Here is a 53,456-nt window from a genome sequence, read left to right on the forward strand (position 1 = left end):
CCCCCGACCCCTCCCCTCAAGGGGGAGGGGAGACGGTGCCCAACCCATTGATCTCGCGCAGGAATAAATACTTATCCCCGCAGCTTGTGGCAGGCTCATACTCATTCCCACCTCCCGCACGACGCGGTGTCGACGAAACGCCGGCGGGAGGGTCCGGGTCAGCGGGGGTCGCCCCGCAGGGTCCCGAGCCGGAGCGAGCCGGGCGGCTTACCTCCGCACCTGTTTTGCCGGGAGGCGGCTACGTAGCCATCCGCCCCCGCGCCCGTCACCCCCAGCTACGGGGGGAAATGCCCCAAGGGCCTGGCGGGTCAAGGCAGGTCGGAAAGCCCCTGGCAGGAACCAACCGGCAAAGACCCACCATCCGGATGCGCGGGGCGGGCGAAAGCCTCCCGTTCTTTTATCGATAGGTTCGAGGCCAAGTCCGCCCCGCGCCGTTAGCCCGCCGCAAGCGGGAGACTTGAGGAGGAACCGTGAGGCCACAGTGGCCGGGCGGAGGTTCCGCGCGCCCGCTTCCATACAAGAGGCGCAAATTCTTTCGTCTCAACCCTTTGCAGGACTCGAAAAGCGGCCCATAGTGAAAATGGCTTCTCGCCGTTCCCTCCTCTTTCCGCCAGGCTGCGTGTCGTGGTCCGCGTCACACCCCTCATATTGGCGGTCGCCCTGTTCATGGAACAGATGGATTCGACCGTCATCGCCACCGCGCTGCCGGCCATTGCCGCCGATATCGGCACCGAGCCGGTGGCGCTGAAGCTCGCCCTCACCTCCTATTTCGTCGCGCTTGCCATCTTCATTCCGATCTCGGGCTGGATGGCCGACCGGTTCGGGGCCAAGAACATCTTCCGCCTCGCCATCTTCGTCTTCATGCTGGGCTCGCTCGCCTGCGCGTTCTCCTATTCGCTCGAGACCTTCGTCGTCTCGCGCTTCTTCCAGGGCATCGGCTCCTCGATGATGACGCCGGTCGGGCGCCTGCTGCTGGTGCGCTCGACGCCGCGCAACGAGCTGGTCTCGGCCATGGCGTGGCTCACCATTCCCGCCCTCATCGGCCCGATCACCGGACCGCTCCTCGGCGGGTTCCTGACGACGTTCCTCTCCTGGCACTGGATCTTCTGGATCAACATCCCGATCGGCATCCTCGGCATCCTGCTGGCGACGCGGTTCCTCCACGTCATCGATCAGCGCAACCCGCGCCCCATCGATATCGTCGGGTTCATTCTCGCCAGCGTCGCCTTCGCCGGCACGGTCTTCGGCCTTTCGGTCGTCAGCCTGCCTGCCCTGCCCCTCGTCTACGGCTACTTGACCCTCGCGGTCGGGGCGACCTCCGGCATCCTCTATTTCCTCCACGCCCGGCGGGTGAAATATCCACTGCTCGATCCGCAGCTCTTCCGCCATCCGCTCTTCCGCAGCGCCATCCTTTCCGGGTCCATCTTCCGCATCGGCGTCGGGGCCGTGCCGTTCCTGCTGCCGCTGATGCTGCAGCTCGGCTTCGGCCTTACCCCATTCGAATCCGGGCTGATCACGTTCGTGTCGGCGATCGGGGCCATCATGTCCAAGTTCATGGCCGAAAAGCTCTTTGCCCGCCTCGGCTTCCCCCGCCTCCTCGGCTTCACCGGGGTCGTCGGCGGCGCGCTGATCGCCGCGCATGGCCTCTTCGAGATCGACACGCCCCCTGCCCTCATCATGGTCGTGCTGCTGGTCAGCGGCCTCATGCGCTCCATCTTCTTTACCGGCACCAACGCCATCGGCTACGGCGACGTCGACAACGAAGAAGCGAGCCAGGCGACCGCCATCACCTCGGTCGGCCAGCAGCTGAGCGTTGCGCTCGGCGTCGCGATCGCCGGCGCCATCCTCGAGATCAGCAGCCTCGCCCGGGGCGCGCCCCTCGGCGTCGTCGATTTCCATATCGCCTTCTTCGTCGTCGGCGGCATATCCGCCTTCGCCGGCCTCCTTTACCTGCGCATGCCGCCGGATGCCGGCAGCGACGTTTCCGGCCACAAGGCCCAGATCATTGCCAAGGAGTGACCGGCGGTCCGCCGCCGATCTTTGAAAAGAACCCGTGCCACGACGCATCGTCCCGCTGATCCTCGCCTTCGCCCTCTTCATGGAGAACATGGATTCGACGGTCATCGCGACCTCCCTCGCCGCCATCGCCGCCGATATCGGCACGGACCCGATCTCGCTCAAGCTCGCCCTGACCTCCTATCTCGTGGCGCTGGCCATCTTCATTCCCATCTCGAGCTGGATGGCAGACCGGTTCGGCGCGCGCCTCGTCTTCCGCTGCGCCATGCTCGTCTTCATGGTCGGCTCGGTCTGCTGCGCCTTCTCCAACTCGCTCGCCGCCTTCGTCATCGCCCGGTTCGTCCAGGGCATGGGCGGGGCGATGATGGGGCCGGTCGCACGCCTGGTGCTGGTGCGGGCAACACCGCGCCACCAGCTCGTCGACGCCATGGCCTGGCTCACCATCCCGGCGCTCATCGGCCCCATCGTCGGCCCGCCCTTCGGCGGGTTCCTCACCACCTACTTCTCCTGGCACTGGATCTTCATCATCAACGTGCCGATCGGGATTATCGGCATGGCCCTCGCCGGCCTGGTCCTGCCGAAGGAAACGCGCAACGCCCCGCGCCGGATCGACGGCAAGGGCTTCGTGCTGGCCGGCCTCGCCTTCGCGCTCTTCGCCTTCGGTTGCTCGGTGCTCAGCCTGCCGGCCCTGCCGCCGATCTATGGCGCCGTCGCCGCCGTCGCGGGCATCGCCATCGGCCTCATCTATGCACGCCACGCCCTGCGCACGGAATATCCGCTGCTGGACCTGCGGCTGCTGGCCTTCCCCAATTTCCGCGTGGCCGTCGTCGCCGGCACCTTCTTCCGGCTGGGCCAGGGCGCGACGCCCTTCCTCTTCCCATTGATGCTACAGCTCAACTTCGGCATGACGCCGTTCGAATCCGGCATGGTGACCTTCGCCGGCGCGATTGGCGCGCTTGCCGCCAAGTTCGTCGCCAATGGCGTCTTCGCGCGTTACGGGTTCAAGTATCCGCTGGTCATCTCAACCGGCATATCGACGCTCGGCATCCTCGCCATGGGGCTTTATCAGCCCGACACATGGATCCCGCTGATCCTGGCCATCCTCGTCTTCGTCGGCTTCTGGCAGTCGATCTTCTGGACGGGCTCCAATGCCTTCACCTTCGCCGACATCGAGGACAAGGACGCCGGCCAGGCCAACACCATCAGCCAGGTCTGGGGTCAGCTGATGTTCGCCATGGGCGTGGCGCTGGGCGGCGGGGCGCTCGAGCTGACGCACAGGCTGCGCGGCGGCGGGGCGCTCGAGCTCATCGATTTCCACATCGCCTTCTACGTCGTCGCGGCCGTATGCGCGATCTCGACGCTGATGTTCCTGCGCATCCCCAGGAACGCCGGCCACCAGCTCCTCGGCGGCCCGCACATGCATTGAGGACATTGACACAGGAAGCCCCCCACCCACCGGGTCATTCCCGCGAAAGCGGGAACCTCTGTTTGCAACGCCGGCAAGAGAAACGGAGGTCCCCGCTTTCGCGGGGATGACCCGGTGGATGGGGCAGATACAGTGCTGAGCAGGTCGCCGCGTGCAAACCTGACAGGCCCTAGCCGTCCGAGTTATCCCCGCCAGTTCCATCCGCGCTATCCTTGCCCTTGAAGCCTTTGGCGACGAGGTAGGTTTCTGCCGAGTCCTGCCGGCTGGCCGGAGGTTTGACGTGGAAGGTGGAACGGAAGTGGCGCTTGAGCATATGCAGCAATTCGTGCTCGGTGCCGCCCTGGAACACCTTGGCGACGAACGCGCCGCCCGGCGCCAGCACGTCGACGGCGAAATAGGCGGCGAGTTCCACGAGCTGCATGATGCGGATGTGGTCGGTGGCGCGATGGCCGGTGGTCGGCCAGGCCATGTCGGACATCACGAGGTCCGCCTTGTGCCCGCCGAGCGCGTCCGTCAGCATCTGCGGCGCGTCGTCCTCGGTGAAGTCCTTCTTGAGGAGGATGACGCCGGGAATGGAATCCATCTCGAGGTAATCGATGCCGACGACGAGCGGATTGGCGTCGGTCGACCCGACGGCGGCCGCCGCCACCTGCGACCAGCCGCCCGGCGCCGCGCCGAGGTCCACCACCCGCATGCCGCGCCGGAAAAGCTTATGCTTTTCGTCGATCTCGATGATCTTGAACGCGGCGCGGGAGCGCATGCCCGCCGCGCGGGCGCGCGCCACATAGGGGTCGTTGAGCTGCCGCTCCAGCCACTTGGTCGAGGAGACCTTGCGGCCTTTGGCGGTCTTGACCCGGATCTTCAGGTCTTTTTCGGACTTGCGGCCGCCGCGGCCCAGCGCCTTATCGGCCATTGGTCCGGCTCCGCAGGAAATGGCGCTTGGGGCGGATCTGCCCGCGGTCGGCGTCCATCAGCGAGATGAGGATGCCCTCGCGAAGCCCCCGGTCGGCGACGCGCACGCGCTCGGTCGGCCATTCGCGGCGGATCGCCTCGAAGATGGCGCAGCCCGGCAGCACGAGGTCGGCGCGATCGCGCCCGATGCATGGGTGGGCCATGCGCCGTTCGAACGGCATGCCCAGCAGCGCGCGGATGAGCCCGTCCACCTCGCCCCGGCCAAGCCAGAGCCCGTCGACCTTCTGCCGCTCGTACCGCTCGAGTCCGAGGTGGAGCCCGGCGAGCGTCGTCACCGTTCCCGATGTGCCGATGAGATGGACCGAGTGGTTGGCGATCATCTGCTTCAATTTCTCGCGCCCGCGGAACTGGCGCAGGTGCCCCGAAACGAACGCCACCATAGCCTCGAACACCTCGGGCGTCACATCGACCCCTCCGAACTTCTCGGCGATGGAGACGACGCCGACCGGCAGCGATTGCCAGGAGCGGATGGAAGCGGGCATGCGGCCCTGGCTCTTGGGCCGCCCGCCGCGGAAATCGAGCCAGGCGAGTTCGGACGAGCCTCCGCCGATGTCGAACATCAAGGCGCCCTCGGCGCCTGCCTCGATGAGGTCGGCGCAGCCGGTCACCGCCAGCTCGGCCTCGGTGCGCCGGTCGACAATCTCGAGCTCCAGCCCGAGTTCGCTCTTGACGCGCGTGAGGAACTCCGTCCCGTTCTCGGCGGAACGACAGGCTTCCGTGGCGATGAGGCGCATACGCGCCGGCTGGTGGTCGTTGAGCTTGACCGCGCAATGGCGAAGCGCCTCGAGGGTGCGGTCCATGGCGGCATCGCTGAGGCGGCCGGTGGTCGAGACCCCCTCGCCCAGCCGCACGATGCGGGTGAACCCGTCGAGCACGCGGAAGCCCTGCTCATGAGGGCGCGCGATGAGCAGACGGCAATTGTTGGTTCCCAGATCAAGTGCGGCATAGACCGGGCCGCGATGGCGCCGGGCTGGGCTGACGGCGTTGGCTGTCCGCCTCTCCGCCGGGTTCGGCCGGGATTGCCCCTGCCCGAAGCGCTGCCCCTGGTGAAGCTCGAGCCCACCCTGGGTGCGGAACGCCGTTTCGCCTCCCGGCGATTCGGCTGCGGACCGATTTTCATCGGTCACTTCTGGTATCTCCTGCCTGCACGGTCGCAGAACCGGAACCGGCGCGCCCGAACGCAGTCATGTTGCGTGTTGGCACGAACGGTAGAGCAAGCGGGCCGTCAGCGCAAGAAAACGATTGTCCGCACAAAGGCCTCCGGCGACCCTTGCAATCACCAACCTCTTTGGCTATGTGAGACCGCGCGCCGGAAACACCCTTTCCGCACCACCAGCGCACCCGGGCGACCACACTGTCGCACCGTGCTGCTGGGGAATAGTTCAATGGTAGAACAGCGGACTCTGACTCCGTTAATCTTGGTTCGAATCCAGGTTCCCCAGCCACTAACATTTTCCAGCAAAATCAATAAGTTACTGACGATATGGCTAAGGGCGCTCGTCTTAAATCGTGTGCCATCAGCCTTCCCGTGAATCTCCCGGATTTCCAGGCCTTTCCATCAGCTGCCGGCAATTCCACGGCACATGGATGGCACACAGAGCGTGCGCTTTAACGGACAAAATGCTGAGCTGGCTGGGTGTCTCGAGTCCAACTTTACCCCGCATCCCAGGCAGATGCCCGATCCATTTCGGTCGTTAGAAGATGTGTTGCAGAACTTTAAGAGCTTCCGCTCAATAATACGGCATTTGATGAGATTCGAATGGACGACGGGCAAACGCGTGATGAAGCGACCAGGGATCGGCACCCCTTACGTTCGCTGATTACCGGTGGGGCAGAAATCGCAGGTGGCGCTGTTGGTGGAGCATTAGGCTTTCTAGCCGCTGGTCCAGTGGGGGCTGCCGCCCTTGGAGCAGGCGGCACATTGGCTGCAATGGCCCTTAGCCACATAGGCGAGGAGATCGCCGGTCGTTTTTTGGGGCCGCGGGAGAAGGTGCGAGTGGGCGGAGTTCTTGCCCTGTCGGCATCCAAAATCAAAGAACGGGTTCAGGCCGGCGAGCAAATTCGGGATGACGGCTTTTTTGACGCCAAGCCTGACGGTCGTCCAGATGCAGAAGAGGTGGCAGAAAGCATTCTTCTGAAAGCTCAGAGAGAAGCAGAAGAGAAAAAGTTGCCGTATATGGCCAACCTGCTAACGAACGTGGCGTTCGACAAATCTATAAACGGTCAGCTTGCTCATCAGATAGTCAAGGCAGCGGAGGCGCTTACTTATAGGCAGCTCTGCTTACTTTCTTTATTCTCTGGTCTTGCGTATTACAATCTTAGGGATAGTGACTACCGAGGAGTGGGAGCGTTTCCGCCGAACCTTATGCAGGTTCTTTATGAATGTTACGATCTGTACAATAGAGGTTTGGTGAGTGTTGGCGGTGAAGTTGCATTTGGGCCCACAGACGTCAAACCGTCCGTTATGCGAACGCAGGGGCTCGGGGCATTCATATTCAACCTTATGGGACTGGCAAAAATCCCTCCAGCCGACCTTGCCGTAGTGGCCTCTGAGCTTCGCTGACCGGCCTGCACAGACAACACGTCACGTCATTGCTGACGTCAGCAACTTGCAAAATTAATCCAAAAACTGCCTGTCCCCTTCCCACCCCAACATTGCCCGGCCCATTTGTGCGACCGACGCGCAGAACGTGATCCTGTCCAGCGAATTGGCAAGGCCGCACGGGCCCTTCCCTGGGGCGCTTCGGGCACTCGAAGCCCAGTCGGTGTCCTGAAATACCTGCCTCAGCATTTTGTTTCCTTATTTCACAAATCTCTGTGAGATAAGGATTTGCCCTCATGGCGAATCCCCGCACTCGCGCTTCTACTGACAACGCAGTCGTCTGCAGTTGGAGGTTCACATGACATTGCCTGAGTATGGAGCTCGCCTACCCGTGCTCAACAAGGACTTCACGATCTATATCCTGGATGAGAACGTCGATTTCTGCCAGGCACTTCACAACCTGATGAGAGCCGATGGTTTCGACTCGGCCTTCTTCGTCGAGCGAACACAGTTCTTCATCAACCTCGAGAGGCGACGGCCTCACGTCGTGATCATGGATGCGCGCATCGGCAACCGAAGAACCATCGATGTTCTGCAACGCATCAACAAGGAGCAGACCTTCCAGGTTCCGGTGATCATCACGACCCAGCCAGGACCCCTCCTCAATGACGATGACTTCGAACTTGGGATCGAGGCGGTTCTCGCCAAACCCGTCACCGCCAGCCATTTGCTGCGCACGGTAAAGACCATTCTCTATCGCCCCGATACGCTCTCTCAGGTCGGCATCCAGAAGCGGATCCGAAAGATGAAAGGCATCCACACCTTGACGCGGCGCGAGCGCGAGGTGTTGGAACTCATCGTACTGGGCAAGACAAACAAGCAAGCTGCCCAGCGCCTGGGCACATCACATCGGACGGTCGAGGTTCACCGGTCCCGCATCTTTCAGAAACTGGGCGCAGCAAACTCGACCGATCTCATGCGTATTATGCTGACTTGATTGATGTTTTGCATCGCTGCCCCTGCGATGCCTCTCTTTCGACTAAAACTTGCCCTTCCCCAGTCAACTTTAAAGGTCAATAAATCCGCCTCAAGAACCTAATCAGACTGGAGCGCTGAGTTGGACGAGGAGGAAGAGGAAGAATTCACTGCGTCCATCGACGGCGTAGTCGATCGCGACCTGGCAGTGCGCCGCATGACTGATCAACAGCTCCTCCACTACTACGACCGCCTTCATCATCCGGATCTAGTCGACGACGTGTGGATACCGATCCTCGAGGTCGAGATCCGTCGTAGGGGTTTGCGTTCACCTTCATAGTGCGGGAGCCTTGCCGTCTTGTGCGTCAGCGGGCATTCAAACCCATCTCGGCGCCGCATCTCGACTGGCTATTGAAGCGAGCACAGCATTCGGCAAGAGTGCCCCTACATCTAGGGGCGATATGCGATGCTGGTGCACGTCGGCGACGATCGAAGCGTGAAGATCGACATAGGCTTGGCGACATTCCTTGCCGCCGCGGCTGGGGCGATCAACGCGGCTGGCTTCCATGCCATGGGTTTCTTTTCGGCCAACATGACCGGGAACGTATCGTCCCTCTCCGATTTCGCTGCGCTCGGGCAGTGGACCCTGGCTTCGCTGCTTGCGGGATTGTTGGCCGCCTACATCGTTGGAGCATTCTGCTCCGCCCTGCTGATCGAGGTCGGCCGCCGGCGCAATGTTCACGGCATATACGCTTACAGCATCATCTCCGAGGGCGTCCTCCTGGCGGTGCTCGGCACAGCCGACCTGCTGCTCCCAGGGATTCACAGCGGCCCTATACTCATCGTCGGCCTGAGTTTTCTCATGGGACTGCAGAACGCGACGACCACGCGGATCTCCAATGCGCGGGTGCGCACCACGCATGTCTCTGGCATGGCAACAGACATTGGCGTTGAGCTTGCTGTCCTGCTGGGCGGCGCGCGCGATAACGACGACCGCGGGGTCGTCCGGTCGAGGTTCGCGCTTCACCTGTCCACCTTGGGCGCGTTCCTCGTCGGAGGTATCGTTGGCGTTCTTGCCTATATCGCCATGGGCAGCGTTCTGCTGCTGATCATCGCGGCTGCGCTACTGGCCGTTTCGGTGCCAGAAGCCAGGCGGGCGCAGAAGCTGTCGCGCAAGACGATGTTCTAGGGTTATCGTCCCACCCCCGCGCTACCCCTCCCCGATAGCCTTACGGCCAAGTGGCTCGCTCTTCCAGGCTAGTGGAACGCTAGCCATGGCAAGCACTAACAACTAGTGCCCCTAGGGAACGGACGATGGTTCCGATCGGTTGGGAGGCATGAGCTTAAAGCCGGATATGGAAGTGGCGAAACTCATCGCGCGCTTTGCCACCCACCCCAACACGGCGGATCAACTCAGCCATTTGCCCGTATTCCAGGTAGCTTTAGGTTTGCCGCAGGGGTTTATCGACCTGCTGAGTGCGCTCGATCGCGCAGAGATTGCCCAGACCCGTCGATAGCTATACCTCGTGGCCCAACTTCACCGCCTCCACTTCTAGATGGTAATGACCTTCGATGGCCGGCGGATGTCCATCATCCCCACATCGGCCTTCGTCACCTGCTCAGGCCAGACACCCATCCACTCCCGCGTCCTGCACCTCGAGAACAGCCAGTCGTCGCCCGGTCGGCACTCCCTTAACGAGCTTGGCGAGTTGGAACCGGCGGGACATTCCTCCAAAAGGAGCGCACCAGCAACAGAATTGGTTCAACTTACGATGGAATCCCAGCGGGATACCGCGGTTGACCTATGCAGCAGGTCGGCCCATAATTGTTCATTATGAATATTTTAAGCGGTGGTTTTATGAAAAAGGCATCCAAGTTTCACAACCGCGCATTCCCTTTCTCGCTCCTGCCTTTTCTGCTGACCGCTCTCCCCGCGGCAGCGCAAGGATGTCTTGACCTAGACACCGCCCTAACAGCGCCAAAGACTCAAGAGTACTCCGTCCTCATCGCCGAAGCCGTTGGGGACGAGGTGCAACCGGCGGATGTGGACTTCTGGAAGTACATGGAGAGCGGAGACTGGAGCGCCGTCTACGCAGCAACTCCTATGTCCGACCCCGGCGTCTTCTTTTTTGAGAGCGCGAATGGGAACAAGGAATTTAAGGACGTATGGGGGGGCATGGCCGAGGAGTCCGACCGGCCGGATCTCCTGTCATGGGCAGAAGACCTCGGAGCTCCCAGCGATCTTGCCCAGTGTTTTGCCGACGTCCTGATCGGGGAGTGACATCACCGCAGCAGTCGGCCTGATGCGCCGGCGTGAAACGACAACAAAGTTCCGGGGGACGGGGGCGTTTCCAAGACTGTAACCATGGAGAACTTCGTTGAATATCCCGAAAGCCATAGCCAGCGTCTTGATTGCTCTGTCTCTCGCGGCCTGCGCCAGCAGCAGTGGTTACGACGGCTGCCATGGAGTGGGTTGTCTGGTCGATGATCCCGATGACGCTTCCGACAATCCCGAGAACTGGCCCCTGTGTTCAGACGGTGCCCGGCATCCGGATTGCCGCGATGCACCCGAGGGCTTCTAACTGACATTTTCGCCGCCCGAGGTACTCGGGCGGTGCCTCATGCAACCCGTAGCCAAGTTCGGACGACCTGAACTACCCCTCGCCCTCCGTCGCTGGCGTAATGCCGAGTGCCGTAAAGGCGAAGCCGAGCAGCCTGAACGCCCGAGCCCGATCAGGCCCATCCGCTTCACGTCGCCGGTCACGAGTTCGATCATTCATCAGCTAGTAGGACCGGAAGCGGCTTCCTGTTCGAGATGTTCGACTGCCTCCTTGATCACCTTAGGATCGGCATGCTCCAGCCCAACAACGTCGTTCCGAGTTTCCCGCAGGGCGACGATGAGCTCGTCGAGCTTGGCGTGTATGGCGGCCGTATCTCGATAGCCCTGGATAAGCACCACCCCGGTGATAACGATAGCGGCAACAGACAGAACGTATGTAACCACCTCGGTCAGCCCGAGCGGCACCAAGAGCGTACACAGTGCCAGAAGGACGAGAGTGACGTAGAAGCCAGGCGGCCGTGAAAGGTGGTCGGAGAGCTTGAAGAGCAGCATGTTCATTTTTGGTCTCCACGCGCCCCCGCGGGAGTGAATACGCACCGCGATCCCAATTGGTTGCTTCGCAAAGTCAGGGGGTTTCAGAGGTCGGCAGCATCGGTAAATGGATAACTGCGCAGCGCGCTAGTCTGCCCCTGCCGCTCAATCCGTTGCAGGATCTCGCGCATGACCTTGATGTCTCCGCCCTGCTCCGAGACGGCATCCTTCAATTCGGAAAGAGCAGCGGAAACATCTTTGGTCGCCTGCTCATTCGCCGTCACCTGAAACGCGAGATTGTCGAGCCGGCGCAGCTCGGCCGTGGCGTTCACGCGGAACTCGAGCAGCGCCTTCACATCATTGGTCGTCTGCCCCCACGTAATGCCCCAGCCGACGGCCATCGCCACAAAGCCGCAGGTGACGATGATGGTGTTGAGGTTCACCTCGTAGCGAACCTTGGGCGCGTGGATGTTCATGTTGGCCTCTTCGTCCGACACGTCAGTATTCCTCGCGCAAGACGCCGGGCCATCACGCAATGGCCCGGCGTGGATGGTCAACGCTGCGTCAGCCGTTCCCACAGCGTGCGCGGGCGGGGCGCGGCCTCGGCAAGGGCCTCGATCTTACGGGTCGTGCCCGAGCCCTCTCCTGCCGCCGGCAGCGGCACCTTCCTGGCGTCCGTGGTCACGACCTGGGGCATGACGGTCGCCCGGTAGGACTTCCATTGCGTCCACAGATACCAGGCCAGACCGATGGCCGCCGAGATTGTGAGGTTGCCGCCCTGCCCCGAGAAGATGGCATGCACATCCGCCTGCATGGACGGTGGCATGGCCAGATAGATCGGCACGAGGGTCAGGGCCAGTCCGGCCAGTTCCTGAACCCGGCGCCAGAGCCACCCGAGAATAACGTTCTGCGCGACGGCGGTGATAATGCTGGTGACCATGGATGCCTCCTAGAAGCGGAAACCGAAGATGAAACAGGCCGCCAAAGCGGCGGCCACGATGAGGAAGAAGATGAGGATGCCCGGAGCACCCCCTCCGGACGGCGCCGGTTCGGGCAGCGGTACGGTGGGGATGGGGCGCGGCTCGGTCGGCGCGGGAGAGCCGAGAGCCTGCCGGGCGCGCGCGAGCACCTCCCGGACCTTCGCCGGGGAAACGAGCGCCTTGTTCAGCCCATCGCCGGCATAGAAAGACTGCCCGGCAGCGAGGGTGCGGTGCTGCCCCTGGGTCGCCTCGAGCACCGGCAACGATGCCCATTCCATCGCCAGGCGCTTGGCAAACTCGACGTCGCCGATCTTGCCCGCAGTCCACCCCTCATATCCGCGGCGCTTGAGCAGGTGATAGGCGAGGCGATCCTGCAGGTTGGCGTCGAGTTTCTGCGAGCCGCGCAGCCCGAGTTCCGACATGAGCCCGCGCAATGTGGCGCGCGTGAACTGGTAGCGGCCGGCGGCGGATGAGCCGTGGTTCTTTGACCATCTCACCTGGTCGGCGATGACCTCGTCCAGCGTCAGGGTGGTGAGCGGCTTTGTGAGTTTGCCCTGCTTGTTGGCAAAGATGACGCCGTAGCCTTCGTGGCCGGATTTTCCGGTCTCCGTCTGGCCGATGAAGTCGAGCAGGATCGCCGCGCCGGCGGGCACGGTTTTGTCCATGGTGGTCTCCTATCGATGATGATGAAAAAAGCCGCCCGGCGGGCGGCGGCATTGAAAGGCTTAAGCCTTATCCGTTAGACCTACGGACATCTGCGTAGGGGCATGAACGCGATGGGGCTTTGGCCGGAGGAGTTCAGGCAACGGATCGGCCGACGGCGCATCACCTTCCTCGAGATCTGGCTGATGATCGTCGCCCTCGCCCTGGCGGGCTGGTGGTTGATCGTCCGCCTGATTTACGTGCTGTCGACTTAAGCCCTTCTGTTGAGCAGCAAACTGCCAGGGCGGCACTTCTTTTTGATGCTCATCAAGCCGGGCCGAGTGCTATGGTCCACCTGCCTCCAAAGGCGATGGGCAGGATGACCTCGGTCATATCAGCGATTGCAGGCCCCCTCAATCGCTGAGCCAGGGAGGCCGCAACTCCCTGGCCGCCCGTCCTAGCGTGTCCGCTGCGCCCCCAACGCGCCCCGGACACCCGTCTACGCCTGCGCCGGCTGCCCGCCAGTCGCGCCGTAGCGCCAGAGATCGTCGAGCTGGAGATCGGGGATGCCGATCGCCTGCGCCGCCGAAAGGACCAGGGGATGGTCGCGCTCGAAGTACTTGGCCCGCTCGAACTTCGATGATGCATATGCCCACAGCACCGGGTCGTAGTTGGGGCTCGCGGGATCGTTGAGCGAGGCGACCCAGCCGAGCACGTCCTGATCGTGGCCCGAGACGCGCAGCACGAACCAGAACTGATCGGGCTCAAGGTCGGGGAACTCGGCCCTGCGCGCCTCGGCCGCCGCCCTGGCGGCCTTCTCCGCCGCCGTAACGATGCGCGCGGGATCGATGACGATAGTGCCCATGGCTATGCCTCCTCCTGCTCGGCCGGATCGGGTTCAGGCGGGTCGGGAATGAACTCACTGCTCACTTCCGGCTCCTGGTGCCAGCGATAGGTTGTGGTGATGACGTTGGTCCCGCCTTCAACCTTCTCGCTTTCGACCACCCGGTAGCTGTCCCACGGCAGGTCGACGGGACCGTCCGGCACCGCCTCGAGGGTATCGGGGAACGCCATGTAGGGCTCCGGGGTCGGGCCGTGCGGCAACCTGAGCGTCAGCTCGATCTCCCCGTCGATGCTCCTGTCGATGTCGCGGAGGAGGAAGGGGTGCAGGTCGGACGCGCCCGTGATCGAGTCGCCGGCGGCCAACGCGGAAAGGTCGAGGACATCGCCATTGATGGTGAGAACGTCGCCCGACTTGCCGACGACGAGCTGCGCGTCGGAGCGCTGCGGGGAAAGCATGATGCGCATCTAGAACCACCTTCCTATGGCGACGAGACGAATATGGGCAGTGCCGGTGACCGAGGCACTAGACACGACATAGATGCTGTCACCGGTTGAGTTGTCGGAGGTGCTGTTGGGGTGCACGTAGCAAAGGACCCCGCCGATCCGAGCCGAACCTGTTATCACAGGATAAACACCGGTGGCGAAGGCCGCAGGGAAGGTCCAGGTTTGGGCAGCGGAGAAGAACAGGCTGCCGTTGCCGGTGTTGACGGCCAGGCCCGCAACATCCCACACCCTCCGGCAGATCATCATGCCATCGGCGAACTTGACGTATTCTCCGTTGGCATTGCTGCCGCGCTCGATGAGGGCGCCGGTCGGCACGCCGCTGGCCTGCGCCACGTTCCCGAGGATGTTCCCCTGGTCGAAGAACATGCGCGCGACACCGGCGAGGCTGCCGCCGCCGCGCTTGAACTGATTGTCGGTATCGAGCCCGAAATAGGTTATGTGCCCGCTGGGGCGGTGATACTGCGCAACCGCGGCGCCCACGCCGTTGCCGTTGATGGCGATCTCGCCACCACCGCCGCCTGCCAGTTGCGCGATGCTGCTGTCGCCGGTGCCGCCCGCGCTGAAGGTCTTGCGACCCGTCACGACCTGGGCGGTCCCGGCCCTTACGATGTCCGAGGCGGCGATGCCACTGTCCGCAATGGCCTTGCCGGAGGGCCCGCTGAATATGGCCACATTGCTGGAGGTTGCGCCGCCCGGCCCGACGACATCGCCGGTGCCCATGCCGTCCTGGCCCTTGTCACCGGCGCGCATGAACGAGAGCACGCAGGCAGCGGTGTTGGCGATCGTGCCGGAACCCGAAAGGTACTGAATGGCGATCTTGCGATAGCCGCTCGCCGTGGTGACGCCGGTGACGTTGTAGACGTAGAAGACGCTGGGGTTGTCCCGCAGGCGGATGTAGAGCTGGCCCTTGCTGCTCGGGCTCGTGCCCTCGTTCCAGGCGTCGAGGAAGCCGGTCTGCGTCACGCCGTCGGTATCAATGAGATCGATGAAGAGCTGGGTGGCGCTGGCGAGGGTGGCGTTGTTGAAGCGGAAGTTGCCGTTGCCTGGATCACTGTCGGCCGTCGAGGTCGAGCGATTGTAGGAAAGCCCGACATCGCCCCGCTGCGCGACGACCGACCACCTGCCTGCGCCATAATCGGTCGCGAAGGTGCCCGAGGTGTGGGCGATCTCGCAGATGTAGGACGTACCAGCGACCCGCACGACATCCTTCAAGGCATAGGCTGTGCCGGCGGCCCAAGCTCCGCGCCAGACGCCGATGAGCCCCGACGGCCCTTGCGGGCCGGTGATGTCGATCGACGTGCCCCAGTCCCCCGAAGCGGAACTCTGCTTGATGTAGACCAGCGGATAGGTGATCGAGGACCCGTTGCCGTTGGTGGACAGGTAGACGAAGTTCGCGGGACGATCATTGTAGGCGGCGCGGCCGGCGAAGGTGCCGAACGCGTTGATGCCGACGCCGGTGCTGCCAATATCGCCGAGCATCTCGAGGTAGCGCCGCGTCTGCGCGGTCGAGCGCTCGATGATGCCGGCATAGCGGACCTCATAGGGTGCCCCGGCGACATTGGCGCCAGGCCATGGTACGGCCAGTTCCAGTTCCCCATTGCTCGTGATGCTGGCGATGCGCTGCGGCGGCACCAACGGCTGCGACGGCACGGTAAAGCGGTCGCCGGCGAGCAGCGTCCCGTCGCCCCAGAGCGTGTCGTTGCCGGTGACGGTAGTCGCTCCGGACGATACCGAGGCGGTTCCTCTGTCGTAGAACGTCGGCAGGTGCACAAGCATGTCGAAACCTCTAGAGCGCGGTGTTGTAGCGGCCGGGGGTGATGATGAACTGGATCGACCAGATCGAACTGTGGTCGGAATTGATCGTCGTCGAGCAGGCGGTTGAGCTGCCCCGATGTGGCGGAACGAAGGGCTGCCCCTGGAAGCTGAACACCCGCTGGGCATCGATCTGCCCCTGGATCATACCGAGCGGGCTGGTGCCGTAGGACCAGCCGGTCTGCGTCGGGCCGCCCCATGGAGAATAAGGCACCGGCTGCTCGCTGCGCGATGACTGCATGCGGGTGAGCAACACGTTGGTGCCGGACAGGCCGACATGAATGGCGCGTCGGAAGCCGGAGCCGATCTCCAGCACGCAGGAGCCGCCCTGCAGGTGCACCTGGTTGGGGGCATACGCCTCTGTCGGCGAGCGCACCGGCGATCCAGCACTGAGGTCGGGCTGTTTCGACCAGGTGAGCGCGGCGCGCACGTCGATGTAGTTGCAGCCGGCTGGCACGGTGCCGATGACGATGGGCGTGTCGGCCAGTTCGCTCGGGATGATCTTGACCAGGGTGAGGCAATAGCCGGCCTGGACGGGGCCGCCGAACGGGTCGGGGTTGGCCTCGGAGAAGCGCACGAAGCCGTAGATGAAGTCCTTCGGGAAGTCGGGGAAGGCGACGGTCCGCGTGGTGACGATCTGCTGGGCGGGAAAAAGGCTCACCGGCGGCACGTCAGTGCCGAATATCTTGCGCCCGGAGCGGCGCAGGACGATGTGCCCACCTTCGTTGACGACCGGCATTTCAGACCCCCACCGGCACGTAGGTGCCGCCAGGATAGCTGCCGGTGTAGAACGGGTCCTGGCGCACGTTGCCGCCGGTGGTGACCCGCGCCCCGCCATTGGCGAGGTCGACGGTGCGGGCAAGGTCGAAGTCGAAAGGGCTTTCCGAGGCGGTGCGGCGGCGCAGATAGCTTGCGCTCGAGCGCACTTTGCCACGACCCACCTGAAACTGGGTCGGGTTTCCCGAGAACAGCGGCTGGGCCGGATCGGCCGCTGGCGTGCGGAACACCATCACGTCGTAGGAGACGGCGATGGCGGGCAAGTCGACGGTGCTGGAGTACCCACACCAGGCGATGCCGACCTGGCTGCCGTTGGCATAGACCGAGGCGAAGCGCCGGCCGGCCGAGGACTCCTGCACGATGGTACCGCCGACGGCGATGGCGCCGTTGACCGCGACCATCACCAGCGGCGTGTAGCCCAGCCCATGCGTGAGCAGCGCCTGCGCGCCGGCAACCTGCTGGCCATAGGTCGTATAGCTGAGGCGCGTCGGATAGTTCACGAAGAGAGGCGGAGCCTGCCAGGTCACGGTCGCCGTCGGTACCGCCGGATGGGTGAGGTCCACCCGCGTCGGCCCGATCGCGATCTCGTACTGGAAGAAGTCCGAATGGAAGGCGATCTTGTCGAGATGCGCCATCGGGGACTTGGCCGGCGCGTTGCAGGGCGCGTCGAAGTCGAGCGGGTCGCCCCCACCAGCCGCCTCGGTATAGACGGCGACGACGCCCTGAGCGGCAAATCCCCTAAGCACTCGCATCACGCCGCTCCGAAGGAGAAGTTGCCGTTCAAGAAGTTGATCTGCACCGTATCGTTGGCCGAGCGCATCACCCCGTCGTCACCGACAAGGGCGATGGGCTGGCCGGTAGAGGTGAAAAACACCGTCTGCCCGGCCATGAAGCCGATGCGGGGCGGTAGCAGCGGATTGTTCGGCAGGTCGATGAAGAAGGTCGCCATGCGCAGCGACCCGTCATTCGACATCAGCTGGATGGCGTATCGGGCCGAGAAGCCGACCGGTGCCGCTATTACCTCCCAACGGACGTTGATCTCAGCCGAGCTGCCGCCAAGCGCGGCGCGCAGGGACTGGATGGCGAGTGCCAGAGCGCTGCTGCCTTCAGGATCGAGCGCGACCTCGATGATCTCATCAAAGCTCGCTTCGAGGTTGTCGACCTGCACCCGCAGTTCGCGGGCAAGGGTCTGCCGCAACGTGTAGTTCTCGCGATCGGCCTCCTCGAGGAGCGTGCCCAGCTGCTTGAAGCTCTCGATGGTCTGGCGCACGCGCGGTCCGAGGTCGCCGAGGATCTCGCCGGCGAGGTTGCCCAACTCGATGTCGAGCGCGCCGATCCGCACGTTTGGCGTGGTGACCGGCAGATAATCTGACCATTCGGTGCGCCGCCCGGAGAACGGGGCATACTTGCCGCGCACGAAGTAGGCGGTGTTCGGCAGGAAAGTCGCGTTGAGGGTGACCGACGGATCGAGCGCCGCTGCGTCGTAAGGAAGTTCCCCGTCAAAGACGAGGGATCCATCGACCGCGAGCAACACCTGCACGCGCACCGCCCGCACATCGATCAGGCCAGCCTCATAGCTGACCCGGATCGACGGCCGGCGCGGCTTGCCGTCACCATCGGCGAACGTGGCGGGCTCCACCTGCCAGCCGAACATCGGCTGTGCGGGCGGTCGGCCGACCGGCAGCGGCGCGATATCCCAGGGCAGTTCGAAATCCGCCTCCCAGCCATAGTCGGCCGGCTCGATCTCCTGGTTGGCGACGACCAGGTTGCCGTTGGGCAGATCGTCCATCGCCGTGATCAGAAAGCGCTTGCTCACATAGCCGTTGCGGGCGCTCGTCCACTGCTCGCAGTCGAGCGGCTCGTACTCCCACCAGGCCGGCGGCGCGGTGCGCACGTGCTTGCGGAAGCGGCGGGTTTCCTCGATCGCTGCCCGGCCCAGCGCCTGCACCTGCACCGGAAACGGCACCGCCTTGTATTCGGTGGAGAACGGCAAGCGGCGATTGTCGTCGAGCGCCTCGAGGTCGCTGCGGTAGCGGGGCGGCGCCTCCTTGTTCTCCCACGCCTCGGCCGGCTCGGGATAGGTTGCGACGATGCCGTTGTAGGTCGCCTCGAGGCCCGGGAACGGGTCGAGGTCCTGCGGCTCCGTGATCACCACGTCCTCGTCGGTGAACGCCACCACCGGCGCGTCGGGCTCGGCGACCAGCACCTTGTAGAGGCCGCCGATCTCGGCAATGCGCCCCTCGCAGGCCTTGAGCAGCTCGCCGATGACGACGTGCGGCTGCTCGTCGACCAGAACCTCGAGGCCGAAGCGGAAGCGCTTCTCAAAGCCGCCGCCGGCGACGGGCACCAGCACGTCGCACTTGTTCATCTGCTCCGCCCAGTTGGCGTAGGGCAGGCGGTTCTGCGTGATGCCCTGCGGCCCGTAGAGCCACTGCCCCTGGTAGAGGATGCCGAGCAGGATGTTGTAGATGCCGACGATCGGGTTGTCGGAATACGCCCACGTCTCGGGATCGTTCAGCCGGTGCGACCCCGAACCGCCGACCGTCGAATCCTTGCGCGGGTCATAAAGCCTAATCCCGCGAAACTCGTACAGGACCTCGGGAAAGCCGGTAAAGAGCTCGCGGTTCCACAGCGCCGTCACCACGACGTAGGGAACGCCATAGCCGTACATGTCGAAGGTGTAGGGGCGCTCGGGGTCGTTGCCGAACTGGGCGCGCATCAGCGGGTCCGGCTCGGTCTGACCGCCGAGATACTCGCGCACCCAGAGGTGATCCTTGCCGTCGTCATCACGGAACTCGAGCACCGGAAAGCCGAGCGTCGGATGCGGTGCACCGCCGAGCGTCGCCCGCCTGCCGTTTATGAGGCGACCGGCAACCTCGCTCACCGGGATATCGGCGAACGAGATGACCTGCGAGATATAGGCGTTAGGAACGTCGTCGACCTCGCCCCAGGAGCCGGCATATTCGAGCTGCCCGGCGGTCGCATAAAAGCCCATGATGAAGGCGAGCGGGTTGTCGCCGCCAGTCTGTATCTCGCCACGGAAGCCGGATTTCGGCTGTTTCTGGTCCTGCTGGAAGATCGACTGGACGAGCGTCGAGGCGACCGAAAGAACGATGCCGACGATGAGCTGGAAGATGAAGTTCATCGGTCAGTCACCGCCTTTCTCGCCCCACCAGATCGTCCTGCGCCAGAGCCCGGCGACGCCAGAGTAGCGGCGGAACCGATCACCACCACGCAATCGCTGCGTTTCGTCGCTGCGCTTGGCCGGATTGGTCCGGGTCAGCTCGCGGGTGTGGGACACCAACCTCAGGATGCGCACCGACTGTCCGCCGACCGCCGCAGTGCGTTCCGGCGCGCCGTTGACCTGGCCGAGGAAGCGGATGCGCGGCGGCGCCACCAGCAGCATGCTCTCGGGCGAAAGCCACCCGCGATGGATCTGCACCTTGGCGTTCCGCAGGTCGTGCCCGCGCGCCATCAGTTGCACGGCCGGGTGCAGTGGATTGAGCTCGACCTGCACGTTGTTGACCTCGAGTCCGATCTTGAGCGGGATCTGGTCCATCTTCGCGATCGGCGCGCTGTCGCCGTAGTAGGTGTGCCCGACCGTCTGCCCGGTCTCGCCGTCGAGGACGTTGACAAGCACGTCCTCGCCAAAATCGGTGAAGCCGAACGGCACGGGTTCGCCGCCGGCGAGCGGCTTGGCGAACACCACCATAAAGTTGCGGGGAATGACGCGCGAGCGGTCGCGGATCGCGGCCTGCGTCGCGACGTCGAGAGACCGAGTCATCGACTATCGACTCCCGTTGGTCCCTGCGACATGGTTCTTCTTTCTCAGCGCGGGAATGAGCGCGATGAGAGCGAAGAGCGATCCAGGTAGGGGGACGAGATCGATGCTTTCGACAGGCGACGAAACCTTGAGCGAGCAGGAGCGCGCGGCCAAGATCACAACGGACATGCTGTTGCAGATCACGTCAGTTTCCTTCGACAGGGCAGCCGCGTACACCAGCCTAGTTACGGTAGGCGGCTACGCGGGCGCATTTTCAATTTGGGCGTTTGTGAGCAACGAACTGCCCCGACTGGCGAGCGCCAGCGTTGCCTTGCTATTGGGCTTCTCGTTGCTGATCTTCGTCTTGTACGAGATCTACAAGATGGTCTCGATCACTCGACAGTTGCTGCCTTTGTCGGGCCTGCTCAACCCGCCAAAACAACCGACGGAGTTTCTCAGAGCATTCGAGAACTTTGAGAGAAAAAGAAAACTCAAATCAGCAACCCGCGGGCAGATATGGACATGGATCATCGCGATGATCCTGTCGATCGGCAGCGCCCTCAGTGCCGTTGGCATCCTTTTTTATAATATGCTGGCGATCATCTTGGAGTGGCCCTTATGGCCGCACTAGCCAGCGGCGAGCGTCTGGCGGACGCGGAAGGAGAGCCGGGCGTTGACGATGTCGATGGGCTGCAGCGCCAGGCTGCCCGGCAGGATCTTCACCTTCGCCGCCGGCCGGGCGAGCAGCACGGGCAGCCCGACCGTGATGCCGGGGCGAAGATGAGGGCGAACCTCGAACAGCGGCGTGACGCCAACCTGGTCGGCGGTCGCTCCGGTCACGCAGCGCAGCAGCGCGCGCCGTGAGGGGCTGCCATAGTCGAGCGCGAACATGTCGCCCCCGGTGAGCACGTAGCCCTCGGGCAACCCGTCGATCCGAACTTCCTTGCGATTGAGCGCGATGGTGTGCAGCTCGGGCGTGTGGCCGGCGATCAGCGACCCATCGGGGTCCGCCTGCGGGTAAGGCGCCATGGGATTGTAGAGGTAGAATGTCCCCTGCGATCCATCGAGCGCCTCGATCATCGCCTGCAGGGCGAGGCACCGGCCGTTCGGCATCGGGGCGGTCTCGACCGGCGCTTCCCAGAGCTTGGGTCCGAGATCGTGGGTGAGGCCCTCGCCGGTTCCGAGCCCCGAGATCTCGTCCTGGTCCATCAGCACGAACGGCGCCGACAGGATCGGTATGAGATTGCCGAAGAGCTCGAGCGTGAAGGGTGTCGCCAGAGCCATGGGTTACCCTCGCACCAGCGGATCGGCGTTGATATCGTTGACGCGCTGCGGCAACGTCCACCGGCTGAAGTCCTCGAGCGCCCGGCGGATTTCCTCAGCAACGCCGAGCTGCGCGCCCCGCGCGTCGATCTGGAAGATGGGAGCGCCCATGCCGCCCCTCCTTCCGCCGCTGCGTAGCTCATGGTTCGGGATGACCTTCGACCCGCGCGGCAGGTTGACAATCTCCGGCCCACGCTCGCCGACGACCGCGAGGCCGCCTGACGCGAAGTTCGTGCCATTGGCAAAGCCCGGCAGCCTGAACCCACCGAACAATCCACCGAGCAGGCCCTGGAAAGCCGCGTTGAGCGCCATCGTCGACAGCTGGTCCAGCAGGCCCGATACGGCATCGGCCGCATTGTTGGCACCGGTCAGAACGCCCTTGAAGATCTCGGTCAAGCCGCTGGCCAGGGTCGATGTCATCTGCTGCCCGGCACGGGCGAGTTGCTCCATTGCCGGCTTGGTCTTCTCGAGCTCGGTCTTGACCTTGGCCACCCCGCTGCTGGCCGTGGCGGACGAGGTGCCGATCCCCTCGATCTCGTCGGACAGGCGGCCAAACGCATCTGCCGTGGAATTGGCGGATTCGAAGATGCCGGCGAAGAAGTCGTCGCCGGGTCCGGCTGCACCGGACGCGAGACCTTCCAGGATCTGATCCTTGGGTGACGGCCCGGACTTGCCAATACCCCAGAAAGCCTTCTTCCACTCGGCGGAACCGAACTCCGGCGGCGCCAACTCGTTGCCGAAGATGTCATGGGTGTTGGCCCAGGCCATGGCCTCGCGTAGTGCGTTGAACGCGCCGACCGCCGCCATCACCGCGTCGGCCACGATCCTCATGGCATCGACAACTGCTGTCGCGATCTGCTGTGCCGAGGCCGCGAACTCGGGCGAGGCAAGCGTGTCGCCCAGCCGGTTGAGCGCCGGCAGCACCGCCGCCATCACCTTGTTGACGATGCCATCGAACACGGCCTGCAGGCGGGTCAGGCTGTCGTTGAACTGTTCCGCCGCCTTGCCCGTGTTGGTGTCGATGGTGATTCCGAGCCGGTCGGCCTCGGCAGCCATTTCCGCAAGGCCCGTGCGCCCGGAATTGAGGAGAGGGATGAGGTTCGCACCTGCGCGCCCGAAGAGCGCTATTGCAAGGGCTGTCTTCTCGCTGCCGTCCTCCATGGCTGCAAAGCGCTCTGCGATGTCGGCGAACACCGCGTCGGAGCTCCGCAACCGCCCGGCCGCGTCCGTCACCTGAATGCCGAGCGCACGGAACGCCGTCGCCGCCTGCGGGCTGCGGCCCTGCGCCACTTCAGACAGATTGCGCGTCAAGCGCTGCAGCCCGCCCGACAACTGCTCGAGGCCGACATCGGAGAGCTTTGCCGCCCATTCGAGCTGCGAAAGCGCATCCGTGGCCACGCCGACCCGCTGCGCGGTCTTGCTCAATTCGTCGGCATGGTCGATCGCGCCCTTGACCGCGACGGACAGGGCAGCGCCGGCCGCCGTGGCGGCAACCGCCACCGTACCAAGTCCCGCCTTGGCGAACTTTGCGAAGCCGCTAAGCCCGGTCTGCGCCTTCTTGAGTCCCTGCTCGAATTGTGCAGAGTTGAGCCCCAACGCCACATGCAGGGCACCGATGCGAGCATTAGCAGCCATAGCCGCTTCCTTTCTCGTGTTGATGGGGTCGGCCTCCGGGCAGGAAGGCGACATCTGTCAGGAGGGCACCAGCGAACTGGTTGAGATGATCGACTGGACATCTGGCACGATGATCCTCGTCAACCACAGCCCGAAGCCGATCGTGATGATCGAGGCCGAAGCGATGTTTGTTGATCCCCTCGGCACCGTCATCGGCGACCGCGGCCACCCGATTGTTAGGGACATGACCTTGAAGCCGGGCCTGAAATTCACTCAGGACATCTATCTTCCGGGTTTCGAACGGCTCGATCAGGTCGATCGTGACCTGGTCGATTTCGCCCTTTGCACCACCGGCGTCGTCTACGCCGATGGCACCGTCGAAAAGTTCTGACCCTCACCAGCTGGCCAGGATCGCCGCCTGCGTTTCCCAGCTTTGCCGCTGGGGTCGCTTGTCCTCGCGATGGAAAAGGCTTTCGAGCTTGACGAACTGCCGCGCCTTCTCTGGCGCATAGGCATTGAGCCGGGCCATGGTCCAGGCCAGCTCCATGCGCTCGTCATGCTCGCGCACCAGCCGTCGGCGGGCGCCGGTCAGTCGAACCGAAAGCTCGCGCGGCGTCAACCGCCAGAACGCTTCCGGCTCGAACCCGAGCGAGATGAACGCGACGTGGAGACCTTCCCAGTCCCAGCTGTCGTCGGAGGGTGCCGGCGATGCTCACCCTCCTCGCTAGGGAACGCGGCATCTAGCGTTTCGCCCAAGGTCTCAATCACCCTGGCCAGGCCAACCTTGACCAACAGGTCTCCGGCCATGCGCAACTCGATGTGCGGGTGGTGGCGTTGAAGCGCCGCCCAGAGCATCGCTCGCACATATCCGGCGCGTACTCTTCCCGGCTCGCTGAAGAGGCCGGCCACCTCGGCAATGCCGATATCGAGCAGATTCTCCACCTCGATGATGGCGTTGATATCGAGGCAGAGCGTGTAGGTTTCGCCCTCGACCTCGAGGGCGACTTCGCCGCGCAGTGGGTTCACCATGTTACGCCGCCACCACTTCCGCTGTCTCACCGCTCTCGGCAGTCGCGGCGCCGCCGGTGTTTGTCGCGGTCACCGCCACGCTGATGGCCGAGCCGACGTCGCCCACGACGACGGTGTAGGTGGAACCGGTTGCGCCGGGAATGTCGACGCCATCCTTCTTCCACTGGAAGGTGAAGTCGGCGAACGGAGCCCACACGCCCGGCCAGGCGGTCAGCACCCCGTCGACGATGGCTTCGCCCGAGATCGCCGGCAGTACGCCGTTGACCGGCGCCGTGGCCGTGTCGGTCGTCGTCGCCCCGGCGCGGCGGAAGGTGGCCGTGAACGTCATGCGATCGTCGATCGGCAGCGCCTGCGCGTAACCGCGGCGGACAACCGGAAAGGTCTTGCGCACGCCGTTGGGCAGCGTGATGCGGCCGATGTTCCTCTTGCCGCGCGCGGCAATGATCATCTGGTCGGTCTGCGAACCCGGCACGTAGTTGCCCTCGATGGTCGCCTCGCCGGGCGTCGTCAGGCCGGGAATGTACTCGCGGGTGCGGTCGGGCGACTGGTAGTGGGTCACCTCCACCTCCTCGTCTTCGTCCTCGCCGGGATCGACGTTGATCACTTCGCCCAGCGCCACGAACACGGTCGGGGTGACCTCTTCGGCCATCTCGAATACCGTGCCATAGCCGATGCGTGCATCAGTCATTGCAGTTTCTCCAGTGCTGGAAAGGAAGGTCAGGCGGCCGCCGACCAGATGATGTAGTCGACGCTGGCGGTAAACCAGCGGATCGCCTCGACCTTGTCGGACCGGGTGCGATGCCCTTGCTTGAAGGCGCCCTGGAAGCGGACGCCCTCGAAAGTCCCCTTGAAGCCGCTGAGGCGGGCGTCGAGCGCAGCCGCTACCTGCCGCGCCTCGTCGGCCGTGCGCCCCCGGCAATCGAACTGCACGCGGTCGCTGGTGAGGCCATCGGCGCCCTGGTGGGTGTAGCCAGGCACCGACGAGATGAGAAACATGACGATTGCCGGGCTATCGAGCCCCTGCGGCAGCTCATCCCAGAACGCACGGTTTCCGATCAGCGCGGCGAGCGCCGGCGACGCGATGAGGAAATTGGAGAGCACCAGCTGCATCACGATCCCCTCGCGGCCCTGCGTGCCGCCCGACGAGCCGCGCGCTGCGCTGCCTTCTCGATCTCGTCGCCGAGCTCGGCCTTGATGATGTCGAGCGCCTTGCCGGCCTCCTGGTCGAAGGCTGGACGCACGAACGGCTGGGGACCGTGATGCGCCGTGCCGAACTCCTGAAAGTGCGCGTGAAACTGCCGGTAGTCAGGTCCGACATAGACCTCGGCAAAGGTCTCGCTACCCGCGCGCCGGGCATCTCGCATAGCGGCCGCCGCTTCCGCCCTCGAGCCGCCCGCCTGAAGCACCTCCCGATACTCAGCCTTCCCCACCGGGTTCTTGAGCTGCGGCGAGACGGTGATCGACGTGTGCAGGTCCGGGGTACCCGTCTCCGGATCGTCCGGCGCCAGGCGCGCCGCAGTGTCGGCGATCGGCTGTCCGGCCTTCATCAACACGCGCCGCAGCACGTTGCGCGCCGTCGCCTTGGAGAGTTGCCCGAGGGCGGCGTCGAACTCGCTGAGGCCCTCGACCTTGTATGAGACCTTCATCCGTCCACCCTCGCCGATGCGCGGATCAGCAGGCCCTCGTGCGCGCCGACCTCAGTCACCTCGATCATGTCATAGGTCTTGCCGTCGAAGCGCAGCCTATCCTTGGGATCGAGGTCGGCGATTTCCGGAAACCACGAGAGCTCGAAGATGTCGGTCACCTGGGCGCCGACCTGCCCCGAGGCGAGCCGTTCGTTGGCGGTCGCGCGTCGCCAGGAGGACCAGGCCGTCACCACGGGCGACCAGCCTTCGGTCGGGCGGTTCCACTGGTCATAGGTGATCACGTGCCGCTCGATGACGATGCGGCGGTTGCGGGCGCCCGGATCCTGCGGCACGACCTATCTCCACACGCGGTAGGGCGCGAGCAGCGCCTCGACGGCGAACGGCATCTCATTGACGATGTTGCCAACGTTCACCGCCTGGCGGGTTACGAACCATTGACCGACGAGCAGCAGGATTGCCTGCTTGATCGGCGTGGGCACAGTCGGGATCAGGGCGGGGTCGCCGCCTTCCTCTGGCACGATCTCGCGTGGCGCGTAGCCGGCCACGTATCTGACCCGCACTGCCTCCGGGTCATCGCCCACCTTCGGCCACGCCTCAGCGTAGATGCTGCCGTCGGCGACGAGCCTGTAGTCTGTGTCAGGCATCACCTGCTCGATGCCGGCGGCGTCCTTGTAATGAATGGTCTCGATTGCGACGATCGGGCCGTAGGGCAGCGCATCGTTACCAAACGCGCAGTTCGTGAGCTCGAGCGTCTGCACGCCGATGCTCCGCCCGAGCCACCCGGCCGGCCCATCGATCCACGCCGTCGCCGCCGCGATATATCCCTCGACGAGCTCCTGCTCGAAATCGGAATCGAGGCGCAGATGCGCCTTGGCGTCCGTCCACGTGACAAGGGGATCGGGCGGCGTGACGACGCGGACCTGCATCATTCGGCCTTCTTGGCGCCGCCCTTGCGGCCGTTGCCGTCATGGTCCAGCGGGTCAGCCTTGTTCGCCGGCGGAGCTTCCATCTTGTTCTTCGGGCGCGGCTCGGCCTTGCCCTTCGGGGGCTGGTCCGAAACAGCGTGCGGGAGCCTTTCCAGGAGCTCCTTGCCGAAGGCGTCGGACACCTCGAACGGCTCGCCGGGGCGGAGCGTATCGGCCTTCACCGACGAAATGCTGACCTGGTCGATTGCGTAGAGTTTCATGGCACTCTCTCCTTTCGGCTCATAGAGAGGGCGGCACGAGGCCGCCCTCCTTGATCAGCCGAAGCTCATCACGGGCTGGTCGACGCCGTGATCGCGTCCGAGAAGTCGCCCTTGACGAAGGCTTCGGGGCGATAGACCGCCAGCACCGCGCGCTCTTCGCCACGGATGGTGACGAGGTTCTTGCGGAAGTTGTCGCTGTCCTCGGTCGAAATCTCGACGTTGGCTTCCTCGCGGTCGAAGAGCTGCGCACCGAGGCGGAAGGCGCCGGTGAGGAACTTGTCGACGGTCATCGCCGGCGTCTCAACCACCGGAAGACGCCACAGGCGCGGCGCGGCGCCGTCCTGCGGGTTGCCGATGATGTGTCGGCCAGTCGTGTCCTTGACGAGCTCGATCGTCGCCCAGTCAACCGGGTTGAGCACGATGCCGGTCGACGGGAGCTCGGCGAGGAACGCCTGCAGCATGGCGAGGCGCAGCACGTCGATCTTGGTGACCGGGCCCGGGAGCGTGGTCGGCGGGGTGAAAGCCGTCGCCTGGGTGTAGATGCCGTTAAGGTCGGTGCCGGTGCCAGAGCCGTTGAGGATCTGGTTGTCCTCGACAAAGGCGAGGCCATAGCGCAGACGGCCGTCGATATAGGACGCCAGCTGCGGCACGTCGTCGAGGATCTGCTTGGTGGCGAGCACAAAGTGGGCGATCGTCGCCACCGCCTCCGTCACCAGGTCGAACTTGATCTCCGACTGCGGCTTGGTTGCGCCGGACGTCTCGGACACCGTGGCCGCGTTATTGGTGAACCCCGTCTCCTGGACGTACTGGATGGCATTGGAGGCGGTCTGACCGGGCGTGATCAGATCGCGCATAGTCAGCGTGCGCTGCGCCGGAGTGATGATCTCCGGACGACGGTCGGGCACGATGAGGTCGCCGGCCGAGCCGTCGGCGTCCGTAGTCAGAGCGGAAATGATCGCCTTGACCGGGATCGAGACGCGGCCCTTCACGCCGGCCTTGATGAAGGCCTTCAGGTCCTCGTGCTCTACAATCATCTGGCCAACCGACTTGCGCTGCTGCGGCTCGACGGTGCGCTGCACCATCTTCTGCTCGAGCTCGGTCATCCGAGCCGCAATCTCGTTGTGCTTGATCAGCGCCTCGTCAGCGGCCTTCTTGGTCTCTTCGGTCACCTTGCCGAGGTTCTTGAGCTCGGTGTTGGTGGTTTCCGCCTGCTTCTTCACCTCGTCGGCGGCGGTCTTCAGCTCAATCGCGAGCTGCTTAATTTCGGCTTCTTCGGACATCGGGATGCTCCTTTAAGTCCGGGGTTGAAGGAAGGCCGAGACTGCGTTGCGCAGGTTGGCCAGGTCGTTCGCCTTCACGCCCTCGGACTCGCTCCGAATGGCCTTCGCATAGCCGACAGAGGCGATCTGTACGGCCATGGCTTTGGGGACGCCTGCCTCGCGCAGGATGTCCTCGAATTCCTTGACGGGCATGGGCTCGCCATCGCGCAGCCGGCGGGCGAATTCCTCCATGCGTTCGGATTTGACGGCGGTGATCCGCGCCTTGTCGTTGGCCGGGAACGTCACCGGGCTGATCTCCATGAGGTCGAGCTCGAGCAGCGTGCGGTTGTTGCCGTCCGGCTGGGCGCGCAGTTCGCGATAGCCGATGGAGAGGCCGCGGATCGCCCCATTCTTCATGATGATGTGCGCCTCGTCGGCCTTCTGTACGCCCTTGAGCAACCGCCCGCGCCCGAACAGACCCTTGCTGTCCTCTTCGAGGCTTTCCCACACACCGATCGGGTAGTCGGGATTGTGCTGCCACAACATCAGCGGACTGGTCTTCGCCTTGGCATGTCGGGCCAGCGACTTGCTGAACGCGCCTGCCTCGACGACTTCGCCATAGCTGTCGACGTTGCCGAAGATGGAGCCATAGCCCTCAAAGGTGCCGTCATCCGAGAGGTTCTTCACCTCCAGGGCAAAATCCTTGGTTTTCATGAGGATCATTCCTTGCTTGGGTCGAACGGCGGGCCGCCGTTGTGCCCCATCCGAGTGCTCAGCCGTTGGTCGATGAGCGCGTCGAGATCACGACCGAACAGAAGGTTCATCATCGCCGACCGCAATTGCTGCTCGCCCGACGATGCTTGTGCCTCCAGGCGATCCAGCGGGATGAGGTTGGACTGGACGGTCAGGACGTCTCCACCCTCGGCAGGAGGCAGGTTCTCGCGGCGGCGCATTTCGTTGCGGGTCATCCAGCCGTTCTGGCCACCAGAGGCGTAGAGCGCCGCTCGTCCGGCACTGTCCGCCCGTAGCAGCCCCTCGAGGACGAACTCCGCATAGAGCGACATGCGTTCGCCGGGCTTGAGCAGTTGCTTCTTCACCGCCTGCTCGATCCGCACCAGGTACGGCCGCAGGCTGTAGGTCAGGAAGCCGGTATTCTGCTGCTCGAGGCCCGTGCCCCAGCTGGTCGAATTCTGGGAGTGGCCGACCATGAATGGCGGCACACGATAGATGCGGCAGACCTGCTCGACATTGAAGCCGCGCGTCTCGAGGAGCTGTGCGTCCTCCGGGTTCATGGTGAGTTGGACCCAGTCCCACCCCGTCGGCAGCGGCATCACCTTGCCGCTGGACTTCGACCCCATGAATTCGGCGAAGAGCTCCATCAGCTCCCGCCGCTGTTCAGTGGTCGATTTCCCGCCGGGCGCCTCCTTGGCGAAGCCGGCGATCTGCAGTCCACCCTCCATGAACTGGACGGCAGCTTCCTCGGCGGCGATCGATCCGCGCAGGGTCCGCCAGTTGTACTGGATCGGCGAGAGACCGACGTCACCGCCGAAGCCGAATCCCCGAACATGGAAGATTTTGCTGGCCGGCAGCATCTCCCTCCGGCCACGGTCGTTGACTGCGTAACGCAGGTTGCCGTTGGTATCGCGTGCGACCATCGTGGTCGGCGGCAGCGGTTCCAGCGCGACCAGGCGGTCGCCGATGAATTTCTGCTCGGAGAACGCGTTGCCCCAGCCGCACAGGTGGGCAACCTGCCCCTCCCAGTATTCGGCCGCAGTCTGCCACGCATTGGGGCTGTCGTGCAGGAGACCGTAGAGCGGATGGTCAGATGCGAGCTCGCGCTTGTCCTGCGAAAGCTTGCGGTAGAGCGGCAACGGCAGCGTGCCGGTGGTTTCCGAGAGCAGCCGGATACAGGACCATGCCGTCGACAGCGCGAGCGAGCCATCGACCGTTGGACGAGCGGCGGCGCGGTTGACATAGGCCGCCAAGGTTTCCTTGCTGTCCCGACCCGAAATCTTCGGGTTCTGGGCCCAGCTGGCGATCCACCCAAACGGGTTCATGCCATCGCCCTCATGCTGGCGAGATAATCGCTGAGGTCCTCGCCGGCCTCAGTCGCCATACCCACCGCCGGTGCGATGGCGTTGATCAGCGCATCGATCCCGTCGATCTTGTTCGGGCTCATCTGGCTCTCCTTGATCGGAAGGAGCGTTTCGTCCCGGCGCCGACTGACGACGACATTCGAGGCCATCCAGTTCATCACCGGATTGCCGTCGTGCCGGAGCCGGTTGGGGCCGCCCTTGACGCGGGCCTCCAGCTCCTTGGCCGGATCGGTAACGGCAGCCGCCTTCTTGTGCAGGATCTCCGCCAAGGGCTCGTCTCCACTGCCATGGTTTTCGTTCAAGCGGCTGGCCATCGCCTGCGCCGCGGCGAACTGGTCGAAGGTGATGCGCCGGATGGCGTACTCCTCGATCCACTGCTCGACCTGCCGCTCGACCTCGTTGTGATCGACCCAGTCGCCGGGCGTGAGGCGCAGGTGTCCCTGTTGATGCCAGCTGCGATAGGGAGCTGGCCCTCTACCCTCGGCGTGCAGTGGGTCCGCCAGCACCGCCTCGGGGAGCCAGAACACGGGCTTGAAGATCAGCCTGTCATCGGCGTCGAAGGCGGCGAGCACCAGGGCGGTGATGTCGTCCTTGTCCGCGAGGTCACCGCCGATCCAGCAGTCGAGGTCCTTGAAGGCATCCCAGCTCAGTGCCGGGTCGGCACACTGCTTCCAGCGCGCCATATTGAGCCAGGCTGAATTGGCGTTGAGCCACCGGTTCAGGTTCTTGGTCAGGAAGTTGCCTTCGCTGCCCGGAGAGGCCTTCGCGTCCTTGGCCTCGTCGCGCAGGTATTTGAGGCTCGGCGTCACCCCTAGCATCGGGTTCGCCTTGATCCAGACCTTCTCGTCGAAGGGATCGTCGGCCGGCGTGATGACCTTGCCGTCATCATCCAGCACCTCGTCATCGAGGGTGAAGATGATGCCGAAGAAGTGGTCGGCCTCGAATACCTCCTCGAGGACCTTGGTCAGGTAGGTGCGCTGCTCGTAGCAAACGCCGTTTGTGTTGAAGCCCGCCGTGGTGATGATCCACATCAGCGGGTTGGACCGGGCGCCGAACGCCGACTTGATGACGTCGAAGAGCCCGCGGTCCTTGTGGGCATGGAGCTCGTCGAGCACGCCCATATGCGGGTTGTGCCCGTCCTGCGTAGACCCCTTGGCGTTGATCGGCTGGACATACCCATAGTTGGCGGCGCAGGTGATTGATCGCGACCACGCAGTCACACCGAACGCGTCCTGCAGATCGTGGCTGCGACGCACCATCTTCTGCATCGGGCCGAAGACCTTCTTGGCCTGTTCTCCTGTGGTAGCGCCGACGATGACCTGGGGGCCTACTTCGTCCTCACAGGTCAGGCAGTACAATCCCACCCCCGCGGTCAGAGTCGACTTGGCGCCCTTACGCGCCATCTCGATGTAGACGTAGCTGAAGCGGCGCTTGCCATCCTCCCTTCTGCGCCACCCGAAGATCGTGGTGAGGATGAAGACCTGCGCCGGCTCGAGGAAAATCGTCGCCGTCTTCCATTGGCCCTCCACGTGGGGCAACTTCTCGATGAAATCGCACACATCGTCTGCGTGCCAGCAATCGAAGTAGAAGCCCCAGCGCTTGTCCAACGTAGACCGCTCGAGGTCACGGAGATGACGCCGGCACGCGAGTTTGACCCACTTGCACGCGACCACCCTGCCCGCAACGACGTCCCTAGCCCACTTCTCGGCAATGCCCGCATAGTCGCGGGCGCCGTGCCCCCTACTGCCTGCGGCCATTTCGGGCGAAGACATTCCCGGATTTGCCACCCTCGGGCACTACGCCGACGCGGCTGCGCGCCCCTCCAATGCCCAGCACTTCCTGCATCTTTCGGACCTCAGTGAAGGCCGCAATGGGCGGCGTCTCGCCGGCTCGGATCGCTTTCACGATGGCGCCCTGCAGCGAGCAGTAGTTTGCGAACAGGCTGCTGTCCGATTCCGTCGCGAGCTTCACGCGTCCGATGTCGTCGAGCCAGACTTCCTCTGCCTCGCTCGTCAGCCAGTCCGGCTGTTTGGGCGTGGACATCGGCTCGATGATCTCGACCCTGTGACCATCCCTGACCGGCTGATAGGTGCCCTTGGCCTTCTTCTCGGAAGGTAATTGGGCTTTGGGGCCACGCTGCATGGAGATTTTCCTGAATTCCGACTTTAATCCGCACGCGCAGATTTTTGCTTGGGCCACCGGTGCAGAAGCGAAGGGTTCTAGACTTTTCACCCACCCTTCCTGCACAAATGCCCTACAGGCTGTTGGGAGGGAGTTGGTGACAGTCTACTTTCACCTGAACTCGACGCCACTTGGCGTTGGATCGATAGTGGAGCCCGGAAACTGGGGACGAATCATTCGGCTCTATGGGCTCAGTCATGGGCGGTTCGCAATCGAGGCTGCGATGGAAGATGTGCGCGCTAACGAGTTCGCGCACCTCCCCTCGCGCCTCGAAGCCGCGTTCTTCTTCGATGATGTCCACGAGGCAAAGCACTACGCCGATGCTGACAACTCCAGACGGTTGATGCTGCTCTACCAAGTGGAACTAGTGGACAACCGAGCAACTCTTCATCGGACAGATTGGCGCAACAACGTCCCTGATGGCCACCTTTCTCTGGATTGGATCCGTCGATACTGGCTCGGAGAAATGCTGCCGCCGATCAACGGGCGTGAATGCCGTGAACTTCTAGCAACCACACCTCTGCGCATAGTTGGCGCCGTTCCCCGCTAGAGGAGCCGTCCTTCCTCGCGCTGCTTCACGCTCGAGTGACAGCGCCATGGAGCTTCGTCGCAGACGGACTGGAGCTCACCTTCCCAGAACTTCACCGGGTCGCCACGATGGGGCTCGACGTGGTCTGCGACCGTTGCCGCCGTCACCCTGCCAGCCTTCAAGCAGATGGCGCAGAGCGGCTCGGCGGCGAGTTGGGCCTTGGCCCTCTTTCGCCAGCGAGAAGTCCAGTACCAGTGACGCCACTCCTGCAGGTTGCGCTTGCGATCATACGAGGTGCGGCGGGCTCTAGCCTTATGCAGCATGGCCTGGCTGGCGGGTGGTTTGCTTGGCATGCGTTTCTACTGGCTTGCCTTAGTCCCGGCGTCACGTTGCCATTGACTCCCGGGGCAGCTACTTCACACCCCTTTGAGCGGCAAAGGGGAGGAGAATGAGAAACCGGATCACCATTCGGATAGAAGATGATGTTGCAGAAGCACTGGAGCGCTTCATTTCCGAAGGACCAAGTGATTTCCGAACTAAGCAGGATGCCTACCGGTTCGTGGTTCGTGAATGGCTCGTCACGAAGGGCTATTTGATGCTCGACTTCCCACGATGTCACGGTAGAGATGGTGTCAGCGAACGGAACGACCGCTCACAGCTCTAAACGCGTGCACAAAAGAGGCCGCCACAAGGGGCGACCTTCGAGACTGCTGCAATAAGCGGGAGCTTACTGAACGAGCGACAAGTTGACGGCGGACTCGCGTCCGTCACGACCCGTTTCAACTTCGTAGGTCAGCTTGTCGTTCTCATAGAGGCCGTCAATACCGGCCCGCTGAACGGCAGAGATGTGGACGAAGTGGTCCTTGCCGCCCGTTTCCGGGGTGACAAAGCCGAAGCCTTTGGTGGTGTTGAAGAACTTTACGGTGCCTTTGATGGCCATTTGACTTTTCCTTTGGCTCGGACGCTGCGCGAACGAGCGTTAGTGCCAGCGGAATGCTGGGCTTCAGACGTTCGCAGAGCAGATTTCGAGAGCCAGGGACCAGTTCGAACTGGCAGAAGGCAGCCGACTTAGGCTGAAAACGTATGGCGCGCCTTATCGCAGGGAATATTGTTCCCAGCAAGGCACGAACTCAGGACGTAATACACTCGTCGATTTCGGGGCGCCTTCGTACACAAAGATGATGCTACCCGAACGGCCGCTTTTTTGGATGACGCACTCCCGTCTGTGCTGTCGGACTCATGGGAGAGTGAGTGGCATACTTGGCGGATCATTGTATGCAGGCAGCTACCATGTCCCATGTGACATGAGCAGTAGAGCTTGCCTTCTGGTCAAAGACCAGCAATAAAAATCCTTGGTCGATTTGACCAAGGGGGACTCAACTATGAAACTTCTGTTTGCTGTCATCATCGCCATTTCGGCGATGAGTACTTCTGTATATGCCGGCAACTGCAATGTGCCGTCGGACCGCGCCGCCGATGGCTCGCGCTGTGGTGACCGCGCCGCTTCAGAGCGTCCCGGCGGAAATTGATATATTGGTGAGGCCGCTGTAGCGGCCTCACCAATATCAGCTACCCGATCAATGATCCCACACGTCCTTGAGCTTCAGGATAGCAGCAGCAATTTCGCGCTCGAGGTTGTAGAGCTCGGCCATCGCTGTCGCCATGCCGTTCTCTATATCGTCGCTTTTGAATGACGAAGACCGGCAGGCCTCCTCCAGGGAGCGCTGCTCTTCCCGAATGGCCTCAAGGGTCTGTTCTGCCGATTGAAGAGCTTCCTCATCAGGATCGCCGGCCACATCGGCCTTACTGGCTGCGCGTATGAAATCCGCAGTGTCGGCACTCCAAGATCCGATGGACTGGAGCGTCAGGTCGAAGCGTTGTCGCAGTTCGTCTTCGGTCATTCCCCTGCCTTCTGCTAGCAGAACGGGAACGGATGCCGATAGGTTACGGTTGCTGAACTGCCTTGCAAACCACACGAGCTCCAGTGCAGGTACTCAGGGGCCTATTTGCGCATGAGCTTCGGATGCCGAGCGGCATCGAAAAAGGCCTTACCATCCTTCTCCGATGCCCCTGGGTTTCCGAACGCTTTGGGCGACGGGATATCCCCACCAGTACTCAGCGCAGCGTTCACCGCCCTGCGTTCGCGGCGATGTTCTAACACCTTGAACGGCTTGTCGCTCTCGGCCACTGTGATCCCGGTGATCGGGGTATGACGATAGGAGCGGGACACGACACTGAACCTCTACCTGTCTCGCAGCCCAGCCTCGCCAGCCTCATACCGCCTGCGATTGCTGAACTGCATGTTCTTGCTACGGGGGAAGTGCGCCCTGCCGCTTGTGAGGCTTACAGAGCAGGCAACCCGCCCGCGTGGATTTCGGACCCTTGCGCTTGTAGTGCATCATGATCTCCGGAGTGTTCCGGTGCGCCCCTATGGCACACGATCATGATGAACATGGAGTCCTCCTCAGAGGGGGCGAAATGAAGAAAGCCCGCCGAGGCGAGCCCACCGGCGCAGACTGCCAACGCAGCGAATTGGTACGCCGATTGGCCCGCCATCGCAACAACCCGACGGCTAATCCTAGCCTGGGGCGCACTGTGCCGAACATATCAGGAACTTACCGATAATGGACTAGAACGTCAAGCGCTTAGCCCTTGTTTCGTTTGGGATTCCTGATCTCGCCCGTAAAAATCATCTTCTCGGCGCAGCCGTCATTCCAATCTCGTTTCCGACTGCTCCCCTGCGTTACACCTGAGTACCCGAAATGCTCCGCCACCACGTCGATCGCGTCCTTAAGGAGCCGAACGATTAGGGCGCGCCCTGCCCCACTGTCACGCAGGTCACGCGTGACAGCGACGTCACGGATGGACATGTCGTGACAGACCACCTGCTCGATAAGTCGGGAGCGGTCCATGCCGAGGACTTTCACCATGTCGCGATACTCCCGACGTGCCTGCTCGCCAATCTCCAGGACAGTGCTCTCTGCCGGACCTGAGGTGTCGACCTTCACCGCGGCATAGTCCACGGCGCGGGAGCCGCCGAGCTGGGCCCGCTCATAGATCGACCGATAGCGAGCAGCCGCATGCATCTGTGCTTCGGTCCGATTTCGAACGCGAGCAAAGCCGCCGATGAGGGTCTGCATGTTGATCGCAGCCTCGATCTTGCCCGGCTCAAAGCCGCGCCGGTCGCCATGCTCTGCAGCGCGCCGCAGCTCGTCCAGGTAAGTAGCGGGCGTGCGCAGCGGATTATCGACGAGACGGCGCGCGATGATCGAGCCCTTTGGTATTTGGGCGACCTTCGAAGGCGCGCTGGCTTTCTTCGGGTATCCCAATATCACGCCTCCTTGCCGAGCAGACGAGAACGGATGGTCGAGTGCCGATCCTCGGGCTTGATCGCCTTGCGCTCGAAGATCTGGGTAGGACTAGGCTTGCGATGGCGCGCCGGGTCGTTCCAGCGCCGGACCTCCTCCCAGGCCTCCCTGACATAGTCGGTCAGAGGATCCAGCACTTCCGAGGCCGCGATGTCAGCGCCAGGGGTGAAGCACCAGGCGCGCTCGATGGAGGGTACGCAATCGGTCGAGACCACCGGGCGGACCTGATCCATCAATTCATCGGCGGTAAGGTGCGTTTGCACGACAAATGCATGTGCGTAGCGTGTCTGCATCGCCGCCTTGTAGCGCAGCCCGTTCAATCGGTGCCGAATTGCACCGATTTCCTTCTGGCAGTGCTCGGTATCGAACTTGAACAGCACCATGATGATGTGGACGGTGCGCTTCTGGCGGCTGTCGGAGCGGCGCTGAAGTTTTGCCAACAAAGTAGGTGTGCTGGCCGCTGGGGCGGTCGCGTTGTGAAAGTTCATGGGGAGATGATCCTTCGCGAACTGGCTCATGCTGCACCTGGTCCATTGCCGCGCGCGCTGAGGCGGTTGATTTCGTTCTGCACGGCCCAGGTGAAGGCCGAGACCTGACGTTCGATCTCGGCGGGGGCGAACCCCCGTCGACGCATCATCCATTCGAGAGTGGCGCAGGTGTCTCGCCAGTAGGTCGAGCGAGCCTTGTCCGTTCGCCGCCGAAGATAGATCTCGGCAACGTGACGAGCCTTTCCTACATTGCGCTCCTGAGGGAAGCAGATGAGCTCGGCCATCAGCGCCCCCCCTCTTCGAGGGCAACAGCTGCAGCGCCTGCACTAGCCGCTGCGTTCCGGCGCACAGGGGATATGGTATATCTAGATGTGTCCTTGAGGCCGGACGCTATTTCGGCGTTTTTCGCGACTTCAGTCCTTGAGGTCGGACGCAAACGAGAATTTCCGGCGGTTAGGTCTTGTTGCGTCCTTGGGATCGGACTTGGTGTCCTTGAGATCGGACTAGGTTTTATTTTTTCTGGCCGCCAATGCGCGAAGTCCTTGGTAGCCTTGTGACCCGTGCGATCGTCCGGCAATTCCGTCAGAAGCCATTCGGTGGCTCGCCTACCGTTGGTGCTAAAGCCGCCGGGTGTAGCCGGCTCGATGAAACCGAGCGCTCGCAGTTTCTTAAACGCCCGGTTGGCTGTATCGGGCCCGACATTGATAGCCTTCGCAGCTTCGCGACAGCCGAGGCCAATCATTCCATTGTTGTGCCCGTTGAAGCGCTCCCTCAGTTCCAGGTAGAGAGCGCGAGCTACGGGATCGAGCTCTCGCCAGGCGGGCGACTGCGTCACCCACCGGAACAGTTGGACAAATGGCGGAGATTTCGAGCGACGACTTCTCCGACTCATTCTCGCCCCTCCCGTATGCGCTTTGCCTCGGCCATCGCTTTGACGGCATCGTTGAAGCCGAGGCCATAGCGTTCGCGTAGGAGGGCCGTTTGGGAGAGGAGGCGCACCTCCTCCCAATTGTCGGCGAGCCAGTTGGCCGCTGTCTTGATCGTGTCGAGTGACGGCGAGGCAATGCCTGTCATGCTTTGCCCCCGCCCGCTTGCTTCCAAGCTTCCTGGAGTGCTTCGATGATCTCCGGCAGCATCGTCAGCCGGACGTTGACGCCCGATTTGCCGGGCCGCATATCGCCGCCGTCGCGCGGATCGTAATAGACACGCACGGCGCACAGCCGATGACCCTGATATTCGGTCAAGCTGATCCGCAATTCCTCGTTGGCGTTCTTCGGGATCGTTGCGATGATCTGATCCGTCATGCAGCGTCCCCTTCGAACAGCTCCTCGAGCTTCTTGCGGGAGGCGACCCAACGGCCGCCGACCTTCTTCGCCGGCAGTTCCCCGTTTTCCAGCATGTGGAAAGTCTGGCGGCGGGTCCGGTTGAGGGCCGCAGCAATTGCTGTGGCGCCCCAGATCAGATCGAGCCTTTCGGGAACGGAACGATCAGATTCCATCGTCGGGCTCTCCATGATCGGTGGGATCGTACTCGGCGTCGGTATCGCCACCCGCTGCCCAGCCGAGCTGGCTCAACTGGTTCGTGCGTACGTGAAAGCCAGACAGGTGCCCACCCAACCAGCTCTCCGGATCGCCCGACATCCGAAGCATCCCCGGAGGGCTTTTGGCCTCGGGTGTCGCCAGAGAGGGCTCACAATCCGCATTGTCCTCCTCGCGGTCGTCATCCAGGGATTGGGGAGCGCGCCCGAACTGCTGAGGTCCCAGCGCGGGCCAACCGAGAGAGGGCTCCAGATCGCCAGCCTCCTCAAGGTCTGGGTCTCCATCGAACTTGTCGAGCAGACCGATCAGACGTTCAATCTCGGCTTCGATGGATCTGCGATCCGGGCGCGGGCAATTGGCAGCCCCCATTTTTGTGAGGTCGTTGTCCATGCCTAAGCGCCCTCCCCTTCGAAGAGATAGGCGCGGGCATGCAACAACTCGGCGCGCTCACAAATGTTGCCGATGGCGAAGAGGATGTCCTCGATCGCGCTGTCGGCGAAATTGAGGGTGCGGATACCGTTCTCTTTGTCGTGCCTAATGGCTCGATTGGTGCTGAGGGCTCGCTCGAGGGAGACCTCCAGGATGGAAGCCATCCGGGCCAGCTCCCACACATCTCCGAAATAGCGGGTACGCTCATCCCGGTTGTCGCCGGGCAACGCCGGCATTGTGATCGACGGACGTGCCGTGCTATTGGTTTGAGTGATCATTGTCTTTTCCTTTGGAGGGGAGGACGTGTTCATGGCTCGGCGGAGTTGCAGCTCCGGCCGGGCCTTTTGCTTTCATGGCCCCGCGAATTGCGCGGACAATCTCGGAGTTTTGGGACGACGCGTTTTCAAGAGCTTCAGCTCGAATAAATGCCCGCGCATCAGGTGGAAGTCGAATTTTCAATTGGACCAACTCAGAAGGCATAAATGGCTCCTTAACCATAGCACCTAATAGGTTCATATGTACCTACTAGGTTCATATAGCGTCAAGGACCTAATTGGTTTATCCACGCTCGAAATACGGAGAGCACCCCATGGCGCAACCCAAGCAGACAGATCCCCAGTTCAAGCTTCGTTTGACGCCCGACCTGAAGGCCCAGATCGAGGGCGCGGCGCAGCAAAACAACCGCTCGATGAACGCCGAGATCGTTGCGCGGCTTGAAAGTAGCTTCCAGCAGGACACTGCAGCGCTCCGAGAAGCCACCCTAGTCGCTGAGTCTCTGCGGAAAAATCTCACTGAGAAAATCGAGAACTACGACAAACTGTTATCGTCTCTTACGAAGAGAACTCAAATTCTAGATAAGAGGGAAGCAGCGTTGGATGAACGGGAATTTGAGCTATCGATGGAGATAGACAATAAGCTCGCGGAGCGGGAGCATGAGCTTGAGAAGGAATATGAAGCACTCATGGAGAGAGCCCGACAGCGGTGGGAGCAGGCCGATGAGTATGCTGGATTTACGATCGCAAGAGAGCGCCAGTTTATCGAAACGATTAAAGCTCTTACAGGAAAGGAGCCGCCACCAGCTGAACCTGTGCCACCAACACGTAAGAAATAATAGGTAAGCGATTTGCGGACAACTAGCCGGTATGGCGACGGTTGTTTTCGTGGCGAATTCTATGTCGAGTGGGGTACTCAGCGCCGCTGATCCATGGACCGAGAGCGGCGACAACACTGCTGTCCGTCTTCCCGTTTGCTTTCAATCGCGACATTCTGTCGGGATTGAAGATCGCCCCGCTGACTCAGGAAGGTCGGCATAAAGCCTGACATGCCGGTCGCGCTCCTCCTTGGAGCGGTCTGCCCGGTGCAGGTTCTCCGCGATTTTGCCAGAGCAGGCGCATCAGACAAGCCGCTGGACTCTTATTTGGCATTTTGCTCAATTGCCGCCTCATGCATCAGAGGGGGCTTGGATGCGATTTGCTGGAAACGTTATCTGGTTTGTCTTGGGCGGAGCGGTCACCGGGCTGATCTGGCTCATAGGCGCGGCAGTCTTCGCCGTAACGATCATCGGACTGCCGCTGACCCGCGCGGCGGTCGAAATGGCCAAGATGTCCGCGTTCCCATTCGGGAAGGAGGTCGTTCACATCCGGGAGCTCGATGCTCGTGAGTTGGATGCGACAACGGCTGTAACAGGAGCTGTCGGCTTCATCTTCAACGTGCTGTGGGCTCTGACCTTTGGCCTGCTGCTGTTCGTTGCCTACCTGATCTCAGGTATACTGTGCTGTTTGACAATCATCGGCATTCCGTTCGGCCTGCAGGCATTCAAGCTTGCCGGTCTCTCCTTATGGCCCGTCGGTCGTCGTGTTGTACCAATTGAGCTCGCCCAAGCCGCTCGAGAGGCAAACGCTCAGGATCGCCTGGCGGCGTATCGACGGCGCCCGGCATGACCCCTGATCGCTTCAACGAGTGCCTCGAGCACATCCATTGGTCCACGGAGACGCTAGCCGAAATACTTGGGTGCGATGAAAGCCTAGCGGAGGCGTACTCGCTCGGTCTGACAGAGGTGCCGATGAAGCTCGGTGTCTGGCTGGAGGTGCTGGCTCAGACCCATGAGGCAGCGGAAAGCGGGCGCCCGACAGGGCTCAAGGGAAAGCGGTATTCGGTCGGGAACTAGCGCTACAATACCGCCGCGTTGCCGGATCATCGGCGATAACACGATCTACCCGGCAATGGAGATCGAGGTGGACCTGGTGCACATCATGGGCAAGGTCAGCGCCTATGTGGGGCGAAAATGAATTCTGCGGAGGAGACGCATGGTCGATAGCAAAGGTATCGCCCGCAACGTGGGTGGAGAGGAGTTCACTCGTTACATTGCCTCGAAGGTAAACGGACGCATAGAATGCCCGATCTGCAAGAACAACATCTTTCAGGTGGGAGGAGCAGATGAAGGCCATTCCCACGCATACATTTCCCTAAACATGTCGGACCCAGAGATTTTTGGGGCGGGAGTCGCTTGGACAGTCCTGGTGATTTGCAAAAATTGCTGGCATGTAATGCCATTCCTTCGGCAGCCGATCACAGATTGGCTGGACGCAAACGATGAATAACGTGATCTCCATCAATAGCTCACACCTCGGGAGCCAAGACGGCAGTGATGACGGCACCCCCTTGCATTCGGGCGGCGGAGGGGGCACATCAGACGATATGAGCATCGTGGACGCCAAAATTGCAGCCGCCGAGGCCCGCACAGACACGAAGTTTGTGCAGGTGCTGTCGAGGCTTGACAACTTGGACAGCGATATCGCGAGGAACACACGCGGAATTATACCCACAATCATACTCACGGGCATCAGTGTGGTGGCTCTGGTGGTTGCGGTATTTGCGTGGGGTAACGGCATGTTCTCAACTGGCATGAGCGCCCAGTCGATTGCGGATCAGGCCGCGAGAGGTGTTGAGCAGCGCTTATCCACCGAGTTGCAAGCGAGCGCACAAAGGTACGATGTTCTGGAGCAGAGGCTAGACACAATGTCGGCTGAAAACTCCGCAAATTGGGATCGGATCCTTGAAGCTTTGAGCCAATCGGATAACGAAAGTGACCCGTCGCGTCCGCAGTCCCCGTGAGTGTCACTACTGCCTGAACGTCAGCCGACCCCGTTCCATGTCCCATATCGTGGTGTAGGGGGTACTCAGCACGAACCCCCCTGCCCTGGCTGAAAGATCTCGAACCGGAAGCCGAGGTGCCACATCGCCTCGGCTACTTATCCTCCCACTCGATGTAGAGCTCGCCGCCGAGGGCGTCGACTGCATCATAAAAGTTCGGGTTCCTCGTACCGTAGCGCCTAATGGAGCTCTGGGTTAAAAATCTGCGCGCTCCGACCACTCGGTAGAGTTCGTTCAAAGACACCCCTATCTCCTCACATCTTTGCTGAATATCCCGCACTATTGGGAGATCAGGCGTCTTTCTTCGGTCGGTGACGCGCAGCATCCTATGTTTTCGCCGCAGTGTCGCGATAGCTTGCTCCGTGCGGCCTGCAAACTGCGATGCAATTTGTGCATCTGTATGATCAGCCATGAGTAGCCGGATACGCTGGAGATCTGCCCCTTTCCAAACCCGCCTTGGCTTCGCACATCCCAACACAGATGCTCGGAGCATAATGGTGTCCCGAGTTTTGTCAGGCAGCAACTTGATCAGCAAATCGATGTCTGGGTAGTGATCTCGTATAAGTTGATCTTCTCCTTCGTGCCATCTCCTGGAAGGTGCAATACCGAGCGACGATGCCCGGCGCTTAATGGCAGCGACCGAGCGGTCCAGATGCAGCTTGCAAATCTCTACGTTTGGATAGAACCTTTGAAGCACTCGATCTTCGTCAGGCTGCCACCGCCTTATTTTCATATCCCCTCCTTTTCGGCGGCCGGCGGCGAAGATTTGGATTCGGCGTACCCGTCCATTTCGATCGCAGGTTTCCCCCTAGAAACGCGACAGCTCGGAAATGCGCCGTGTGGTCAAGACGGCCATGCTTCCACTTCCTTTTGGAAAAGTAGCCTTTACGCTTCGCCTCCTGATCCAGTTCGATCATCGAGACGTTGCGCTCTCGGGCCCGTTCGAGGATTTGATCCAGTACTCGGTTGCCCGTGGGTTTGAGCGGTCTCGGCGCTCGATAGATGCCGCGCGAGTTGGCTGCCTTGGCAATTGCCGCCCAGGTACGATCTGGAAAAGCCGCTATGATTTCTTCCCGCGTGCCCCGCGGATAGACCTTTCGAAGGCGAAGAATTTCGTTATCAGTCCAAGGGCGGCCGCGAGCCTTTGTAAGTCCCATCCGACCGGCCTTGCTGTAGGTTGCCGGCCTAGAACGGGCCCAGGGCTCCGCAAAAATCATATGGTAGTGCGGATGGAGGTTCTCCACCCGCCCCGTTTCGGGCGGTCGCCAAAGAGGATGGCCGTTCGGCGTCACACCACGTAGCTGCATCAGCCGCCGCATCCGCTCGGCCGTGGCAGCCCCTCTTGCATGCCAGGATAGCTTCATGATGCTCTCCTTCTACCGCTCGCATTGATGGGAAGTGATTCCCGGCATTGGAGACTAGAGTGCCGCGGGTGTTTTCCCCCGGTGAATGTCCCCGTCTCGAAATGACATCTGTAGGGTTGAACTTACTAACCCGATGGGTTACATATCCACCATGCAGACCGTTGCCGAGACCCCGACGTTCATTAAGCAAGCGGCGGGGCTTTTCTCAGAAGACGAGAAGGCAGCGCTGATCGACTACCTCGCGTCCAATCCGCTTGCCGGCGATGAAATCCCTGGCGCAGGCGGCGTCCGCAAGGTGCGGTTTGCGGTGCGTGGGAAAGGCAAGCGCGGCGGCGCCAGGGTGATTTACTACTGGTACAGCGACGATGCGCCGATCTACGCCCTGCTCGTTTACGGCAAGAACCAGAAGACCGATCTGACGCCAGATGAAGCGGCGGCGGTCGGAGCCTTCGCCAAGGCCATCAAGGCCGCGTACAGGAGCAAGTCACGATGACCAAGTTTGGTGACGATCTCATCGCCTCTATGACCGAGGCGCTCGCCCATGCACGGGGCGAGAACGTGCCCGGCATCGTTGTTCACGAGATCGATGTCGACAATATCGATCCGAAGGAAATCCGCCTTCACCTGGGGCTCACGCAGGAGCGGATGGCACAGGTGATGGGCACCAGTCTTTCCGGCTATCGGAAGTGGGAACAGCAGCAGCGCACACCTAGCGGTGCGGCGCGGACCCTGCTCCGCGTCATGGCCAAAGAACCCGAAGCGGTTCTTCGAGCGCTCGCGGACGAGGCGGCCTAAACCGTGTCCGTTCGGAAACGCCGCTGGACGAACGCCAAGGGCGAGACCAAGGAGGTCTGGCAGGTCGACTATGTCGACACTAACGGCGACCGACGCAGGCAATCCTTCGCCAAGAAGAAGGATGCCGATGCCTTTCATGCCAGGGCTACCGTCGAGGTCAGCCAGGGCGTTCACGTCCCTGATAGTGCGACCATTACAATAGAGGAAGCAGGCAAGCTCTGGATCAAATCGGGCACCGCGGCCGGCCTCGAGCGGACCAGTCTCGATCAACGGCGACAGCACCTGGAGCTTCACATCAAGCCATTCATCGGGAAGACGAAGCTTTCCAAGGTGACGGTGCCTTTCGTCCGCTCGTTTCAGGACATGCTTCGTGAAGCCGGTCGCTCGGCCGCCATGATCAAACGGGTGGCCGTTAGCCTCGGCAGCATCCTCTCGGATGCTCAGGGGCGCGGCTTGGTTGTGCGGAACGCCGTTCACGAAATGTCGCGGGCCCGCTCTGGCCAAAAGAAGGCGGAGCGCCGGCAAAAGGCGAAGCTGCGCGTTGGCGTCGACATCCCCACAAATACAGAGATCCGAGCCATCATCGGAGCTGCAGCCGGGCGTTACCGACCGCTCCTCATCACCGCGGTCTTCACTGGCCTGCGCGCCTCGGAATTGCGAGGTCTCCGATGGGAAGACGTTGATCTGGGTAAAGCACAACTCCACGTCCGACAGCGCGCCGACAAGTACCAGGACATGGGCATGCCCAAGTCGGACGCCGGACAGCGCACGATCCCCCTCCCTCCGATGGTGGTAAGCACGCTCAGAGAATGGAAGCTCGCCGGCCCGAAGAGCGATCTCGGTCTCGTTTTCGCCAATCAGGCGGGAAGGATCGAATACCATCAGAACATGCTCCAGCGCGGGCTTTGGCCGACGCTGCTCAACGCCCACGTGGCCGTGGCCACCGGCAAGAAAGACGAAGAAGGCAATCTGGTACTGGCGCCCAAGTACACCGGCTTTCACGCCCTGCGACACTGGTACGCGTCGTGGTGCATCAACCGCAAAGTCGATGGCGGCCTCGAACTGACACCAAAGCAGGTGCAGGAACGCATGGGGCATTCAAGCATTCAGGTCACGTTCGATACCTACGGGCACCTCTTTCCTTCCGTCGACGAAACGCGGGAACTCGAGGCTGCCCAGTTGGCGCTACTTGGCGGAACTGCTGGCACATAGATGGCACATGAACGCGGAGAATCCCAGAAAATCTAGCAGAATTAACGCACTCTGACTCCGTTAATCTTGGTTCGAATCCAGGTTCCCCAGCCACTCTTCTCCAATAAAATCAATACGTTAGCGCATGTATCAGGCTTGCCGCCTGATCACGCCAGGGATCGCGGCTTGCCTTCTGGCGGGTTTGTGGCACGCTTCGGGTGTCGAGGCGTCCCTTTCCGGAGGAGGAGAGAATGGGTTTTGACGGCGTGGGGTGGCTGGCGGCCATCATCATAGGCGGCATCGCCGGTTGGCTGGCCAAGCAGTTCATGAACACCAATACCGGCCTGCTCATGAACATCCTGCTCGGTATCGTCGGTGCGATTCTCGCCAGTCTCGTTCTGGGCCTCTTCGGCATCTCCTTCGGGGGCTGGATCGGTTATCTGATCGCCGGCTTCATCGGCGCGTGCATCATCATCGCGATCGGGCGAGCGGTCACCAGCCGGTAGACGGCGTGTCCGCTATACGGGGATGGCGTAGCTCGACGGGCCGTTGCTGAGGCGGATGGCCTCGGCGGTCAGTTGCGCGGCCCTGGCGGCCTGTTCGTTGGAGATGCCGCTGACGCTCATGCGCAAGGCGTTGTTGTGGCCGGGGCGGATATAGAACGGCTCGCCCGAGATGAGCAGCACGCCGAGCGTGGCTGCGCGCTCGACGACCTCGGTCGCAGCAACCCCATATGGCAGGGAAATCCAGACGTTGAGACCGTCACTGCCTGAAACCTGGGCGCCGGACGCAACGAGTTCGGATCGCATGGTCGCAACGATCGTATCGCGGCGGATTCTGTAGCTCTCGCGGGCGACATGCAGCGCATCATCGAGCCGGTCGTCGACGAGGGCGCCCGCCAGCACCCGCTGGGAGTGATGGGACGTCCAGCCGTCGAGCAGGCTCTTGGCCTCGCCCAGCGCATTGGCCAGCCGGGGCCGTGCGATCCCGAGGGCGACCCGCATGTCGGGCGCGATCGATTTGGCGAAGGTGCGGATGTAGACCGTGCGGTCGCCGACGGCCGTATCCAACAGGGATCCCGGCCGGGTGAGCGCGAGATCGGCGAACTGGTCGTCCTCGATCGCCAGCACATGCTGGTGGCGCTGCAGCACCTCTGCGAGCGCGAGCTTGCGCTCGACTGTCCAGGACACGCCGCACGGATTGAGCGCCCGCGGCGTGAAAAGCGCCGCGATGGCTCCCGCTTCGAGAGCGCGCTCGAGCGAGTGCGGCAGCACGCCATGCTCGTCGAGCGCCATGCCGACGAGGCGGAAGCCCAGATATTCGAACGCGTCGAAGACGGTCTGGTAGCCGGGCTCCTCGACCGCAACGATCCGTTGCCGGTCCGGCATCAGCCGCCCGGCGATCGAGAGCGCCATCACCATCAGCTGCTGGGCCGAATTGCCCACCACCATCTCCTCGACCGCAATGCCATCGCGCGCGAGGCGCGACGCGACGGCTGCCCGCAGCGCCGGAATGGGAGCGGGACCCGAATATTGCAGGTCGTCGGCCACGACCTCGCTTGCGGCCGCTTTCGTCGCAGCGCGCACGATATCGGTCAGGATGAGGGACGTGTCGGGTTTGCCGCGCGTGCAATCGAGCGCGTCGGGATAAGCGGCGAGCAGGCGGTTGGCCGAAGCCAGCACGTTGCGGCGGCGCCAGGGCGGGCGGTGGTGGGGTGGCGATATCCCCCATCCGGACCTGGCCGGGCTGCCCGCATCGCTTTCGGCTCCGTTCGCGCCGCGCCCGGTGACATAGGTTCCGCGCCCGACCTCGCCATTGATCTGCCCTTTGACGCGCAGGGCGTTGTAGGCCGCGACGACCGTCGAGGCGCTGACGTTGAGCTCGCGTGACAGCGCCCGCACCGTCGGGAGCCTGGTACCGGCGGGCAGCGCGCCGTCGGCGATGGCCTCATCGATGGCAGCAGCGATCGCTTCATGGCGTGTCGCCAGCAACGACGCACGCTCGTAGCGCTCCTTCAGGGACAGGCTTGTCAAATGTTAACCTGCTGACTCTGTTACAACTGCTCTGCCGTCGCCATCTCGGCGAAGTCTTTCCAGACGCGCTGGATATCGTCCGGAACAATTGGCCCGGTGAACGTCAGCACGCGGAACCGATAGGTCTCTGCGGAACCGGACTCGATCTTCCAGCTCTCTGCTATCACGCGGCTCGGGGAAATCCCAAATTCGTTGTCCACCCGCCATGTGGTGGGATGGGCAGGATTGGAGGGATGGTCCATGATCGCCATGCCGGCCCCGTCCGAGCGGCCGTCTATCGGCATCCAGACGGACTGCCAGTCGGCACGCTGCTTCTCTCCGTCCTTGTCGGCAAGCCCGTTGCTGTTGAGGGCGCGTGCGCCCTTCTCGGGGGTCCAGGGCATGCGCAGGAACAGCCCGCCGGCCATGAACTGACCGATGACGACATCCTCCAGCGCATTGAGCGTCCAGGTCAGATCGAAGACATAGAGCTCGTTTTCCACCGCCAGGGACCAGCCCTGCACCTCATCGATGAGCGGCGTTCCGTCCGGGTGAGTCCAGCGGTTGGCGATCGTCCAGCGGGCCGTGTTGCCCGATGCGACCGGCTCGCCCAGCAGGCGCGGCGCGAAATCGCCGTCCTGCGGCTCGTCGCGCCAGAAGCCGACGCCGTTGACGAGGTTGAACCCCGTGTAGAGCCCGCGCTGCCAGGGGTGGTGCCCGGGCCGGTCCTCGGTGAGGATGCCGTTTCCGTCGGGCGCGACGATCGGATGAATCGTCGGCCGCGCCGCCGCGGGGATGCGGTGGACCAGCACCTCCTGGCCGTTGCCGCGGGCGATGACCAGGTTTTCCCGGTCCTGGCTGACCGTTATCGTGATTTCGGACATGTCGTTTCTCTGGCGGGCTTCCGGATTGGCGAGGCGCGCGGAGCCTCGGGCCCCACGCGCCTCGAAGGGCTTCCTTTAGTCACGCAGCCCCGTGATGCCGCCGTCGATGTTGAAGTCCGCCCCGGTGACGTAGGAGGCCTCGTCGCTCGCCAGCCACAGGATGGCATAAGCTTGCTCGACTGGCTCCGCCTGACGGTTGAGCAACGTGTGCGGCGCGCCGGCGGCGCGCATCTCTGCCTCGATTTCCGCATAGGGCCGGCCGGTGGCCTTGACCCGGTTGTTGATGTGGAAATTGGTCAGCGTCGGCCCGGGCGAGATGGCGTTGACGCGGATGTTCTGGTGTGCGTGGTCGCACGCCATCGAACGGGTCAGGGCCAGCACGCCGGCCTTGGTGGCGTCGTAGAGCCCCATGCCCTTTCGCCCCACGGTTGCGTTGGCGGACGAGACGGTGACGATGCTGCCGCCGCCGTTCTCGATCATCTTCGGGATCGCGTATTTGCAGCAATGCGCCACGGCGAGCAAGTTGGCGCCGAGGATGAAGTTCCAGTCATCCATAGTGGCCTCGGGAATGGTTCCACGCACCCGGACGGCCGCCACATTGGCCAGCACATCGAGCTTGCCGAACCGGGAGACTGTCGCGTCGACTGCCGCCTTCGCCTGCTCCTCCTGGTCGAGGCGGGCGATGGTGTAGGCGACGGATTGCCCGGACGGGTCGATCGCCTTCGAAACGCGCTGACTGGCCTCCTCATTGAGGTCGACGATCATCACCTTAGCGCCTTCGCGCACGAACAGGCGGACGGTCTCCTCACCAATGCCGCCGGCGCCTCCTGTAACGATGGCGACCTTGCCTGCTAACCGATCTCCCATGGTGGTGCTCCTCCCAATACCGGCTCATATCCGGACATAACAATATCAGAACAATTCTGAATGCATTGTCAGTATAATGTGGAGCTTCCGACTGTCAAATCGGAAACTTGAGAAACTATTTTCTCTATAAATATCAGCACTATAATCCGAAAAATGCTCGAAATTCCGGCGAAGACGATCTGTGAACGGTTGACTTCCCCGTCTCCCGCACAATAGCTTCAAGCGTCGGGTGTGCTGACAATTGTTACAGTACAAAGCCAAAAGGCCGAGCCATCCGAACCGCTGGAGTGGGCGTCACCGTCTCCAGTGGAGGAGAGGAACGTGACGCGACAGGCACTCAGCGAGGTGCCTAAAGGGAGGAGAAGGATGACTCAGGACGAGACGTTCCTGCGCCGGTCGGGCATGACCCGCCGCCAGTTCAATCTCATGTTCTCGGGCGCCGTCGCGGGTTCGGTCGTGTTGCCGACTCTCGTCAAGCCCGCCTACGCCCAGCCGACCCAATTCAACGAAGCGCCCATGCTGGCCGAGCGCGTCGCAGCCGGCGAACTTCCACCGGTCGCCGAACGCTTGCCGCCCAATCCGGTCGTTGTCACGCCGACCAACGAGATCGGCACTTATGGCGGGCGCATGTTCGGCGCCGGGCGGGCGCCGGAGACGGCCAACGATCTGCAGATCGGCCAGGTGGCAGGCCTGTTCCGCTATTCGAACGACCTGAACGAAATCTATCCGGAACTGGCGGAAGGCTACCAGTTCAACGATGATTTCACCGAGTGCACGATCACCCTGCGCCCGGGGATCAAGTGGTCGGACGGAGAGCCGTTCACCGTCGATGACATCGTCTTCTATTTCGAGGACTGGCAGTACGACAGCGACCTGCTCCCAGTGCCGTCAGCCACGCTGATGGCGGGCGGCGAACTCTTCAGCCTGGAAAAGCTCGACGACCACACCATCAAGTTCGGCTTTGCCGTGCCGCATCCGGCGTTCAGCATCATACACTTCTCCGGCGGGCCGTCGGAGCCCTTCCGTCCGGCGCATTACCTTCGCCAGTTCCATCCGAAGTACAATCCGGATGCGGCTGCCGAAGCGACGGCGGCGGGGTTCAACTCCTGGCAGACCCGCTTCACCAACCGCGCGAACAGCGCCGGCGGCTCCTTCCACAACGGCGCCAGCAATATCGACATGCCGGTGCTCTCGCCCTGGATTCCGACCTCGGTCGACAGCCAGAGGCAGCAGTACGAGCGCAATCCGTATTTCTTCAAAGTTGATACGGAGGGCAACCAGCTTCCCTATGTCGACTACATGACGGTCGAATATGCCAGCAACGCCGAGGTCATGAACCTCAAGGCGGTCTCCGGCGAACTATCCGTCGCCGGCATGGATATTCAGCTTTCCAACTTCCCCATCATCCGTAGGGGAGAGGAAACGGGGAACTACAAGACGAAGCTCGTCTACAGCGAGCGCGGCTCAGACGTCTGCCTGGCGTTCAACCAGATCCACCCCGATCCGGTGCTGTCCAAGTTGTTCACCGACGTGCGCTTCCGCCAAGCCATGTCGCTCGGCATCAATCGCACGGAGATCAACGAACTGGTCTTTCTGGGCCAGGGTACAATCCGGCAGGCGACGGTCAACGAGTCGGCGAGCTTTTTCGAGCCGCGATGGGCGGAGCACTACGTTGCGTACGATCCGGACGCAGCCAATGCCCTGCTCGACGAAATCGGGCTCAGCGAGCGCAACGCCGACGGCGTCCGCCTGCGTGAAGATGGCGTTCCCCTCACCTTCCAGTTGGAATTCCTGCCGCATGAGGGCCCCAAGACCGAGGTCTGCGAATTGGTCGTCAAGCACTGGCAGGCGCTGGGCATACAGGTGCAAGCCGCAGCGCGAGAGCGCAGCTACCTGATCGAACGGCTCGATGCCCAGCAGCAGGATGCCACCGCCTGGCATGCCGATCGCCTTCTCGAACGGCCAGCCTACGCCTACGGCCTCATCGGCAAGATGGGCCCCGGCGGCGACTCCATCGTCCGGTACGGCAAGCTCTGGCAGGACTGGTTCAATTCCGGCGGCGAACGCGGGACCGAGCCGCCCCAGGAGGCAAAGGACCTGCGGGCAGCCTATGTGGCCTGGCAGGAGACCGAGTTCGGTTCCGACGCGTACATGGCGGCGGCCAAGCAGGTCTACGACCTGACCACCGAAACGCTCTGGGTCATCGGCACCGTCGGCCAGTCCCCGCAGCCGGTCATCGTGCGCAACGACATGGGCAACGTCTTCAGGGACGGTGACGAGACCCGGTTCTGGTGGGGCGCCGCCAACTGGTTCTGGCACACCCTCAGCCCCGAGCAGTGGTACATCAAGGCCTGACGGCCAACCACGCAAGCATCCGCGCCGTCCTGGCGCGGATGTCCACCCAAGTCCTGCGGGAGGTGCTCAGTGGGCCGGTACATCATCCAGCGCATCGTGCTGACCATTCCGACGATCTTTGCCATCTCGATCGTCTCGTTCGTCATCATCCAGCTGCCGCCGGGGGACTTCCTCACGGCCTATATCACCACGCTGGAATCGGGCGGCCAGGTCGTCGACCAGGCGCAGATCGACGCCCTGCGCAACCAGTACGGGTTGGGCGAGCCGGTCCATATCCAGTACCTGAAATGGATCTCGCGCACCCTCGTCGGGGATTTCGGCTATTCGTTCCAGTGGCAGCGCCCCGTCTCCGAGCTGATCGGGGAGCGCATGCTGATGACGATCATCCTGTCCGTCGCCTCGCTGCTGCTCGTGTGGGCGATCTCCCTGCCGATCGGCATCTATTCGGCCGTCAAGCAGTACTCGCCGGGCGATTACTTCTTCACCTTCATCAGCTTCATCGGCCTTGGCATACCGAACTTCCTGCTGGCGCTGGTGCTGATGTGGTGGGCCTACTCCTATCTCGGCATGTCGGTCGGCGGGTTGTTCTCCCAGCAATATGCCGATGCGCCGTGGAGCCTGGCGCGCGTGCTCGACCTGCTTGCGCATCTCTGGATCCCGGCCATCGTTCTTGCCGTCGGCGGCATAGCGGGCCTCATCCGCATCATGCGCGCCAACCTCCTCGACGAGCTGCCGCGCCTCTACGTCACCACCGCCCGCGCCAAGGGCATGAAGGAAGGCCGGCTCGTGCTCAAATACCCCGTGCGCGTGGCGCTCAATCCCTTCGTCAGCACCATCGGCTGGACCCTGCCGGGACTCGTCTCGGGCTCGATCATCGTCTCGGTGGTGCTCAACCTGCCCACCACCGGACCGATGCTGCTGACCGCCCTGCAATCGCAGGACATGTACCTGGCCGGCGCCATCCTGCTGCTCCTGAGCGTGCTGACCGTCATCGGCACACTGATTTCCGACATCCTGCTTGCGTGGCTCGATCCGCGCATCCGGTTCAACTGAGAAAGGAACAGCGATGCTTCGCCGTATCCTTGGTCGAGGACAGCCCGTCGCGGCCGGCGTTCCCGCCGCAACCGCCGAGCCGACGCAACCGCTCGAGACGGAAACCGAAAAGCACGACTATGCCGTCGCCTCCGAATGGGAGCTGATGTGGTACAAGTTCAAGCGCCACCGGCTCGCGCTGATCTGCGGCGTCGTCGTCCTCCTGCTCTATGTCGTCGCCGCCTTCGTCGAGTTCATCGCTCCCTACAATCCGGAAGCGCAGAACCCCGCCGCGGCCTACCAGGCGCCCACGCGCGTCCACTTCGTCGACGCCGAGGGCAACTTCCACCTGCAGCCCTTCGTCTACGGTACGACGAGCCAGCGCAACCCCGACACCTTCGAGCTCGAATTCGTCGAGGACACCTCGGTCATCCACCCGCTCCAGCTCTTCGTGCGCGGAGATTCCTACCGCATGTGGGGCTTGTTCGACGCCAACCTTCACCTCTTCGGGGTCGAGGATCCCAACGTACGCCTCTACCTCCTCGGCGCCGACCGGCAGGGGCGCGACATGTTCAGCCGCATCGTCCACGGCACGCGCATATCGATGTCGATCGGGCTCGTCGGCGTGGTCATGAGCTTCGTCATCGGCATCGTCGTCGGGGGCATCTCGGGCTATTTCGGCGGCACGGTCGACCTCGTCGTCCAGCGCATCATCGAGTTCATCCGCTCGATGCCGACGATCCCACTCTGGCTCGGCCTCGCGGCGGCGCTGCC

69 protein-coding genes and 1 tRNA gene (1 of these 70 running past the window's edge) are annotated in these 53,456 nt (G+C 62.7%); 25 read left to right on the forward strand and 45 right to left on the reverse strand.

The features are described from left to right. Positions 1-666: 666 nt before the first annotated feature. Both VE25_RS07240 and VE25_RS07245 read left to right on the forward strand, forming a co-directional pair. Entirely contained in the window at positions 667-2,019 is a 1,353-nt protein-coding gene (locus tag VE25_RS07240; RefSeq protein ID WP_046108031.1) for an MFS transporter, read from the forward strand. Positions 2,020-2,053: 34 nt separating this feature from the next. After that, positions 2,054-3,442: an MDR family MFS transporter gene (locus tag VE25_RS07245; protein WP_244466880.1), complete on the forward strand. Its 1,389-nt coding sequence runs from the start codon at positions 2,054-2,056 to the stop codon at positions 3,440-3,442. A gap of 169 nt (positions 3,443-3,611) precedes the next feature. On the opposite strand, the gene VE25_RS07250 is transcribed toward VE25_RS07245, so the two are convergent. Together VE25_RS07250 and VE25_RS07255 are read right to left on the reverse strand one after the other, a co-directional pair. After that, positions 3,612-4,355: an RlmE family RNA methyltransferase gene (locus VE25_RS07250; RefSeq protein WP_046107942.1), complete on the reverse strand. Its 744-nt coding sequence runs from the start codon at positions 4,353-4,355 to the stop codon at positions 3,612-3,614. Further along, positions 4,345-5,541 (reverse strand): Ppx/GppA phosphatase family protein, encoded by a 1,197-nt coding sequence (locus VE25_RS07255; protein WP_083988782.1) that lies wholly within the window; start codon positions 5,539-5,541, stop codon positions 4,345-4,347. The genes VE25_RS07250 and VE25_RS07255 overlap by 11 nt, the downstream gene beginning before the upstream one ends. A gap of 244 nt (positions 5,542-5,785) precedes the next feature. Here VE25_RS07255 and VE25_RS07260 point away from each other — a divergent pair. From VE25_RS07260 to VE25_RS07285, 6 genes are all read left to right on the forward strand, one after another. Next, positions 5,786-5,859: transfer RNA gene (locus VE25_RS07260), tRNA-Gln, on the forward strand. 314 nt (positions 5,860-6,173) lie between these two features. Continuing rightward, positions 6,174-6,977, forward strand: a complete 804-nt coding sequence (locus tag VE25_RS07265) for a hypothetical protein (protein ID WP_152664542.1) — start codon at positions 6,174-6,176, stop codon at positions 6,975-6,977. A 370-nt stretch (positions 6,978-7,347) separates the two neighbouring features. Continuing rightward, the gene (locus tag VE25_RS07270; protein ID WP_046107943.1) at positions 7,348-7,953 is read left to right on the forward strand and encodes a response regulator transcription factor; all 606 of its coding nucleotides are present in this window, start codon (positions 7,348-7,350) and stop codon (positions 7,951-7,953) included. A 444-nt stretch (positions 7,954-8,397) separates the two neighbouring features. After that, a complete protein-coding gene (locus VE25_RS07275; protein ID WP_046107944.1) occupies positions 8,398-9,120 on the forward strand; it encodes a YoaK family protein in 723 nt (240 codons plus the stop codon). A gap of 148 nt (positions 9,121-9,268) precedes the next feature. Continuing rightward, on the forward strand, positions 9,269-9,448 hold the full coding sequence (locus VE25_RS07280) for a hypothetical protein (protein ID WP_046107945.1): 180 nt from the start codon (positions 9,269-9,271) through the stop codon (positions 9,446-9,448). 308 nt (positions 9,449-9,756) lie between these two features. Beyond that, the gene (locus tag VE25_RS07285; RefSeq protein WP_152664543.1) at positions 9,757-10,212 is read left to right on the forward strand and encodes a hypothetical protein; all 456 of its coding nucleotides are present in this window, start codon (positions 9,757-9,759) and stop codon (positions 10,210-10,212) included. A gap of 498 nt (positions 10,213-10,710) precedes the next feature. Here VE25_RS07285 and VE25_RS07290 read toward each other — a convergent pair whose 3' ends face one another. The 4 genes from VE25_RS07290 to VE25_RS07305 form a co-directional block, all read right to left on the reverse strand. Next, a complete protein-coding gene (locus VE25_RS07290) occupies positions 10,711-11,049 on the reverse strand; it encodes a low affinity iron permease family protein (protein WP_046107946.1) in 339 nt (112 codons plus the stop codon). 77 nt (positions 11,050-11,126) lie between these two features. Then, positions 11,127-11,519: a hypothetical protein gene (locus VE25_RS07295; RefSeq protein WP_046107947.1), complete on the reverse strand. Its 393-nt coding sequence runs from the start codon at positions 11,517-11,519 to the stop codon at positions 11,127-11,129. 56 nt (positions 11,520-11,575) lie between these two features. After that, positions 11,576-11,962 carry a hypothetical protein gene (locus tag VE25_RS07300; RefSeq protein WP_046107948.1) on the reverse strand — a complete coding sequence of 129 codons (387 nt, stop codon included), beginning with the start codon at positions 11,960-11,962 and terminating at the stop codon, positions 11,576-11,578. 9 nt (positions 11,963-11,971) lie between these two features. Next, positions 11,972-12,667 (reverse strand): lysozyme family protein, encoded by a 696-nt coding sequence (locus VE25_RS07305; protein ID WP_052731798.1) that lies wholly within the window; start codon positions 12,665-12,667, stop codon positions 11,972-11,974. Positions 12,668-12,778: 111 nt separating this feature from the next. On the opposite strand from VE25_RS07305, the gene VE25_RS22935 reads away from it, so the two are divergent. Beyond that, positions 12,779-12,919, forward strand: coding sequence for a hypothetical protein (locus VE25_RS22935; protein ID WP_160299960.1), 141 nt, complete (start codon positions 12,779-12,781; stop codon positions 12,917-12,919). Between the two features lie 224 nt (positions 12,920-13,143). On the opposite strand, the gene VE25_RS07310 is transcribed toward VE25_RS22935, so the two are convergent. The 7 genes from VE25_RS07310 to VE25_RS07340 are packed head-to-tail and all read right to left on the reverse strand — an operon-like array spanning position 13,144 to position 20,364. Next, a complete protein-coding gene (locus VE25_RS07310; protein WP_046107949.1) occupies positions 13,144-13,509 on the reverse strand; it encodes a hypothetical protein in 366 nt (121 codons plus the stop codon). A gap of 2 nt (positions 13,510-13,511) precedes the next feature. Further along, positions 13,512-13,952 (reverse strand): hypothetical protein, encoded by a 441-nt coding sequence (locus VE25_RS07315; protein ID WP_052731799.1) that lies wholly within the window; start codon positions 13,950-13,952, stop codon positions 13,512-13,514. Next, positions 13,953-15,767, reverse strand: coding sequence for a carbohydrate-binding protein (locus VE25_RS22675; RefSeq protein WP_052731800.1), 1,815 nt, complete (start codon positions 15,765-15,767; stop codon positions 13,953-13,955). 10 nt (positions 15,768-15,777) lie between these two features. Beyond that, entirely contained in the window at positions 15,778-16,542 is a 765-nt protein-coding gene (locus VE25_RS07325; RefSeq protein WP_046107950.1) for a hypothetical protein, read from the reverse strand. Between the two features lies 1 nt (position 16,543). Beyond that, a complete protein-coding gene (locus VE25_RS07330) occupies positions 16,544-17,332 on the reverse strand; it encodes a hypothetical protein (protein WP_046107951.1) in 789 nt (262 codons plus the stop codon). Next, positions 17,332-19,725, reverse strand: coding sequence for a phage tail protein (locus VE25_RS07335; protein WP_052731801.1), 2,394 nt, complete (start codon positions 19,723-19,725; stop codon positions 17,332-17,334). The genes VE25_RS07330 and VE25_RS07335 overlap by 1 nt, the downstream gene beginning before the upstream one ends. Positions 19,726-19,728: 3 nt before the next feature. Further along, entirely contained in the window at positions 19,729-20,364 is a 636-nt protein-coding gene (locus VE25_RS07340; RefSeq protein ID WP_046107952.1) for a hypothetical protein, read from the reverse strand. 103 nt (positions 20,365-20,467) lie between these two features. On the opposite strand from VE25_RS07340, the gene VE25_RS07345 reads away from it, so the two are divergent. Continuing rightward, on the forward strand, positions 20,468-20,974 hold the full coding sequence (locus VE25_RS07345; RefSeq protein WP_152664544.1) for a hypothetical protein: 507 nt from the start codon (positions 20,468-20,470) through the stop codon (positions 20,972-20,974). Here the strand turns inward: VE25_RS07345 and VE25_RS07350 are convergent. After that, positions 20,971-21,627 carry a hypothetical protein gene (locus VE25_RS07350; RefSeq protein ID WP_046107954.1) on the reverse strand — a complete coding sequence of 219 codons (657 nt, stop codon included), beginning with the start codon at positions 21,625-21,627 and terminating at the stop codon, positions 20,971-20,973. The two genes, VE25_RS07345 and VE25_RS07350, sit on opposite strands and share 4 nt — an antisense overlap. Positions 21,628-21,630: 3 nt before the next feature. Then, a complete protein-coding gene (locus tag VE25_RS07355; RefSeq protein ID WP_152664545.1) occupies positions 21,631-23,268 on the reverse strand; it encodes a hypothetical protein in 1,638 nt (545 codons plus the stop codon). Between the two features lie 13 nt (positions 23,269-23,281). Here VE25_RS07355 and VE25_RS07360 point away from each other — a divergent pair, with 13 nt between their 5' ends. Then, complete coding sequence (locus VE25_RS07360) at positions 23,282-23,671, forward strand: hypothetical protein (protein WP_152664546.1); 390 nt, start codon at positions 23,282-23,284, stop codon at positions 23,669-23,671. A gap of 3 nt (positions 23,672-23,674) precedes the next feature. Here VE25_RS07360 and VE25_RS07365 read toward each other — a convergent pair whose 3' ends face one another. The 13 genes from VE25_RS07365 to VE25_RS07430 all read right to left on the reverse strand — a co-directional run bounded on the left by VE25_RS07365 (position 23,675) and on the right by VE25_RS07430 (position 32,638). Then, positions 23,675-23,899, reverse strand: a complete 225-nt coding sequence (locus VE25_RS07365; protein WP_046107957.1) for a hypothetical protein — start codon at positions 23,897-23,899, stop codon at positions 23,675-23,677. Next, the gene (locus tag VE25_RS07370; protein WP_052731802.1) at positions 23,896-24,309 is read right to left on the reverse strand and encodes a GTA-gp10 family protein; all 414 of its coding nucleotides are present in this window, start codon (positions 24,307-24,309) and stop codon (positions 23,896-23,898) included. The genes VE25_RS07365 and VE25_RS07370 overlap by 4 nt, the downstream gene beginning before the upstream one ends. Before the next feature lies 1 nt (position 24,310). Next, entirely contained in the window at positions 24,311-24,997 is a 687-nt protein-coding gene (locus tag VE25_RS21740) for a phage tail tube protein (RefSeq protein ID WP_052731803.1), read from the reverse strand. 29 nt (positions 24,998-25,026) lie between these two features. Next, positions 25,027-25,419 (reverse strand): tail completion protein gp17, encoded by a 393-nt coding sequence (gp17, locus tag VE25_RS21745; RefSeq protein WP_052731804.1) that lies wholly within the window; start codon positions 25,417-25,419, stop codon positions 25,027-25,029. Beyond that, on the reverse strand, positions 25,419-25,955 hold the full coding sequence (locus VE25_RS07390; protein WP_046107958.1) for an HK97-gp10 family putative phage morphogenesis protein: 537 nt from the start codon (positions 25,953-25,955) through the stop codon (positions 25,419-25,421). The genes gp17 and VE25_RS07390 overlap by 1 nt, the downstream gene beginning before the upstream one ends. Beyond that, complete coding sequence (locus tag VE25_RS07395; protein ID WP_046107959.1) at positions 25,952-26,287, reverse strand: head-tail adaptor protein; 336 nt, start codon at positions 26,285-26,287, stop codon at positions 25,952-25,954. Before VE25_RS07395 ends, VE25_RS07390 begins: the two co-directional genes overlap by 4 nt. Before the next feature lie 3 nt (positions 26,288-26,290). Beyond that, entirely contained in the window at positions 26,291-26,884 is a 594-nt protein-coding gene (locus VE25_RS07400; RefSeq protein ID WP_046107960.1) for a head-tail connector protein, read from the reverse strand. Next, positions 26,881-27,141: a hypothetical protein gene (locus tag VE25_RS07405; protein WP_046107961.1), complete on the reverse strand. Its 261-nt coding sequence runs from the start codon at positions 27,139-27,141 to the stop codon at positions 26,881-26,883. The genes VE25_RS07400 and VE25_RS07405 overlap by 4 nt, the downstream gene beginning before the upstream one ends. 68 nt (positions 27,142-27,209) lie before the next feature. Further along, a complete protein-coding gene (locus tag VE25_RS07410) occupies positions 27,210-28,421 on the reverse strand; it encodes a phage major capsid protein (RefSeq protein ID WP_046107962.1) in 1,212 nt (403 codons plus the stop codon). Positions 28,422-28,433: 12 nt separating this feature from the next. Beyond that, entirely contained in the window at positions 28,434-29,114 is a 681-nt protein-coding gene (locus VE25_RS07415; protein ID WP_046107963.1) for an HK97 family phage prohead protease, read from the reverse strand. Between the two features lie 5 nt (positions 29,115-29,119). After that, on the reverse strand, positions 29,120-30,457 hold the full coding sequence (locus VE25_RS07420) for a phage portal protein (protein ID WP_052731805.1): 1,338 nt from the start codon (positions 30,455-30,457) through the stop codon (positions 29,120-29,122). Next, positions 30,454-32,103, reverse strand: coding sequence for a terminase large subunit (locus tag VE25_RS07425; RefSeq protein WP_201776054.1), 1,650 nt, complete (start codon positions 32,101-32,103; stop codon positions 30,454-30,456). The genes VE25_RS07420 and VE25_RS07425 overlap by 4 nt, the downstream gene beginning before the upstream one ends. A gap of 133 nt (positions 32,104-32,236) precedes the next feature. Continuing rightward, positions 32,237-32,638 (reverse strand): hypothetical protein, encoded by a 402-nt coding sequence (locus tag VE25_RS07430; protein ID WP_046107965.1) that lies wholly within the window; start codon positions 32,636-32,638, stop codon positions 32,237-32,239. On the opposite strand from VE25_RS07430, the gene VE25_RS21750 reads away from it, so the two are divergent. Beyond that, positions 32,637-33,227 carry a DUF2441 domain-containing protein gene (locus tag VE25_RS21750; protein WP_052731806.1) on the forward strand — a complete coding sequence of 197 codons (591 nt, stop codon included), beginning with the start codon at positions 32,637-32,639 and terminating at the stop codon, positions 33,225-33,227. The genes VE25_RS07430 and VE25_RS21750 overlap by 2 nt on opposite strands. Here the strand turns inward: VE25_RS21750 and VE25_RS07440 are convergent. Next, positions 33,224-33,559 carry an HNH endonuclease gene (locus VE25_RS07440; RefSeq protein ID WP_244466881.1) on the reverse strand — a complete coding sequence of 112 codons (336 nt, stop codon included), beginning with the start codon at positions 33,557-33,559 and terminating at the stop codon, positions 33,224-33,226. The two genes, VE25_RS21750 and VE25_RS07440, sit on opposite strands and share 4 nt — an antisense overlap. Positions 33,560-33,654: 95 nt before the next feature. Between VE25_RS07440 and VE25_RS22680 the strand changes: the two genes are divergently transcribed. Then, entirely contained in the window at positions 33,655-33,870 is a 216-nt protein-coding gene (locus VE25_RS22680) for a hypothetical protein (protein WP_152664547.1), read from the forward strand. Between the two features lie 63 nt (positions 33,871-33,933). Here the strand turns inward: VE25_RS22680 and VE25_RS07445 are convergent, their stop codons facing one another. Then, a complete protein-coding gene (locus VE25_RS07445; protein ID WP_046107967.1) occupies positions 33,934-34,146 on the reverse strand; it encodes a cold-shock protein in 213 nt (70 codons plus the stop codon). Between the two features lie 442 nt (positions 34,147-34,588). Between VE25_RS07445 and VE25_RS22255 the strand changes: the two genes are divergently transcribed. Further along, positions 34,589-34,735, forward strand: coding sequence for a transmembrane anchored protein (locus VE25_RS22255; protein ID WP_083988785.1), 147 nt, complete (start codon positions 34,589-34,591; stop codon positions 34,733-34,735). A gap of 48 nt (positions 34,736-34,783) precedes the next feature. Here VE25_RS22255 and VE25_RS07450 read toward each other — a convergent pair whose 3' ends face one another. The 11 genes from VE25_RS07450 to VE25_RS23680 all read right to left on the reverse strand — a co-directional run bounded on the left by VE25_RS07450 (position 34,784) and on the right by VE25_RS23680 (position 39,545). Continuing rightward, positions 34,784-35,107 (reverse strand): hypothetical protein, encoded by a 324-nt coding sequence (locus tag VE25_RS07450; RefSeq protein ID WP_046107968.1) that lies wholly within the window; start codon positions 35,105-35,107, stop codon positions 34,784-34,786. Between the two features lie 101 nt (positions 35,108-35,208). Beyond that, positions 35,209-35,436 carry a hypothetical protein gene (locus VE25_RS22260; protein WP_201776055.1) on the reverse strand — a complete coding sequence of 76 codons (228 nt, stop codon included), beginning with the start codon at positions 35,434-35,436 and terminating at the stop codon, positions 35,209-35,211. A gap of 415 nt (positions 35,437-35,851) precedes the next feature. Next, on the reverse strand, positions 35,852-36,535 hold the full coding sequence (locus VE25_RS07460; RefSeq protein ID WP_046107970.1) for a hypothetical protein: 684 nt from the start codon (positions 36,533-36,535) through the stop codon (positions 35,852-35,854). 2 nt (positions 36,536-36,537) lie between these two features. Further along, on the reverse strand, positions 36,538-37,092 hold the full coding sequence (locus VE25_RS07465) for a hypothetical protein (RefSeq protein WP_046107971.1): 555 nt from the start codon (positions 37,090-37,092) through the stop codon (positions 36,538-36,540). Beyond that, complete coding sequence (locus tag VE25_RS07470) at positions 37,089-37,346, reverse strand: DUF6074 family protein (protein WP_046107972.1); 258 nt, start codon at positions 37,344-37,346, stop codon at positions 37,089-37,091. Before VE25_RS07470 ends, VE25_RS07465 begins: the two co-directional genes overlap by 4 nt. A gap of 604 nt (positions 37,347-37,950) precedes the next feature. Then, positions 37,951-38,136: a hypothetical protein gene (locus tag VE25_RS07475; protein ID WP_046107973.1), complete on the reverse strand. Its 186-nt coding sequence runs from the start codon at positions 38,134-38,136 to the stop codon at positions 37,951-37,953. After that, entirely contained in the window at positions 38,133-38,366 is a 234-nt protein-coding gene (locus tag VE25_RS07480; protein WP_046107974.1) for a transcriptional coactivator p15/PC4 family protein, read from the reverse strand. Before VE25_RS07480 ends, VE25_RS07475 begins: the two co-directional genes overlap by 4 nt. Next, positions 38,363-38,560 carry a hypothetical protein gene (locus tag VE25_RS07485; protein ID WP_046107975.1) on the reverse strand — a complete coding sequence of 66 codons (198 nt, stop codon included), beginning with the start codon at positions 38,558-38,560 and terminating at the stop codon, positions 38,363-38,365. Before VE25_RS07485 ends, VE25_RS07480 begins: the two co-directional genes overlap by 4 nt. Beyond that, positions 38,550-38,990 (reverse strand): hypothetical protein, encoded by a 441-nt coding sequence (locus VE25_RS07490; RefSeq protein ID WP_046107976.1) that lies wholly within the window; start codon positions 38,988-38,990, stop codon positions 38,550-38,552. The genes VE25_RS07485 and VE25_RS07490 overlap by 11 nt, the downstream gene beginning before the upstream one ends. A gap of 2 nt (positions 38,991-38,992) precedes the next feature. Then, the gene (locus tag VE25_RS07495) at positions 38,993-39,307 is read right to left on the reverse strand and encodes a hypothetical protein (RefSeq protein ID WP_046107977.1); all 315 of its coding nucleotides are present in this window, start codon (positions 39,305-39,307) and stop codon (positions 38,993-38,995) included. Then, a complete protein-coding gene (locus tag VE25_RS23680) occupies positions 39,288-39,545 on the reverse strand; it encodes an Arc family DNA-binding protein (RefSeq protein WP_152664548.1) in 258 nt (85 codons plus the stop codon). The genes VE25_RS07495 and VE25_RS23680 overlap by 20 nt, the downstream gene beginning before the upstream one ends. 73 nt (positions 39,546-39,618) lie before the next feature. On the opposite strand from VE25_RS23680, the gene VE25_RS07500 reads away from it, so the two are divergent. From VE25_RS07500 to VE25_RS07515, 4 genes are all read left to right on the forward strand, one after another. Beyond that, on the forward strand, positions 39,619-40,140 hold the full coding sequence (locus tag VE25_RS07500) for an Arc family DNA-binding protein (protein WP_046107978.1): 522 nt from the start codon (positions 39,619-39,621) through the stop codon (positions 40,138-40,140). Between the two features lie 352 nt (positions 40,141-40,492). Beyond that, positions 40,493-40,969, forward strand: coding sequence for a YccF domain-containing protein (locus tag VE25_RS07505; protein ID WP_046107979.1), 477 nt, complete (start codon positions 40,493-40,495; stop codon positions 40,967-40,969). Between the two features lie 366 nt (positions 40,970-41,335). After that, positions 41,336-41,629 carry a hypothetical protein gene (locus VE25_RS22690; protein ID WP_152664549.1) on the forward strand — a complete coding sequence of 98 codons (294 nt, stop codon included), beginning with the start codon at positions 41,336-41,338 and terminating at the stop codon, positions 41,627-41,629. Continuing rightward, complete coding sequence (locus tag VE25_RS07515) at positions 41,622-42,143, forward strand: hypothetical protein (RefSeq protein ID WP_046107981.1); 522 nt, start codon at positions 41,622-41,624, stop codon at positions 42,141-42,143. Before VE25_RS22690 ends, VE25_RS07515 begins: the two co-directional genes overlap by 8 nt. A gap of 746 nt (positions 42,144-42,889) precedes the next feature. On the opposite strand, the gene VE25_RS22695 is transcribed toward VE25_RS07515, so the two are convergent. Continuing rightward, the gene (locus VE25_RS22695) at positions 42,890-43,546 is read right to left on the reverse strand and encodes a hypothetical protein (protein WP_152664550.1); all 657 of its coding nucleotides are present in this window, start codon (positions 43,544-43,546) and stop codon (positions 42,890-42,892) included. A 151-nt stretch (positions 43,547-43,697) separates the two neighbouring features. Here VE25_RS22695 and VE25_RS07525 point away from each other — a divergent pair, with 151 nt between their 5' ends. The 4 genes from VE25_RS07525 to VE25_RS07540 all read left to right on the forward strand — a co-directional run bounded on the left by VE25_RS07525 (position 43,698) and on the right by VE25_RS07540 (position 46,038). Next, complete coding sequence (locus tag VE25_RS07525) at positions 43,698-44,039, forward strand: type II toxin-antitoxin system RelE/ParE family toxin (protein ID WP_046108046.1); 342 nt, start codon at positions 43,698-43,700, stop codon at positions 44,037-44,039. Continuing rightward, complete coding sequence (locus tag VE25_RS07530; protein WP_046107983.1) at positions 44,036-44,341, forward strand: helix-turn-helix domain-containing protein; 306 nt, start codon at positions 44,036-44,038, stop codon at positions 44,339-44,341. Before VE25_RS07525 ends, VE25_RS07530 begins: the two co-directional genes overlap by 4 nt. A gap of 3 nt (positions 44,342-44,344) precedes the next feature. Further along, entirely contained in the window at positions 44,345-45,553 is a 1,209-nt protein-coding gene (locus VE25_RS07535; protein WP_046107984.1) for a tyrosine-type recombinase/integrase, read from the forward strand. Positions 45,554-45,783: 230 nt separating this feature from the next. After that, on the forward strand, positions 45,784-46,038 hold the full coding sequence (locus VE25_RS07540; protein WP_046107985.1) for a GlsB/YeaQ/YmgE family stress response membrane protein: 255 nt from the start codon (positions 45,784-45,786) through the stop codon (positions 46,036-46,038). A 12-nt stretch (positions 46,039-46,050) separates the two neighbouring features. On the opposite strand, the gene VE25_RS07545 is transcribed toward VE25_RS07540, so the two are convergent. The 3 genes from VE25_RS07545 to VE25_RS07555 all read right to left on the reverse strand — a co-directional run bounded on the left by VE25_RS07545 (position 46,051) and on the right by VE25_RS07555 (position 49,295). Continuing rightward, positions 46,051-47,565 (reverse strand): aminotransferase-like domain-containing protein, encoded by a 1,515-nt coding sequence (locus tag VE25_RS07545; protein ID WP_083988786.1) that lies wholly within the window; start codon positions 47,563-47,565, stop codon positions 46,051-46,053. A gap of 20 nt (positions 47,566-47,585) precedes the next feature. Next, on the reverse strand, positions 47,586-48,428 hold the full coding sequence (locus VE25_RS07550; RefSeq protein WP_046107987.1) for a DUF6807 family protein: 843 nt from the start codon (positions 48,426-48,428) through the stop codon (positions 47,586-47,588). Positions 48,429-48,503: 75 nt separating this feature from the next. Next, positions 48,504-49,295, reverse strand: a complete 792-nt coding sequence (locus VE25_RS07555; protein WP_046107988.1) for an SDR family NAD(P)-dependent oxidoreductase — start codon at positions 49,293-49,295, stop codon at positions 48,504-48,506. A gap of 366 nt (positions 49,296-49,661) precedes the next feature. On the opposite strand from VE25_RS07555, the gene VE25_RS07560 reads away from it, so the two are divergent. The 3 genes from VE25_RS07560 to VE25_RS07570 all read left to right on the forward strand — a co-directional run. Then, on the forward strand, positions 49,662-51,650 hold the full coding sequence (locus VE25_RS07560; protein WP_046107989.1) for an ABC transporter substrate-binding protein: 1,989 nt from the start codon (positions 49,662-49,664) through the stop codon (positions 51,648-51,650). Between the two features lie 69 nt (positions 51,651-51,719). After that, on the forward strand, positions 51,720-52,703 hold the full coding sequence (locus VE25_RS07565; RefSeq protein WP_046107990.1) for an ABC transporter permease: 984 nt from the start codon (positions 51,720-51,722) through the stop codon (positions 52,701-52,703). A gap of 13 nt (positions 52,704-52,716) precedes the next feature. Further along, a protein-coding gene (locus VE25_RS07570) for an ABC transporter permease (protein WP_083988787.1) crosses the window boundary here: on the forward strand, positions 52,717-53,456 show its 5' portion. The gene runs 448 nt beyond the window's last position; the window shows 740 of its 1,188 coding nt (coding positions 1-740); its start codon is at positions 52,717-52,719; its stop codon lies off the right edge, out of view.

The organism is Devosia geojensis (genome assembly GCF_000969415.1).
Taxonomy (GTDB): domain Bacteria; phylum Pseudomonadota; class Alphaproteobacteria; order Rhizobiales; family Devosiaceae; genus Devosia; species Devosia geojensis.

Bases quoted from the DNA above. Each gene is read 5' to 3' on its own strand.
- VE25_RS22255 (WP_083988785.1), top strand. From the start codon at position 34,589: ATGAAACTTCTGTTTGCTGTCATCATCGCCATTTCGGCGATGAGTACT.
- VE25_RS07525 (WP_046108046.1), top strand. From the start codon at position 43,698: ATGCAGACCGTTGCCGAGACCCCGACGTTCATTAAGCAAGCGGCGGGG.
- VE25_RS07445 (WP_046107967.1), bottom strand. From the start codon at position 34,146: ATGGCCATCAAAGGCACCGTAAAGTTCTTCAACACCACCAAAGGCTTC.
- VE25_RS07325 (WP_046107950.1), bottom strand. From the start codon at position 16,542: ATGCCGGTCGTCAACGAAGGTGGGCACATCGTCCTGCGCCGCTCCGGG.
- VE25_RS22935 (WP_160299960.1), top strand. From the start codon at position 12,779: ATGGGGCTTTGGCCGGAGGAGTTCAGGCAACGGATCGGCCGACGGCGC.
- VE25_RS07390 (WP_046107958.1), bottom strand. From the start codon at position 25,955: ATGAAGGTCTCATACAAGGTCGAGGGCCTCAGCGAGTTCGACGCCGCC.
- VE25_RS07420 (WP_052731805.1), bottom strand. From the start codon at position 30,457: ATGAACCCGTTTGGGTGGATCGCCAGCTGGGCCCAGAACCCGAAGATT.
- VE25_RS22690 (WP_152664549.1), top strand. From the start codon at position 41,336: ATGGTCGATAGCAAAGGTATCGCCCGCAACGTGGGTGGAGAGGAGTTC.
- VE25_RS21750 (WP_052731806.1), top strand. From the start codon at position 32,637: ATGGAGATTTTCCTGAATTCCGACTTTAATCCGCACGCGCAGATTTTT.
- VE25_RS07400 (WP_046107960.1), bottom strand. From the start codon at position 26,884: ATGATGCAGGTCCGCGTCGTCACGCCGCCCGATCCCCTTGTCACGTGG.
- VE25_RS07450 (WP_046107968.1), bottom strand. From the start codon at position 35,107: ATGACCGAAGACGAACTGCGACAACGCTTCGACCTGACGCTCCAGTCC.
- VE25_RS07370 (WP_052731802.1), bottom strand. From the start codon at position 24,309: ATGGTGAACCCACTGCGCGGCGAAGTCGCCCTCGAGGTCGAGGGCGAA.
- VE25_RS07560 (WP_046107989.1), top strand. From the start codon at position 49,662: ATGACTCAGGACGAGACGTTCCTGCGCCGGTCGGGCATGACCCGCCGC.
- VE25_RS07475 (WP_046107973.1), bottom strand. From the start codon at position 38,136: ATGACAGGCATTGCCTCGCCGTCACTCGACACGATCAAGACAGCGGCC.
- VE25_RS07495 (WP_046107977.1), bottom strand. From the start codon at position 39,307: ATGATCACTCAAACCAATAGCACGGCACGTCCGTCGATCACAATGCCG.
- gp17 (WP_052731804.1), bottom strand. From the start codon at position 25,419: ATGCAGCTGGTGCTCTCCAATTTCCTCATCGCGTCGCCGGCGCTCGCC.
- VE25_RS07265 (WP_152664542.1), top strand. From the start codon at position 6,174: ATGGACGACGGGCAAACGCGTGATGAAGCGACCAGGGATCGGCACCCC.
- VE25_RS07250 (WP_046107942.1), bottom strand. From the start codon at position 4,355: ATGGCCGATAAGGCGCTGGGCCGCGGCGGCCGCAAGTCCGAAAAAGAC.
- VE25_RS07410 (WP_046107962.1), bottom strand. From the start codon at position 28,421: ATGTCCGAAGAAGCCGAAATTAAGCAGCTCGCGATTGAGCTGAAGACC.
- VE25_RS07505 (WP_046107979.1), top strand. From the start codon at position 40,493: ATGCGATTTGCTGGAAACGTTATCTGGTTTGTCTTGGGCGGAGCGGTC.
- VE25_RS07275 (WP_046107944.1), top strand. From the start codon at position 8,398: ATGCTGGTGCACGTCGGCGACGATCGAAGCGTGAAGATCGACATAGGC.
- VE25_RS23680 (WP_152664548.1), bottom strand. From the start codon at position 39,545: ATGAACCTATTAGGTGCTATGGTTAAGGAGCCATTTATGCCTTCTGAG.
- VE25_RS07300 (WP_046107948.1), bottom strand. From the start codon at position 11,962: ATGGTCACCAGCATTATCACCGCCGTCGCGCAGAACGTTATTCTCGGG.
- VE25_RS07290 (WP_046107946.1), bottom strand. From the start codon at position 11,049: ATGAACATGCTGCTCTTCAAGCTCTCCGACCACCTTTCACGGCCGCCT.
- VE25_RS21740 (WP_052731803.1), bottom strand. From the start codon at position 24,997: ATGACTGATGCACGCATCGGCTATGGCACGGTATTCGAGATGGCCGAA.
- VE25_RS07360 (WP_152664546.1), top strand. From the start codon at position 23,282: ATGCGAGCATTAGCAGCCATAGCCGCTTCCTTTCTCGTGTTGATGGGG.
- VE25_RS07345 (WP_152664544.1), top strand. From the start codon at position 20,468: ATGCTTTCGACAGGCGACGAAACCTTGAGCGAGCAGGAGCGCGCGGCC.
- VE25_RS07490 (WP_046107976.1), bottom strand. From the start codon at position 38,990: ATGGACAACGACCTCACAAAAATGGGGGCTGCCAATTGCCCGCGCCCG.
- VE25_RS22675 (WP_052731800.1), bottom strand. From the start codon at position 15,767: ATGCTTGTGCACCTGCCGACGTTCTACGACAGAGGAACCGCCTCGGTA.
- VE25_RS07315 (WP_052731799.1), bottom strand. From the start codon at position 13,952: ATGCGCATCATGCTTTCCCCGCAGCGCTCCGACGCGCAGCTCGTCGTC.
- VE25_RS07350 (WP_046107954.1), bottom strand. From the start codon at position 21,627: ATGGCTCTGGCGACACCCTTCACGCTCGAGCTCTTCGGCAATCTCATA.
- VE25_RS07305 (WP_052731798.1), bottom strand. From the start codon at position 12,667: ATGGACAAAACCGTGCCCGCCGGCGCGGCGATCCTGCTCGACTTCATC.
- VE25_RS07340 (WP_046107952.1), bottom strand. From the start codon at position 20,364: ATGACTCGGTCTCTCGACGTCGCGACGCAGGCCGCGATCCGCGACCGC.
- VE25_RS07500 (WP_046107978.1), top strand. From the start codon at position 39,619: ATGGCGCAACCCAAGCAGACAGATCCCCAGTTCAAGCTTCGTTTGACG.
- VE25_RS07330 (WP_046107951.1), bottom strand. From the start codon at position 17,332: ATGCGAGTGCTTAGGGGATTTGCCGCTCAGGGCGTCGTCGCCGTCTAT.
- VE25_RS07530 (WP_046107983.1), top strand. From the start codon at position 44,036: ATGACCAAGTTTGGTGACGATCTCATCGCCTCTATGACCGAGGCGCTC.
- VE25_RS07280 (WP_046107945.1), top strand. From the start codon at position 9,269: ATGAGCTTAAAGCCGGATATGGAAGTGGCGAAACTCATCGCGCGCTTT.
- VE25_RS07555 (WP_046107988.1), bottom strand. From the start codon at position 49,295: ATGGGAGATCGGTTAGCAGGCAAGGTCGCCATCGTTACAGGAGGCGCC.
- VE25_RS07550 (WP_046107987.1), bottom strand. From the start codon at position 48,428: ATGTCCGAAATCACGATAACGGTCAGCCAGGACCGGGAAAACCTGGTC.
- VE25_RS07335 (WP_052731801.1), bottom strand. From the start codon at position 19,725: ATGAACTTCATCTTCCAGCTCATCGTCGGCATCGTTCTTTCGGTCGCC.
- VE25_RS07540 (WP_046107985.1), top strand. From the start codon at position 45,784: ATGGGTTTTGACGGCGTGGGGTGGCTGGCGGCCATCATCATAGGCGGC.
- VE25_RS07480 (WP_046107974.1), bottom strand. From the start codon at position 38,366: ATGACGGATCAGATCATCGCAACGATCCCGAAGAACGCCAACGAGGAA.
- VE25_RS07465 (WP_046107971.1), bottom strand. From the start codon at position 37,092: ATGAGCCAGTTCGCGAAGGATCATCTCCCCATGAACTTTCACAACGCG.
- VE25_RS07415 (WP_046107963.1), bottom strand. From the start codon at position 29,114: ATGAAAACCAAGGATTTTGCCCTGGAGGTGAAGAACCTCTCGGATGAC.
- VE25_RS07440 (WP_244466881.1), bottom strand. From the start codon at position 33,559: ATGCCAAGCAAACCACCCGCCAGCCAGGCCATGCTGCATAAGGCTAGA.
- VE25_RS22680 (WP_152664547.1), top strand. From the start codon at position 33,655: ATGAGAAACCGGATCACCATTCGGATAGAAGATGATGTTGCAGAAGCA.
- VE25_RS07515 (WP_046107981.1), top strand. From the start codon at position 41,622: ATGAATAACGTGATCTCCATCAATAGCTCACACCTCGGGAGCCAAGAC.
- VE25_RS07240 (WP_046108031.1), top strand. From the start codon at position 667: ATGGAACAGATGGATTCGACCGTCATCGCCACCGCGCTGCCGGCCATT.
- VE25_RS07405 (WP_046107961.1), bottom strand. From the start codon at position 27,141: ATGAAACTCTACGCAATCGACCAGGTCAGCATTTCGTCGGTGAAGGCC.
- VE25_RS07485 (WP_046107975.1), bottom strand. From the start codon at position 38,560: ATGGAATCTGATCGTTCCGTTCCCGAAAGGCTCGATCTGATCTGGGGC.
- VE25_RS07430 (WP_046107965.1), bottom strand. From the start codon at position 32,638: ATGCAGCGTGGCCCCAAAGCCCAATTACCTTCCGAGAAGAAGGCCAAG.
- VE25_RS07470 (WP_046107972.1), bottom strand. From the start codon at position 37,346: ATGGCCGAGCTCATCTGCTTCCCTCAGGAGCGCAATGTAGGAAAGGCT.
- VE25_RS22695 (WP_152664550.1), bottom strand. From the start codon at position 43,546: ATGAAGCTATCCTGGCATGCAAGAGGGGCTGCCACGGCCGAGCGGATG.
- VE25_RS07310 (WP_046107949.1), bottom strand. From the start codon at position 13,509: ATGGGCACTATCGTCATCGATCCCGCGCGCATCGTTACGGCGGCGGAG.